47 protein-coding genes, 1 tRNA gene, 1 pseudogene and 1 riboswitch (2 of these 50 only partly in view) are annotated in these 57,671 nt (G+C 51.3%); of the genes and pseudogenes, 19 read left to right on the top strand and 30 right to left on the bottom strand.

Going from position 1 to position 57,671, the window contains the following annotated elements; genetic code table 11:
* The 4 genes in view from AC3CB2_RS18000 to thiC are tightly spaced (at most 1 nt apart) and all read right to left on the bottom strand, a layout consistent with a single transcriptional unit that may run on beyond the window.
* Nucleotides 1–411: the 5' portion of a thiazole synthase gene (locus tag AC3CB2_RS18000; protein WP_352935049.1), read on the bottom strand. It extends 357 nt beyond the left edge of the window; only the first 411 of its 768 coding nucleotides appear in the window; its start codon is at nt 409–411; its stop codon lies beyond the left edge, outside the window.
* Nucleotide 412: 1 nt separating this feature from the next.
* On the bottom strand, nt 413–610 hold the full coding sequence (thiS, locus tag AC3CB2_RS17995) for a sulfur carrier protein ThiS (protein WP_352935046.1): 198 nt from the start codon (nt 608–610) through the stop codon (nt 413–415).
* Nucleotides 607–1,548 carry an FAD-dependent oxidoreductase gene (locus AC3CB2_RS17990; RefSeq protein WP_352935043.1) on the bottom strand — a complete coding sequence of 314 codons (942 nt, stop codon included), beginning with the start codon at nt 1,546–1,548 and terminating at the stop codon, nt 607–609. The genes thiS and AC3CB2_RS17990 overlap by 4 nt, the downstream gene beginning before the upstream one ends.
* Nucleotides 1,545–3,344 (bottom strand): phosphomethylpyrimidine synthase ThiC, encoded by a 1,800-nt coding sequence (gene thiC, locus AC3CB2_RS17985; RefSeq protein ID WP_352935040.1) that lies wholly within the window; start codon nt 3,342–3,344, stop codon nt 1,545–1,547. Before thiC ends, AC3CB2_RS17990 begins: the two co-directional genes overlap by 4 nt.
* Nucleotides 3,345–3,457: 113 nt before the next feature.
* A riboswitch (TPP riboswitch) is annotated at nt 3,458–3,578 on the bottom strand.
* Nucleotides 3,579–3,761: 183 nt separating this feature from the next.
* Between thiC and AC3CB2_RS17980 the strand changes: the two genes are divergently transcribed.
* The 7 genes from AC3CB2_RS17980 to AC3CB2_RS17950 all read left to right on the top strand — a co-directional run bounded on the left by AC3CB2_RS17980 (nt 3,762) and on the right by AC3CB2_RS17950 (nt 12,269).
* Nucleotides 3,762–5,729: a metallophosphoesterase family protein gene (locus AC3CB2_RS17980; protein ID WP_352935037.1), complete on the top strand. Its 1,968-nt coding sequence runs from the start codon at nt 3,762–3,764 to the stop codon at nt 5,727–5,729.
* 166 nt (nt 5,730–5,895) lie between these two features.
* Nucleotides 5,896–6,843 (top strand): N-acetylmuramic acid 6-phosphate etherase, encoded by a 948-nt coding sequence (locus tag AC3CB2_RS17975; RefSeq protein ID WP_352935034.1) that lies wholly within the window; start codon nt 5,896–5,898, stop codon nt 6,841–6,843.
* 129 nt (nt 6,844–6,972) lie between these two features.
* Nucleotides 6,973–8,229, top strand: a complete 1,257-nt coding sequence (locus AC3CB2_RS17970; protein ID WP_352935031.1) for an ABC transporter substrate-binding protein — start codon at nt 6,973–6,975, stop codon at nt 8,227–8,229.
* A gap of 94 nt (nt 8,230–8,323) precedes the next feature.
* Nucleotides 8,324–9,256, top strand: a complete 933-nt coding sequence (locus tag AC3CB2_RS17965; protein WP_352935149.1) for a carbohydrate ABC transporter permease — start codon at nt 8,324–8,326, stop codon at nt 9,254–9,256.
* Between the two features lie 7 nt (nt 9,257–9,263).
* On the top strand, nt 9,264–10,109 hold the full coding sequence (locus AC3CB2_RS17960; protein WP_352935028.1) for a carbohydrate ABC transporter permease: 846 nt from the start codon (nt 9,264–9,266) through the stop codon (nt 10,107–10,109).
* On the top strand, nt 10,106–11,170 hold the full coding sequence (locus tag AC3CB2_RS17955; RefSeq protein WP_352935025.1) for a Gfo/Idh/MocA family oxidoreductase: 1,065 nt from the start codon (nt 10,106–10,108) through the stop codon (nt 11,168–11,170). The genes AC3CB2_RS17960 and AC3CB2_RS17955 overlap by 4 nt, the downstream gene beginning before the upstream one ends.
* A 1-nt stretch (nt 11,171) precedes the next feature.
* Nucleotides 11,172–12,269, top strand: a complete 1,098-nt coding sequence (locus AC3CB2_RS17950; RefSeq protein ID WP_352935022.1) for an ABC transporter ATP-binding protein — start codon at nt 11,172–11,174, stop codon at nt 12,267–12,269.
* Nucleotides 12,270–12,298: 29 nt separating this feature from the next.
* Here the strand turns inward: AC3CB2_RS17950 and AC3CB2_RS17945 are convergent, their stop codons facing one another.
* On the bottom strand, nt 12,299–13,225 hold the full coding sequence (locus AC3CB2_RS17945) for a LysR substrate-binding domain-containing protein (RefSeq protein WP_352935019.1): 927 nt from the start codon (nt 13,223–13,225) through the stop codon (nt 12,299–12,301).
* Between the two features lie 577 nt (nt 13,226–13,802).
* Here AC3CB2_RS17945 and AC3CB2_RS17940 point away from each other — a divergent pair.
* A complete protein-coding gene (locus tag AC3CB2_RS17940) occupies nt 13,803–15,065 on the top strand; it encodes a NupC/NupG family nucleoside CNT transporter (RefSeq protein WP_014283767.1) in 1,263 nt (420 codons plus the stop codon).
* 133 nt (nt 15,066–15,198) lie between these two features.
* Here AC3CB2_RS17940 and AC3CB2_RS17935 read toward each other — a convergent pair whose 3' ends face one another.
* Nucleotides 15,199–15,648: a GFA family protein gene (locus AC3CB2_RS17935; protein WP_014283768.1), complete on the bottom strand. Its 450-nt coding sequence runs from the start codon at nt 15,646–15,648 to the stop codon at nt 15,199–15,201.
* Between the two features lie 84 nt (nt 15,649–15,732).
* Here AC3CB2_RS17935 and AC3CB2_RS17930 point away from each other — a divergent pair, with 84 nt between their 5' ends.
* On the top strand, nt 15,733–16,089 hold the full coding sequence (locus AC3CB2_RS17930) for a winged helix-turn-helix transcriptional regulator (protein ID WP_352935015.1): 357 nt from the start codon (nt 15,733–15,735) through the stop codon (nt 16,087–16,089).
* 53 nt (nt 16,090–16,142) lie between these two features.
* Here the strand turns inward: AC3CB2_RS17930 and AC3CB2_RS17925 are convergent, their stop codons facing one another.
* The 7 genes from AC3CB2_RS17925 to hutI form a co-directional block, all read right to left on the bottom strand.
* The gene (locus AC3CB2_RS17925) at nt 16,143–17,702 is read right to left on the bottom strand and encodes a TRAP transporter large permease (RefSeq protein WP_352935012.1); all 1,560 of its coding nucleotides are present in this window, start codon (nt 17,700–17,702) and stop codon (nt 16,143–16,145) included.
* Nucleotides 17,699–18,217 (bottom strand): TRAP transporter small permease subunit, encoded by a 519-nt coding sequence (locus AC3CB2_RS17920; protein WP_352935009.1) that lies wholly within the window; start codon nt 18,215–18,217, stop codon nt 17,699–17,701. Before AC3CB2_RS17920 ends, AC3CB2_RS17925 begins: the two co-directional genes overlap by 4 nt.
* A gap of 190 nt (nt 18,218–18,407) precedes the next feature.
* Nucleotides 18,408–19,508 carry a TRAP transporter substrate-binding protein gene (locus AC3CB2_RS17915; RefSeq protein WP_014283772.1) on the bottom strand — a complete coding sequence of 367 codons (1,101 nt, stop codon included), beginning with the start codon at nt 19,506–19,508 and terminating at the stop codon, nt 18,408–18,410.
* A gap of 159 nt (nt 19,509–19,667) precedes the next feature.
* Nucleotides 19,668–21,353: a urocanate hydratase gene (gene hutU / locus AC3CB2_RS17910; RefSeq protein ID WP_352935006.1), complete on the bottom strand. Its 1,686-nt coding sequence runs from the start codon at nt 21,351–21,353 to the stop codon at nt 19,668–19,670.
* A gap of 11 nt (nt 21,354–21,364) precedes the next feature.
* Nucleotides 21,365–22,192 carry an N-formylglutamate deformylase gene (hutG, locus tag AC3CB2_RS17905; RefSeq protein WP_352935003.1) on the bottom strand — a complete coding sequence of 276 codons (828 nt, stop codon included), beginning with the start codon at nt 22,190–22,192 and terminating at the stop codon, nt 21,365–21,367.
* Nucleotides 22,193–23,761 (bottom strand): histidine ammonia-lyase, encoded by a 1,569-nt coding sequence (hutH, locus tag AC3CB2_RS17900; protein WP_352935000.1) that lies wholly within the window; start codon nt 23,759–23,761, stop codon nt 22,193–22,195.
* Between the two features lie 14 nt (nt 23,762–23,775).
* Complete coding sequence (gene hutI, locus AC3CB2_RS17895) at nt 23,776–25,011, bottom strand: imidazolonepropionase (protein WP_352934997.1); 1,236 nt, start codon at nt 25,009–25,011, stop codon at nt 23,776–23,778.
* Nucleotides 25,012–25,283: 272 nt separating this feature from the next.
* Here hutI and AC3CB2_RS17890 point away from each other — a divergent pair, with 272 nt between their 5' ends.
* Nucleotides 25,284–26,660: a formimidoylglutamate deiminase gene (locus AC3CB2_RS17890; RefSeq protein ID WP_352934994.1), complete on the top strand. Its 1,377-nt coding sequence runs from the start codon at nt 25,284–25,286 to the stop codon at nt 26,658–26,660.
* A 42-nt stretch (nt 26,661–26,702) separates the two neighbouring features.
* Entirely contained in the window at nt 26,703–27,413 is a 711-nt protein-coding gene (gene hutC, locus AC3CB2_RS17885) for a histidine utilization transcriptional repressor HutC (protein ID WP_352934991.1), read from the top strand.
* On the opposite strand, the gene AC3CB2_RS17880 is transcribed toward hutC, so the two are convergent.
* From AC3CB2_RS17880 to pdxR, 5 genes are all read right to left on the bottom strand, one after another.
* Nucleotides 27,406–28,275 (bottom strand): SDR family oxidoreductase, encoded by an 870-nt coding sequence (locus AC3CB2_RS17880; RefSeq protein ID WP_352934988.1) that lies wholly within the window; start codon nt 28,273–28,275, stop codon nt 27,406–27,408. The genes hutC and AC3CB2_RS17880 overlap by 8 nt on opposite strands.
* 331 nt (nt 28,276–28,606) lie before the next feature.
* Complete coding sequence (locus AC3CB2_RS17875; RefSeq protein WP_014283780.1) at nt 28,607–29,476, bottom strand: ABC transporter permease; 870 nt, start codon at nt 29,474–29,476, stop codon at nt 28,607–28,609.
* A gap of 9 nt (nt 29,477–29,485) precedes the next feature.
* On the bottom strand, nt 29,486–30,268 hold the full coding sequence (locus tag AC3CB2_RS17870) for an ABC transporter ATP-binding protein (protein WP_008548668.1): 783 nt from the start codon (nt 30,266–30,268) through the stop codon (nt 29,486–29,488).
* Nucleotides 30,269–30,391: 123 nt separating this feature from the next.
* A complete protein-coding gene (locus AC3CB2_RS17865; protein ID WP_008548410.1) occupies nt 30,392–31,378 on the bottom strand; it encodes a taurine ABC transporter substrate-binding protein in 987 nt (328 codons plus the stop codon).
* A 296-nt stretch (nt 31,379–31,674) separates the two neighbouring features.
* On the bottom strand, nt 31,675–33,189 hold the full coding sequence (gene pdxR, locus AC3CB2_RS17860; protein ID WP_352934984.1) for a MocR-like pyridoxine biosynthesis transcription factor PdxR: 1,515 nt from the start codon (nt 33,187–33,189) through the stop codon (nt 31,675–31,677).
* 171 nt (nt 33,190–33,360) lie between these two features.
* Here pdxR and aptA point away from each other — a divergent pair, with 171 nt between their 5' ends.
* Together aptA and AC3CB2_RS17850 are read left to right on the top strand one after the other, a co-directional pair.
* Nucleotides 33,361–34,698 carry an omega-aminotransferase AptA gene (aptA, locus tag AC3CB2_RS17855; protein WP_352934981.1) on the top strand — a complete coding sequence of 446 codons (1,338 nt, stop codon included), beginning with the start codon at nt 33,361–33,363 and terminating at the stop codon, nt 34,696–34,698.
* 79 nt (nt 34,699–34,777) lie between these two features.
* On the top strand, nt 34,778–37,252 hold the full coding sequence (locus AC3CB2_RS17850; RefSeq protein ID WP_352934978.1) for a GcvT family protein: 2,475 nt from the start codon (nt 34,778–34,780) through the stop codon (nt 37,250–37,252).
* A gap of 174 nt (nt 37,253–37,426) precedes the next feature.
* Here AC3CB2_RS17850 and xsc read toward each other — a convergent pair whose 3' ends face one another.
* The 6 genes from xsc to AC3CB2_RS17820 all read right to left on the bottom strand — a co-directional run bounded on the left by xsc (nt 37,427) and on the right by AC3CB2_RS17820 (nt 45,038).
* The gene (gene xsc / locus AC3CB2_RS17845; RefSeq protein WP_014283784.1) at nt 37,427–39,205 is read right to left on the bottom strand and encodes a sulfoacetaldehyde acetyltransferase; all 1,779 of its coding nucleotides are present in this window, start codon (nt 39,203–39,205) and stop codon (nt 37,427–37,429) included.
* Nucleotides 39,206–39,388: 183 nt separating this feature from the next.
* Complete coding sequence (pabB, locus tag AC3CB2_RS17840) at nt 39,389–41,194, bottom strand: aminodeoxychorismate synthase component I (RefSeq protein ID WP_352934975.1); 1,806 nt, start codon at nt 41,192–41,194, stop codon at nt 39,389–39,391.
* 246 nt (nt 41,195–41,440) lie between these two features.
* Nucleotides 41,441–42,913, bottom strand: a complete 1,473-nt coding sequence (locus AC3CB2_RS17835) for a methyl-accepting chemotaxis protein (RefSeq protein ID WP_352934972.1) — start codon at nt 42,911–42,913, stop codon at nt 41,441–41,443.
* A 418-nt stretch (nt 42,914–43,331) separates the two neighbouring features.
* The gene (locus AC3CB2_RS17830; protein WP_014283787.1) at nt 43,332–43,811 is read right to left on the bottom strand and encodes a MarR family winged helix-turn-helix transcriptional regulator; all 480 of its coding nucleotides are present in this window, start codon (nt 43,809–43,811) and stop codon (nt 43,332–43,334) included.
* Nucleotides 43,812–44,019: 208 nt separating this feature from the next.
* Complete coding sequence (msrA, locus tag AC3CB2_RS17825) at nt 44,020–44,694, bottom strand: peptide-methionine (S)-S-oxide reductase MsrA (protein ID WP_352934969.1); 675 nt, start codon at nt 44,692–44,694, stop codon at nt 44,020–44,022.
* 26 nt (nt 44,695–44,720) lie between these two features.
* Nucleotides 44,721–45,038, bottom strand: coding sequence for a hypothetical protein (locus AC3CB2_RS17820; RefSeq protein ID WP_352934966.1), 318 nt, complete (start codon nt 45,036–45,038; stop codon nt 44,721–44,723).
* A 407-nt stretch (nt 45,039–45,445) separates the two neighbouring features.
* Between AC3CB2_RS17820 and AC3CB2_RS17815 the strand changes: the two genes are divergently transcribed.
* From AC3CB2_RS17815 to AC3CB2_RS17800, 4 genes are all read left to right on the top strand, one after another.
* Nucleotides 45,446–45,535, top strand: a tRNA-Ser gene (locus AC3CB2_RS17815).
* 671 nt (nt 45,536–46,206) lie between these two features.
* Nucleotides 46,207–47,310 carry an ABC-three component system protein gene (locus AC3CB2_RS17810; RefSeq protein WP_352934963.1) on the top strand — a complete coding sequence of 368 codons (1,104 nt, stop codon included), beginning with the start codon at nt 46,207–46,209 and terminating at the stop codon, nt 47,308–47,310.
* On the top strand, nt 47,297–47,806 hold the full coding sequence (locus tag AC3CB2_RS17805; protein ID WP_352934960.1) for a three component ABC system middle component: 510 nt from the start codon (nt 47,297–47,299) through the stop codon (nt 47,804–47,806). The genes AC3CB2_RS17810 and AC3CB2_RS17805 overlap by 14 nt, the downstream gene beginning before the upstream one ends.
* Nucleotides 47,803–49,737, top strand: coding sequence for a DUF3732 domain-containing protein (locus AC3CB2_RS17800; protein ID WP_352934958.1), 1,935 nt, complete (start codon nt 47,803–47,805; stop codon nt 49,735–49,737). Before AC3CB2_RS17805 ends, AC3CB2_RS17800 begins: the two co-directional genes overlap by 4 nt.
* Before the next feature lie 159 nt (nt 49,738–49,896).
* On the opposite strand, the gene AC3CB2_RS17795 is transcribed toward AC3CB2_RS17800, so the two are convergent.
* On the bottom strand, nt 49,897–50,892 hold the full coding sequence (locus AC3CB2_RS17795; RefSeq protein WP_352934956.1) for a hypothetical protein: 996 nt from the start codon (nt 50,890–50,892) through the stop codon (nt 49,897–49,899).
* Nucleotides 50,893–51,148: 256 nt separating this feature from the next.
* On the opposite strand from AC3CB2_RS17795, the pseudogene AC3CB2_RS17790 reads away from it, so the two are divergent.
* Nucleotides 51,149–51,697: pseudogene (locus AC3CB2_RS17790) on the top strand (recombinase family protein).
* Nucleotides 51,698–51,854: 157 nt separating this feature from the next.
* Here AC3CB2_RS17790 and AC3CB2_RS17785 read toward each other — a convergent pair.
* The 5 genes from AC3CB2_RS17785 to AC3CB2_RS17765 form a co-directional block, all read right to left on the bottom strand.
* A complete protein-coding gene (locus tag AC3CB2_RS17785) occupies nt 51,855–52,628 on the bottom strand; it encodes a hypothetical protein (protein ID WP_352934953.1) in 774 nt (257 codons plus the stop codon).
* Nucleotides 52,629–53,450, bottom strand: coding sequence for a hypothetical protein (locus AC3CB2_RS17780; protein ID WP_352934950.1), 822 nt, complete (start codon nt 53,448–53,450; stop codon nt 52,629–52,631). It lies immediately after the preceding gene.
* A gap of 12 nt (nt 53,451–53,462) precedes the next feature.
* Entirely contained in the window at nt 53,463–55,427 is a 1,965-nt protein-coding gene (locus AC3CB2_RS17775) for a hypothetical protein (RefSeq protein ID WP_352934947.1), read from the bottom strand.
* A 15-nt stretch (nt 55,428–55,442) separates the two neighbouring features.
* The gene (locus AC3CB2_RS17770; protein ID WP_352934944.1) at nt 55,443–55,667 is read right to left on the bottom strand and encodes a hypothetical protein; all 225 of its coding nucleotides are present in this window, start codon (nt 55,665–55,667) and stop codon (nt 55,443–55,445) included.
* An 80-nt stretch (nt 55,668–55,747) separates the two neighbouring features.
* Nucleotides 55,748–57,313 (bottom strand): DNA cytosine methyltransferase, encoded by a 1,566-nt coding sequence (locus tag AC3CB2_RS17765; RefSeq protein WP_352934941.1) that lies wholly within the window; start codon nt 57,311–57,313, stop codon nt 55,748–55,750.
* Nucleotides 57,314–57,400: 87 nt separating this feature from the next.
* Here AC3CB2_RS17765 and AC3CB2_RS17760 point away from each other — a divergent pair, with 87 nt between their 5' ends.
* Nucleotides 57,401–57,671 carry the 5' portion of a very short patch repair endonuclease gene (locus tag AC3CB2_RS17760; RefSeq protein WP_352934939.1) on the top strand. Its footprint extends 173 nt past the window's final position, so 271 of the gene's 444 nt are visible here — the first part of the coding sequence; its start codon is at nt 57,401–57,403; the stop codon falls past the right edge of the window.

Below are 57,671 nucleotides of genomic sequence, written 5' to 3'. Positions count from 1 at the left end.
TTCTCCAACCACCAGATCATCTGTGGTGTACGGGAACACTTTGAAACCATCTGCACTCAGGATTTTTGTAGCCTCGACAAGCCCAAATACATCGGGCTGCAAACTATCTGCGTTGCCGATGACTTCCAGCTTGATCCAATCGGTTCCAAACAACTCCCGCGCCATCTGCGCAGTCGTGACAGCCTCTCGCACGCTATGGCATCCGGCGGTGTTTGGCAGGATTTTGCGACCGCAATCCTTGAGTAGCTCCCAGAACCCAGCTCCAGATCCATCCGCAGTTTCTCGCCGCAAGGAGACAGTAATGATCTCTGCCTGACTGGCCTTAATTGCCTTCTTCAACACGGCAGGTGAAGGGTATTGCGCTGTGCCAAGAAGCAGGCGGGAGTTGATTTCTGTTCCGTAGATCTGCATCTCAACCTCCCTGCATTGGAGCCAGAACTTCCAGCTTGTCGCCATCTGAAAGTGGCGTTTCTGGATAGTCCTCACGCGGTACGAAGTTACCATTCAGGGCTGCTGCGATCGCTGGGCTGGTAAACTCCAGATCGGTAAGAGCATCAGCCAAAGTTTTGCCAGCAACCTCGCGCGGTTCTGCATTCACGATGATCTTCATTTGCATGTCTCCGATAAAAGCTGCTCCGCTGCTTGCTGTGCCATTGCCGGAGCCAGCAAAAAGCCATGGCGATAAAGCCCGTTGAGGTGAAGCACACCATCGTTCTCAACAAGGCAAGGAAGGTTGTCAGGGAACGCAGGCCGTAAACCTGCTCCAATCTCCACCACGCTTGCCTCTGCAAAGGCAGGATGAATTGCGAAGGCCGCGCTCATCATCTCGGTGAGAGATCTGAGTGTAGGCGGCCGGTCTGAGTTACTCTCAACCATCGTCCCCCCAATCATGAAGAGGCCATCAGAACGCGGCACCAGATAAAGCGGCATACGCGGATGCAAGAGACGGATGACACGAGACAGCTCAACCTCCGGGCAATGCAAAACAGCCATCTCACCACGAACAGCCCGCAAGTCAGGCAGACCAGCTGCCATCGCCGTGCAGTTGAGATCAACCCGCGAAGGTGCGTCAGTGCCATAGCGGATCTCCACGCCAAGCTCTTCAACTGCCTTTGTCAGATCAACAAGCGCCTGCCTTGGATCAAGATGCGCCTCTTCTTTGAAGAAAAGCCCTCGCTCAAACCGACCTTTCAAAGCAGGTTCAAGCTGAGCGATTATCTGCCCATCAACTTCATCAAAATGAGATGTCCGACGTGCAAACCGTGTCAGTTCTGCCTGATCTCGGGGCGGTGCCATCACAAGCGTTCCATGCCGTGTAACTGGTGTGACCTGAGCCCACCAATCAGCCGCGGTGCATCCAAGTGTGATGACATTCTCTTCCGCATTTTCTCGTTCACAAAAAGGGGCCAGCATACCACCTGCGAACCGGGCAACGCTGTTTTCTCCGGGTTGTTCTGCCCTCTCGAAGATGGTGACAGATCCACCACGCTTTGCCAGTTCATAGGCGGAAGCCAGCCCCGCAAGGCCAGCTCCTGCAATCGTAATCACTGCTCTGCCTCCGCCAATGGAAGGTAAAGCTCACCACCTTCACGGAACTTGGCCGCCATCGCTTCCATGCCTTCCTTTTGAGCTTCTGCGCGGATGTCATGAGAGATCCGCATGGAGCAGAATTTAGGTCCGCACATGGAACAGAAATGCGCCACCTTGTGCGCGTCTTTCGGTAATGTTTCATCATGGAAGTTGCGCGCTGTTTCCGGGTCGAGGGATAGGTTGAACTGATCCTCCCAACGGAACTCAAAGCGCGCACGAGACAAGGCATCATCCCGTCGCTGAGCACCCGGCAATCCCTTGGCCAAATCAGCAGCATGAGCTGCAATCTTGTAGGTGATTACGCCAGTCTTCACGTCATCCCGATCCGGCAACCCCAGATGCTCCTTAGGCGTCACATAGCAAAGCATGGCACAGCCAAACCAACCAATCATCGCGGCGCCGATGCCGGAAGTGATGTGGTCATAACCAGGAGCAATGTCAGTGGTGAGAGGGCCAAGCGTGTAGAACGGAGCTTCATGACAGCATTCCAGCTGCTTATCCATGTTCTCCTTGATCTTATGCATGGCCACATGGCCCGGACCTTCAATCATCACCTGACAATCCTTGGCCCAAGCGATCTTGGTCAGCTCGCCAAGCGTTTCCAGTTCTGCAAACTGTGCTTCATCATTGGCATCCGCAATGGAACCTGGACGTAAACCATCACCAAGGGAGAAGGCCACATCATACTGGCGGCAGATATCGCAGATCTCCGCAAAATGCTCATAAAGGAAGCTTTCCTTGTGATGATGGAGACACCACTTGGCCATGATGGAGCCGCCACGAGAAACAATGCCAGTTACGCGGTTCACAGTCATCGGCACCATGTGCAGACGTACGCCGGCATGAATGGTGAAGTAATCAACCCCTTGCTCAGCCTGCTCGATCAGCGTGTCACGGAAGATCTCCCAAGTCAGGTCTTCAGCAATGCCATTCACCTTCTCCAGTGCCTGATAAAGCGGAACCGTGCCAATCGGCACCGGGCTATTGCGGATGATCCACTCGCGAGTGTTGTGAATGTTCCGACCAGTTGAGAGGTCCATAACCGTATCCGCTCCCCAACGGATCGCCCAGACCATCTTGTCTACCTCTTCCTCCATGGAGGAGGTGACAGCGGACGTGCCCATATTGGCGTTGATCTTGACCAGAAAGTTTCGGCCAATGATCATCGGCTCGCTCTCTGGGTGATTGATGTTGGAGGGGATAATTGCACGACCTGCCGCTACTTCGTCCCGAACAAACTCCGGCGTCACGTAATCAGGAATGCTCGCGCCCCAGTCATTGCCGGACCGCTCTTCTGAGGCCGCTTCCCGCATCTGGTTCTCGCGGATAGCAACAAACTCCATCTCCGGCGTGATGATGCCTGCGCGGGCATAAGCCAGCTGTGTCACAGCCTTGCCGTCCTTGCCACGCAGCGGCTGCGGCTTCACCGGAAATTCGGCAACCAACCGCTCACCCTGCGCGAAACCGTTGTCTTCTGGTTTGATCTCACGACCTTCATAAACTTCCACATCTCCGCGAGCCTTGATCCACTTGCGCCGTACTGTTGGCAGACCTTCGGAAATACTGGTTGTGACAGCAGGATCAGTGTAGGGGCCGGAGCTGTCATAGATTGGCAACGGTGGTTCGCCTGCTGTTGGATGGACGCTGATTTCGCGCATCGGGACACGCACGTCTTCATGCAGATTGCCATTCACGTAGATCTTGCGTGATGCAGGCAAGGAGCCTGTGGTGATGGATGGCTTTGGGCTAGTCATAATGGTGCTCCTCAAGTTCATAACTCGAAAGACACCAGATGAGTTTTGGCTGGGAAACGGCAGGAAGATCTCCTGCTGAGTGGATCGCGGTGGATACAATACCCCTGATAACAGGCCGCGCGACCCGTGCTTCCTACGCCAGTATCAACTGGGTCAGGTTCAAAGGGTCGCGTCGCCGAGTTTGCGCTCTGTCAGCCTCTCAGTCTCCTAGGTGAGACTCCCCTGCATACGTGTTTTTGCTAGACCTATTAGAAGGGCCTGTCAAGGCAGGTTCGGTTCAGGTGAGGTTCAGAAATCTTCTGTAGTTTGGCTTTGGTGAGAGAGGAGTTGTTGGCCCTTATTGGATTTTGAGGTTTGCGCACCTATCTCTCATCTACGAATTTCACTTCTGGATATCGCAACTAATAATATCAACGAATGCCTGAAACCTCTTCTCTCCCGTCTGTTCTTGTCGGCCCTATTCTGCGGCGATTAGAAACCACCCGTTTAACCTTCTGGCTCGCTGTCCGCGCACCGGCAGATGTAAAGCTGGAGCTCCTGCCCCAAGGCGGTGATCCGCAAACCTATGAGCTTTCCAAAAAGCAGGCAGAGGTGAACCTGATTTCAGCAGGCACGCACCTCCATTACCTGTTGATCGATCTTCCGCTCCATCAGCCGCTGCCACAGGATGTCTGGGTCGACTATCGCCTATCTTTGCGCATGGCAGATGATGAGGCAGCAGGCTGGCAAGATCAAACGGCTTGGGCACCTGATCTTTGTTATGAAGGTCAATCGCTTCCCGGCTTCCTTCTCAGCTCCAAAGTGTCTTCGCTTCTGCACGGCTCTTGCCGCAAGCCACATCACGAGTCTGGTGATGGTTTGGTTGCTGCGGACCAGTTTCTGGCAAAGCATATTGCATCGAATGGTGGGACCAAGATCGATCAGGAAAATTGGCCCGCTGCATTGGTGATGAGCGGTGACCAGATTTACTCTGATGACGTTGCTGGCCCAATGCTGCGAGCAATCCATTCGCTCATCGAAAAGCTTGGCATTTCAGAAGAGCAGTTGAGTGGCTTGGAAAGCAAGATCCCCGACGTTGCATCAGATCTGTATAGCCATGGTGATACCTACTATCGGCGTGAAAAGTTTCTGCCTAATCTGGAGAAGAACCGGAAGCTCTGGGTTGTCTTGTTTGGCGGGGTAGAGAAGCCGATTTTTACGGCAGACCATGCTCACAACCATCTGATTACACTTGCTGAATTTTTGGCAATGTATCTGCTTGTCTGGTCTCCCGCTGCTTGGGATCTGGTTGAGACAGATAAACCTGAGGGTCTAACACCTGAAGAAACAGAGCTTTATGAGACAGAGCAGGAAATCCTGAAGGAGTTTGTCTCAGGCCTGAGCCAAGTCCGCAGGCTCTTTGCGCATTTGCCAGTTGCGATGATCTTTGATGATCATGATGTCACGGACGACTGGAATCTCAATCGCGATTGGGAAGAGACCGCCTATGGTCACCCGTTCTCCCGCCGCATCATCGGCAATGCTTTATGCGCCTACATGCTCAATCAGGGCTGGGGCAATAAACCGGAAGCCTTCGCGGGTGGTCTGCTGGATGAGATGACTGAGGTTTTCAAGACACCCGGCACAAGCGCCTACGATGAGTTTCTGGATCACCTCTTTGACTTTGAGAACTGGGACTACCACTGGGAGCTGGATCCGCCACTGTTGGTGCTGGATACCCGCACACGCAGATGGAGATCAGAGCGTGCAGGGTATCTGCCTTCTGGTCTGTTAGATTGGGAGGCCGTCACAGACCTTCAACGATCTTTACGCGGCAAAGATGCCGTTCTGCTTGTGTCCGCTGCGCCGATTTTCGGGGTTAAGCTGATTGAGACCCTTCAGAAGTTACTCACCTTCATGGGCAAGCCACTCATGGTGGACGCTGAATACTGGATGGCTCATCCGGGAACGGCAGATGGCATTTTGAATGTGTTCCGTCACCGGAAAACGCCAGACCGTTTCACGATCCTCTCCGGAGATGTGCATTACTCGTTTGTGTATGACGTAGAACTGCGCGGCCATTCCAGAGGGCCGGACATCTGGCAAATCTGCAGTAGCGGCATCAAGAACGAGTTCCCCGCAAAGCTGCTGGACAAACTCGATCATCTGAACCGTTGGCTCTATGCGCCGCGCTCACCGCTAAACTGGCTCACGAGACGCCGTGGGATGAAAGTGATCCCGCGCAAACCGGTTGGCACACAACACGGTCGCCGCCTGCTGAATGCAAGTGGCATTGGATTAGTTGAGTTTGACGAACATGGTGGGCCCGATCAAATCAGCCAGCTGCTGCCAGATGGTCGGCAGGTTGTGTTCGTACGCCGGGAAGAAGAAGCTCGCTGGGATTAACAGCAAAAAATCTAGAGCCAAAATAATACCTGTGGTCTGCAACTGTCTCAGGTAAATGCTGGAAATTTATTAGAATTACCCAAATTAAGGGCTCTCTCTAATATATCATTGCCATATCGCGAGTTGTTGGTATGCTATTGGTATCAGGGAGAGTCTCGTGTCCAGCATGTCCAGAAAAGTCGGGTTTCCAGAACATTCCAATCCACGAGAATGGCGAGAAACCGAGCAAAGATCTTCACGTTACGCAGGCTTGGAAACATGGGGGACCGATGAGGTTCTCAAAGCATTGCTGGGTGGCCAAGTGCAGGCCCTCAATGCAGTCTGGGCAGCACTGGGAGAACTGGAGACCGCAATTGATGCGGCTGCTCAGCGACTACAGGCAGGCGAGGGGCGGCTCGTTTATGTTGGGGCAGGAACTTCAGGTCGTCTTGGCGTACTGGACGGCATTGAACTCATTCCCACATTCGGTTGGCCAGAAGAGCGTTTGATCTACGGTTTGGCAGGCGGCGAAGCAGGTCTTCTGCGTCCTCAGGAAGGAGCCGAAGACAGCGTAGAAGCAGGCCGAAACTTTATCATAGAACATAAGGTTGGCGTTCAGGACGTTGTATTGGGTCTGGCTGCCAGTGGAACCACGCCATTCACCCGTGCTGCAATCCAGACAGCCCGTGCCTCAGGTGCACTGACCATATCATTAGCCAACAATCCGCAGAGTCCATTGCTGGCAGATGCGGAGCACGAAATTCTTTTAAGAACTGGTGCGGAAGTGCTGGCTGGCTCTACGCGACTATCAGCAGGGACTAGCCAAAAGGCAGCTCTCAACCTGTTCTCCACTGCCCTGATGGTGAGGCTGAACAAGGTATATCGCGGTTACATGGTCGATATGCAGCTGACCAACGATAAACTGGATCAGCGCGCAAAAGACATGGTGGTCTCACTCACGGGTTGTTCGCAGGAAAAAGCTGCAGCATCTCTGCATGAAAGCGGTAGTCAGATTAAGCTGGCTGTACTGTTGGTGCTTGGTGCAACCAAACAACAAGCCACCAATGTATTGGTAGAAACTCAGGGAGATTTGAGAGAATCTCTTCAGGTTCTTGGGTTGCATCAACCCGAATAGCTTTTGCATCAGGTGAGCTATTTCAATCACCTGATGCCTAAAAGAATATTCGCCCGCTGGGGGGCAGGCGAATTGCGATACCGGCAGTTTTTCAAGGCGGTATTCGATCATTTGTTATGGGAGGAATTTATGAAACACTATTTGTCATCGGGCATTGCTGCGTCTTTGCTGCTGGGCTCCGCGTCCTTCGCATTTGCCGCTTCAGAGCTGACAATTGAAAGCTGGCGTAACGATGATTTGAGCATCTGGCAGGAAACCATTCTGCCTGCGTTTATGAAGGCGCATCCCGATATCAAAATCAAGTTCACGCCAACTGCTCCGGTGCAGTACAATGCGGCACTCAATGCAAAGCTGGAAGGTGGCACCGCTGGTGATCTGATCACCTGTCGCCCGTTCGACGGTTCGCTGGACCTTTACAGCAAAGGCTACCTGAAGAACCTTCAGGGCATGGCAACGCTCGACAACTTCCCGGATTCAGCCAAAGGTGCCTGGAGTACGGATGATGGCAGCGCGACTTTCTGCGTGCCAATGGCTGCAGTGATCCACGGCTTCATCTACAACAAGGATGCCTTCGCTGAGATCGGTGTCGAGCCACCAAAAACTCAGGCTGAGTTCATGGCAGTGCTCGACAAAATCAAGGAAGATGACAACTACATTCCAATGGCCATGGGCACACTGGATCAGTGGGAATCCGCTGCCATGGGTTACCAGAACATCGGTCCTATGTACTGGAAGGGTGAAGAGGGCCGCAAAGCCATCGTCGCCGGTACAGGCAAACTGACAGACGAAGGCTGGGTGAAGCCGTTTGAGGTTCTGGCCAGCTGGGGACCATACCTTGGTGACGGCTATGAAGCTCAATCCTATCCGGACAGTCAGACACTCTTTACGCTGGGCCGTGCCGCAATCTATCCATCAGGTTCATGGGAAATCGCAGGCTTCAACCGTGATGCAGACTTCAAACTGGGCGCATTCCGTCCACCTCTGCCAGCAGAAGGTGACAGCTGCTACATATCAGACCACACCGATATCGGCATCGGCCTGAATGCAGCATCTCCAAATGCCGAAGCTGCGATGAAGTTCCTGGAGTGGATGGGTACCAAAGAGTTTGCGGAACTCTATTCCAACGCTGTTCCGGGCTTCTTCTCCTTGTCCAAGCATGAGATCTCCCTGTCTGATCCGCTGGCAGATGAGTTCATCTCATGGCGTAAAGACTGTCAGTCCACCAACCGCTCAGCTGCACAGATCGTTTCTCGCGGTACGCCAAACCTCTGGAACGAAATGTGGGTGGTTTCTGCAAACGTCATCAATGGCAAGCAGTCACCTCAGGATGCAGCCAACCAGCTGCAGAAGGGGCTGAGCTCCTGGTACGAGCCTCAGATGGACTAAGGCATCTCTCCTACCTGAACACAAAACAGCAGATGTGCAGCTCGCCTGCGCATCTGCCTTGCAATGAGAGATGATAGAAGTGGAACAAGACCTTATGGTCAGTGAACGGAAAAAGAAGCCGTTTCGCTGGCACGTACTCGTCTTTCTGGCACCGGCAGTCATCGTCTATACGATGATCATGATCCTGCCGCTGGCTGAAACCCTGCGCTTTTCGTTCTTCCAAAGAGACACGACCACTCAGGTGGTCTCATTTGTCGGGTTGGAGAACTACATCAAGCTGTTCTTCGATCCATATTGGGTCGAACCATTCCTGAACTCGCTTTGGAACAATTGCTATTTCTTCCTGATCCATATGCTGGTGCAGAATCCGATCGGCATTCTGATTGCAGCTTTGCTCTCAATGGTCCACCTGCCGGGCAAAAAGCTCTACCGCACCGCCATCTTCATGCCGACGCTGCTGTCCTTCGTGGTGGTCGGTTTCGTCTGGAAGCTGATGCTGTCTCCGCTCTGGGGCGTGTCGAAAGGCCTGATGAAGTCCGTCGGGCTAGGCAGCTGGTATCTACCGTTCCTTGGCAAGGAAGAAACCGCGCTCACCACACTCTCTCTCATTTCCGTCTGGCAGTTCATTGGCATTCCTATGATGCTGATCTATGCCGCACTGCTTTCTATTCCAGATGAGGTGATTGAAGCCGCTGAATGTGATGGCGTGACCGGCATTTCTCAGTTCTTCAAAATCAAACTGGTCCTTATTCTGCCAACCATCGGCATCATCTCGATCCTCACATTCGTGGGCAACTTCAATGCGTTCGACCTGATCTACACCACGCAAGGACCACTGGCAGGACCAAACTTCTCGACCGATCTGTTGGGAACGATCCTTTACCGAACGTTCTACGGGCAACAACTCCAGCCGGGTGATCCCAACATGGGGGCTGCCATCGCAACGGTGATGTTCTTCATCATCCTGACGGGTGTTGCCATCTACCTCTTCTTCATTCAGCGTAAGCTGACACGCTACGAGATGTGAGGCGCAAATGGCTATTTCTCGTGCAAGACGAAACAGAATGGCAGAACTGGGCGCGCATGTAATCCTGCTCGCCTTTGCAGTGATCGCGCTTTTCCCGGTGCTCCTCATTTTGATCAACTCGCTCAAAGCAAAAAAAGCGATCTTCCGCCAACCGTTGGAGTTCCCAACTTCTGAAACTCTGGATCTGGTTGGTTACACAACAGTGCTGCAGCAAGGCAACTTCCCGCTGTATTTCTGGAACTCGCTTTTTGTGACCGGTGCCAGCCTTTTCTTCATCCTGCTGTTTGGGGCCATGGCTGCTTTCGCGCTCAGTGAATACAAGTTCCGCGGCAACCGCTTACTGGGGCTCTATATGGCTCTGGGCATTATGATCCCAATCCGGCTGGGTACAGTCGGTATTCTCCGCCTCATGGTCACGACGGATCTGGTGAACACCCATTGGGCGCTCATTCTGGTCTACACCGCTCAAGGCCTGCCGCTGGCGATCTTCATCCTCTCAGAGTTCATGTCTACGGTCTCGTCAGATCTCAAATCCGCAGGTCGTATCGATGGTCTCTCCGAATATTCCATCTTCTTCCGCCTTGTCCTACCTCTGGTCAGACCCGCAATGGCGACGGTAGCAGTGTTCTCGATGATCCCGGTCTGGAATGATCTCTGGTTCCCACTCATTCTTGCACCGGCTGAGCACACCAAAACACTCACACTCGGTGCGCAGGTGTTTGTGGGGCAGTTCACCAACAACTGGAATGCAATTCTGGCGGCCATGGCATTGGCGATCATCCCAGTGCTTGTGCTTTACACGATCTTCTCGCGCCAGCTTATCCGGGGCCTAACCTCAGGAGCAGTCAAATGAGTGACAAACCTATTCGCGTCCTCGTGGTAGGCCTTGGAAACATGGGCAAGTCTCACGCTCTGGCGTATGAAGCCAATCCGGGGTTTGAGATCGTTGGCCTGATCAACCGCTCTCCTGTCGAGTTACCAGAAGAGCTGACTCACTACACAATCCAGCATGACTTCGCGCAGGTGCTGGTGGAGGCCAAACCTGACCTCGTCTCCATCTGCACCTACTCTGACAGCCACGCAGAGTATGCCGTCATGGCTATGGAAGCAGGCGCAGATATCTTTGTCGAAAAGCCATTGGCTACCACACTTGAAGATGCCCAAAGCGTTGTTGAAACGGCCCGCAAGCTGGGGCGCAAGCTCGTCGTCGGGTATATCCTGCGTCACCATCCATCCTGGACAACACTCATTGAGCAATCTCGCAAGCTGGGTGGACCTTATGTGTTCCGCATGAACCTGAACCAACAGTCCAGTGGAGCCACCTGGCAAACGCATAAGCAACTGATGCAAACCACATCGCCCATCGTGGACTGCGGCGTTCACTACATCGACGTCATGTGCCAGATCACCGATGCCAAGCCTGTTGAGGTGCGAGGCATGGGCATGAGGTTAAGTGATGAACTGCCGGACGACATGTACAACTACGGCCACCTTCAGGTGCTGTTCGAGGATGGCTCCGTCGGCTGGTACGAAGCAGGGTGGGGTCCGATGATGTCAGAAACCGCGTTCTTTGTGAAAGATGTCGTGTCAAAGAACGGAAGCGTCTCCATCGTCATGGAAGGCGAAGCGCGCTCTGACGATATCGATATGCATACCAAAACCTCCACCATTCGTGTCCATTACGGCGACACAAACGCCAATGGCGAGTTCACGCGACAGGATGATGTGCTCAGTATGGAAGGCGAACCGGGGCATCAGGCGCTATGCGACAGGGAGCAAGCCTTTGTACTCAAAGCTATCCGCGAAGATCTGGATCTGGAAGACCACATGAATGCAGCAGTGAACTCACTGGCTGTTGTTCTGGCAGCAGATCAAGCAGTGCGAACTGGTAAAGCACAGAAACTGGACTTGTAATATGGCTAATCTAAAAATCTCCTCTCTCTACAAGTCCTTTGGCGCTGAAAATGTGCTGGATGGAATTGATCTGAGTATCAAGTCCGGCGAGTTCCTTGTCTTGCTAGGCCCATCCGGCTGCGGAAAATCCACGCTTTTACGCATCATGGCGGGGCTGGAAGATGAAAGTGCAGGCGATATCGCGATTGACGACAAATCCATCGCCCACTTGCCACCCTCAAAGCGCGAAATCGCGATGGTCTTCCAAACCTATGCTCTTTATCCGCATCTCAGCGTGCGTGGGAACATGGAGCTGGTGCTCAAACAGGCTGGTTACTCGAAGGCAGAAATCAAGGAACGAGTGGCTGAAAGCGCAAGAGCATTAGAGCTGGATGCATTGATGGACAGAAAACCGTCCCAGCTCTCAGGCGGTCAGCGCCAACGTGTTGCAATCGGTCGTGCAATTGTCCGAGACCCGAAGGTTTTTCTCTTTGATGAACCTCTTTCTAATTTGGATGCGGCTTTACGTGGTCAGGTGCGTTTGGAAATTGCCCGCCTTCACCAACGCTTATCCGCCACAATGGTCTACGTAACCCACGATCAGGTGGAGGCCATGACACTGGCAGATCGGATTGTGGTGATGAATGATGGTGAAATCCAGCAAGTCGGGACGCCGCGAGATCTGTATGAGCGACCAGCCAACCTGTTCGTCGCCAGCTTTATCGGCTCCCCCACCATGAACTTCCTGCAACTGGACAAGTTGACGGAGAAGAGCGCTCAACTGAAGGATGGCACAGAGCTTCCTGTTTCCAATAAGGCCTCGGTCATTCCATCGAATGTCACGCTCGGCATCCGCCCATCTCACTGCGCTTTGTACGACAAAGCAGGGGAGGGCTATCTGAAAGCTGAAGTACTGCTTGAGGAGTACCTGGGCGACACCACCTATGTGCATGTTGAGCTGAAAACCGGCGAGCAAATGGTGGTTCGGGAGAACCCGGAGATACAGCGTCAGACTGGTGATGAAGTCTATGTGGAGTTGGGCATATCAGGTGTTCACCTGTTTAACGCAGACACAGGCAAACGAATGGAAGTGAGCATCGTTGAGCAGGAAACTGCTTAGCAGCTGAACTGAGGGGCAGGCTTGGTCCCTCAGTTCTCGTCAATCTGCGGTTTGTAGTCGAACTCGATAAACTGCAGAAACTTGCGCAGAATTTCGGTCTCATAGTTCTTTTTGTAGATGGCACAAAGGTCGGCGGGAATGTCTTCCTTCAGTCGAATAAACCGGACATTCTTGGATTTCTGGCTACGGAAGCAATCGCTGACCAGCGCAATCGCCTGTCCCGAAGCGACTAAAGCCAATAGCGTACTTGGCTCTTGAACCTCAAAAGCAGCCTTAGGATAGAACCCCTGATCTTTGCACCGGGCGATCAAAAATGGCGTTGAATTGGACATACTGCGATCCAATACCGCCATTTCCTCATCTTTTAGCTCTTCCAGTGCGACCACCCTACGGTCCTTCAATGGGTGGGTATTATGGACTGCCAGAATAAGATTTTCTCGCACCAATACTTTGGAGTTTAAAGCTGGCTCATTGAGCGTATCGCCATAGCGACAAATGCCCAGATCGATGGTGCCCCCGTCGAGTGCTTCCTTCTGTTGATTAGGAGCCAGCTCGGTAAAATTTAGAGAACAATCTGGATGCTTGCCCTTGAAATCTGAAAGTAAGTTTGCAAATCCATCGAGGAAGGCACTGCTCACCATTCCAATGCTCAGGGTCGAGTTTTCCGCGCGGCCCTGCCGCTGCGTATTGGTTATGGCGTAATCCAACGTGTTGAAAATCTGTTCGCACTCACGCTTCAGCACGCGCCCTGCTGCTGTGAGAGAAACATTTCGGGAGTCTCGATGAAAGAGTGATAGGCCAAGGGCAACTTCCAACTCTTTGATTTGTATGGACATTGGTGACTTAGAAATATGCAGCTCTTCCGCTGCGCGGCCAAAGTGCCCACTTACTGCAACTTGATGAAAGTAACGCAGCATACGCAAAGTAATGCGCCCGGATGTAATGAGGTCGTGCATGAACTTGTTTTGTTGTTTTTATTATTGTCTAGGTTGTAGCTCTTAAAGTTCTACTATTTTTATTCTATATGTTCTGCAAGAACTATAATCTACGAAATAATCCTTATCTGGCGTGGTTTTCTACGTAATATTTTATAGTTTGTTTCGAAGTTCGAAACGATTGATATATTTAAAAAACTTAATAATTGCCTCTCAGGCAACTAGTTTGCCCTCACCGAAGGGAATTAGTTAAAAGGTGAGGCAAATTATGCAATTGGGTCAGTCCACATTCGCACCTACGCAAGGTGAGTGTGCTGCGCCTGTCGTATGCCTCGCTTCCATGGAGACCGACGGCTCTTACGCACGAACTCCCACCGTACGTACTCTGTCAGCAGCGGTAATTCCCTTTGAGGTATTGGAAGGTTCTACAACCGCAGGCGTTTTACATTGTTTTTCAATAGGAAAGCGTTTGTTGGATGCGGGTGGCCATCTCAACTGTCCACGTGAAGGTGGGTACGGTTAGTCGCCTTTCGGCACCTCAAAATTCTCCCCAACCATAATCAACAACTTACCTCAGAGCCTCTGGGAGGAGCTCATAATGTTCGCAACAGGTTTTCTTGGCATCGCTACACTGATCGTTATTGCTGTATTGGTTTCAACCAATCGCAAAGCGATTAACCTCCGCACCGTAGGTGGTGCGCTGGCTCTCCAGATCGGTATCGGCGCTTTCGTTCTTTACGTTCCAGCTGGCCGTGCCATTCTTCACGCAATGTCAACGGGCATTGCCGGTGTGATCGACAGTGGTCGTTCCGGTGTTAACTTCCTCTTCGGCAACCTCACCAACGGTTCACTTTCCGACACCGTTGGCTTCGTGTTTGCCTTCAACGTGCTTTGCCTCGTTATCTTCTTCTCTGCACTGATCGCTGTTCTGTACCACCTCGGTGTTATGCAGATCGTTATTCGCGTCATCGGTGGTGGCATGGCGAAACTGCTGGGTACCTCCCAGGCCGAATCCATGTCTGCAGTTTCCAACGTGTTCGTGGGCCAGACTGAAGCTCCACTCGTTGTGAAGCCTTACATGCCAAAGATGTCCGACAGTGAGTTCTTCGCCATCATGTGTGGTGGTATGGCTTCTGTTGCAGGTACTGTTCTCGGCGGTTATGCGCTGATGGGCGTTAAGATCGAATTCCTCCTCGCAGCATCCTTCATGGCTGCTCCAGGCGGTCTTCTCTTCGCAAAACTGATCCTGCCAGAAACTGAAGAAACCAACTACACCGTTGAAAAAGACATGAGCTTTGGCGACGAAAAGCCAGAGAACGTGCTCGCTGCTGCTGGTCAGGGCGCAATGAACGGTCTTCAGCTCGCTGGCGCGATCGGTGCAAACCTTGTTGCAATGATCGGTCTGATCACTCTGGTGAACCTGATCCTCGGTGGTGTTGGTGATTTCGCTGGTTTCGATCTGTCTCTGGAAATGATCCTCGGCTGGATCTTCGCTCCAATCGCTTACCTTCTGGGTGTTCCAATGGCTGACATTGGTGTCGCAGGTTCCCTGATCGGTAAAAAGCTGGTTGTGAACGAGTTCGTCGCTTACCTCGACCTGAAGAACTACCTCGTAGACGCCACCGCAGTGGAAATGGGTCTGCCGGTCATTCAGGAAAAGACCAAAGCAATCGTTTCCTTTGCACTCTGCGGCTTCGCGAACATCTCTTCCATGGGTATTCTCATCGGTGGTCTGGGTGTTCTGGCTCCAAACCGCATGAACTTCATCGCGAAGTATGGTCCTCGCACACTGTTGGCTGCAACCTGCTCAAACCTCATGAGCGCAGCAATCGCGGGTATCTTTATCTCATTGGCAATGTAAGAGAGTTTTCTTCCTTAATCTCTGAATTGCCTGTGACGGGGGGAGCTTTGCTCTCCCCGTTTCTATTTGTGTCAGAAAAACAGACTGCGCTACGTTGGGGGTGTACGCTTCTCTGCTTCACAGGAAAGAAGCGTTACTCGTGAACGCCTTCTTCGATAACTTCTCGAGACCCTTGCGGAGGCATTTCCGGAAAAGCTGGAAGCTTTGGATCAATCTCATCCCAGGATGGTGCTCGGCTGGCATACACATTCACCTGAGGCTCAATAACCTCCGGCTGATCAACAGCTGATGCACGCACGAAGATCAGATCTGTCATAGATGAGTTGAGTGAGTACATCGCACTGCCGCAGGTTGGGCAAAAGCCCCGTGTGACCACATTCCCGCTATCAGCAGGTTTGTCGAAAAAGGTGAGCTCCCCAGTCACTTCCACCGCTTCTTTAGGTAGGGCCGCATGGGTGCAATGCCCTGTTCCCGATGACTTACGACAGTCATCACAGTGGCAATGCGCGGCCATCTGCGGCTTCATTCTTGATTTCAGCTGTACATTCCCGCAAAGGCAAGACCCTGTAAATGCGCTTTCCATGATACTATCCTTAGTCTGAGTTGAGAGATGTTTTAGTGACTTGTAAATTGCAAGTTACTATACACAATAGGAGAGAATGGCGGTATGTCAACCGAAAACCGTTCCGGCTGCCCCATCGCGAATACGCTAGATATCGTCGGAGACCGCTGGAGCCTTTTGATCCTGCGGGATATGTTCAACGGAAAAAAGATCTTCTCAGAGTTCCTGAGTTCACCGGAAAAGATCACGACAAGCGTTCTGACCGTTCGCCTGAATCAGCTGGAAGCGGCTGGCATGGTCACCAAAGAGCTCTACCAATCGAATCCCAAACGCTACCAATATCTGCTGTCAGATCGCGGCAAGGATATCTTGCCTGTGCTTCAGGAAATGTGTCGGTGGGCCAACAAGCACATGCCTGAAACATGGATCCCGCCGGAAAGCTTCATGCAGAAGCGCATATAGAAAAAGGCTGGACGTGACATCCAGCCTTTCTCAAATTCTGCTATCTCTTCTTGTCAGAACAGAACTGACGGCAACCAGGTTGCGATCTGAGGGAAGAACCAGACCAGCCCCATCCCGACAATCTGCAGCAGGATATAAGGCAGCACACCCTTGTAGATCATACCCGTTGTGATCTCAGGCGGGGCCGCACCACGAAGGTAGAACAGCGAGAACCCAAATGGCGGTGTCAGGAAGCTGGTCTGCAGGTTGATAGCGATCATTACAGAAAGCCAGATAGGATCAAAACCCATCATGAGCAGGGTAGGGCCAACAATCGGCAGCAGGATCACGGAGATCTCTACGAAATCCATGAAGAAGCCGAGGGCAAAGATCAGCGCCATCACAAACAGCAAGGCACCCATCTCTCCACCCGGCATCGCAGAGATCAGCTCCTCAATGCGAGCGTCACCACCAAGACCTCGGAAAATCAGAGAGAACACGCTCGCTCCGATGATCGTCGCGAAGATCATCGCTGAGATGGACAGAGTGTTGGTCATCACCGGCGCGAGCAACTGAGACCGCCACATACGCATAACGCTCTGAAGCAGACCGCTGATGCCAATGATCAGCAGCATAATAGCAACACCAGCAAGGCCATAATCAGCGACAGTCAACTCGCTGCGTTGCAAGCGGATAGTGGTCATCCCAGCCAGTGCGATCACTGCCAGCAGAGCCACAACACTCGCTCCAAGCAATAAGTTGGATTTGCCGTTGCTCAGCCGGAAACCCGCCAACAGCAAAGCACCCACTGCGCCAACCGCAGCCGCTTCTGTCGGCGTTGCAACACCGCCCAGAATGGAACCCAGAACCGCGATTATCAGCGCTACTGGTGGGATGAGAACAGAAGCAATCCGACGTGCCGATGTCTCGCCCAGTACACGCTTGTCCATGGCAGGCGCAGAGCTTGGCTGAAGGTAGGCGCGGATCAGCAGGTATACGATATAGACGCCCACCAGCATCAGACCAGGAACCAGCGCAGCCGCGAAGGTCTGGCCTACGCTGATGGTCTCTACGGTGAACTTACCTTCTGCAAACTGTGCCTGCTGATAGGCATTGGACATCACTTCAGAAAGGATGATCAGCAAAGTGGATGGGGGAATGATCTGCCCGAGCGTGCCTGCGGTACACACAGTGCCTGCCGCGAGCTTAGGGTCATACCCGTTACGCAGCATGGTCGGCAAAGCGATCAACGCCATTGTCACCACAGTGGCGCCCACGATCCCTGTTGAGGCTGCCAGCAGCCCACCAACGAGCACAACAGAGATACCCAGACCACCGCGCAGTGAGCCGAACAGCTTGCCCATCTCTTCCAGCAAATCTTCTGCAATGCGGCTGCGTTCAAGTACCAACCCCATGAACACAAAGAGTGGGATCGCAATCAGCACGTTGTTGGTCATCGTACCGAAAATGCGCTGTGAAAGCGCACCCAACAGCCCGGTGTCAAACGCGCCGGTCATCGCTCCAAGAATAGCAAAGAGCACGGCCACACCGGCGATGGTGAAGGCCACCGGATAGCCCAGCAGAATCGCAAAGCACAGGCCTGCGAACATGAAGATGTCGAGAAACTCAGTCAAAGCTTTGGCTCCTCAACATCAACGCCGCACAAAAACAGCCCATCCCGCAAAATGCCGGAGATGCCCTGAATGATCAGGAGACCACAAAATGCAGGAATAAGGCTCTTAAGCAGGAAGCTTGCAGGAATACCACCGACTGAAATCGGTCCTTCAAGGATCTTCCAGCTGTTGTAAACAAAGGGCCAGCTGATCCAGAGCAGCAGGCCAACAGTAGGCAGCAAAAAGAACAGAGCACCGATCAGATTGATGATGGCTTTGGCCTTGGGAGACGCCTGCCCGTAAAAGATATCGACGCGTACATGCTTGTCAGCCAAAAGCGTATAGCCAGCGCCAAGCATGAAAACAGAAGCATGCATGTAAAGCACGCCTTCGCCGAGGAAGATGTAGCTGACGCCAAACAGATAACGCAGCAGAACGATCCCAAACTGCAAGAGCAGCATGAGCAACGCAAACCAGCGGATGGTATGGCCAACCAAACGGTTGATTGCGTCGAGTTTCGAAACAACAGAGGTCATCGGTAAAATCCGATCAGGCCAGAGTATTTTCTTGGCTTTCCAGAGCGCATCTCAAAACTATGGGAACCGGTTATCGGCGGATGAGACGCGGCTGAACTGAAGAAAGCAGGAGAACAGCCGGGGCCAGAAGCCCCGACTTTGTGTCGTGCAGAAAATGTCAGCAAACTGGTGTTTGCAAGGTGACAGCTGCTTATCCGTAGTTGATATCCAGAAGGCGCATGTTCATCTGGCCGTTATCTGCCAGAGGTTTGTATTCCTTCATGGATTCACGGTAGGTGAGGAAGCTCTCTGTGATGCGCTTCACCAGCTCATCGTCATTCTCACGCAGTTCGCCGATGACTTCACCAGCAGCGTTGCCCATTGCCAGCAGAACGTCTTCTGGCAGGTTCTTCACCATCACACCTTTTTCAGCAACCAGCTTCTTCAAAGCCTTCGCGTGGTTGGTGGTGTACTCAGTCCAAACATCGTTGTAGAGCGACGAACAAGCGAACGCGACAACCTGCTTCAGATCATCTGGCAGGGCATTGTAAGCCTCGGAGTTGACGGCACATTCTTCTGCCGAGCTTGGCTCGCCTACGCCTGGGAAGTAATAGTTCTTGGCAACCTGATAGAAGCCTAGAGCAGAGTCTGTCCAAGGACCGATAAACTCACCAGCATCCAATGTACCAGTCTGCAGAGCCTGGAACATGTCACGGCCACCCATAGCCTGAACCGCCATACCCATCTTGGTACACATTTCAGAAGCAAGGCCGGTTGTACGGAAGCGCAGACCTTTCAGGTCTTCAGCAGAATTGATCTCGGTGCGGAACCAGCCAGCAGCCTGAGGACCAGAGTTGCCACACAGGAACGGCTTCAGGTTAAAGCGGGCATACATCTCATCATAGAGAGCCTGACCACCACCATGTGCCATCCAGCCGTACTGCTCATCTGCGGTCAAACCGAAAGGTTGAGAACCAAACAGCAGGAAGCCTTTGGACTTGGAGCCCCAATACGCAGGCACTGAGTGGTAAAGTTCTGCAGTCCCCTCCGATACTGCATCAAACACACCACGGCCCGGAACCAGTTCACCAGCGGCATAGAGCTTCACCTCAATGCGACCACCGGAAAGCATGGTGATACGGTCTGCAAGCATCTGCGCTGCAACGCCAGGACCCGGAAGGTTCTTAGGCCACGAGGTGACCATCTTCCACTTGATCTTGTCGGAAGCTACAGCCGGAGCTGCCAGAGCAGAAGCAGCGGCGACGCCAGTTGCTGCAACACCTGCACCCTTAAGAAAATCACGTCTCTTCATAATTTTTCCCCTCAAAAATTAGAATAACAAGGGGCCGCAGAGCACGGTCCCTCATCGGTTTTGTGTAAAGTCTGGAATGCCAAAAATACGCGGCTGAACCAGTTTGCCCGGAAACGGAAATTAAAACTTACCTAGGGCGAGTTTGTCTTACTGAATCAGTTACTTACCTAGTGAAGGTAAGTTCAAACCATTCTCCTTGGCGCAATCAATTGCCAATTGGTAGCCTGCGTCCGCATGGCGCATAACACCTGTCGCAGGGTCATTCCAAAGAACGCGGCCAATGCGCTCGTCTGCACCCGAAGTTCCGTCACAGCAAATCACCATGCCGGAATGCTGGGAAAAGCCCATTCCAACGCCGCCACCGTGGTGCAATGACACCCAGGTTGCGCCGGATGCTGTGTTCAGCAGAGCGTTGAGCAGAGGCCAGTCAGAAACGGCATCAGAGCCATCCATCATAGACTCAGTTTCGCGGTTTGGAGAAGCAACGGATCCAGAATCCAGATGGTCACGACCAATAACTACTGGTGCCTTCAGCTCACCGTTACGAACCATTTCGTTGAACGCAAGGCCAAGGCGGTGACGCTGGCCCAGACCAACCCAGCAAATACGCGCAGGCAAACCCTGGAAGGAAATACGCTCGCGCGCCATATCCAGCCAGTTGTGCAGGTGCGGATCATCTGGGATGAGTTCCTTCACCTTCTGGTCTGTCTTGTAGATGTCCTCAGGATCACCTGAAAGCGCTGCCCAACGGAATGGCCCAACACCTTTACAGAACAACGGGCGAATGTAAGCGGGAACGAAGCCTGGGAAGTCGAAAGCATTTTCCAGGCCTTCCTCAAACGCCATCTGGCGGATGTTGTTGCCGTAATCAACTGTTGGAATACCGCACTCATGGAAGTCCAGCATCGCCTTCACATGCACCTTCATGGAAGCCCGAGCAGCTTTCTCAACGGCTTTAGGATCACTCTCGCGCTTTTCCTTCCACTCTGCCATGGTCCAGCCTTGTGGCAGATAGCCATTGATTGGATCATGAGCGGAAGTCTGGTCAGTCACAATGTCTGGGCGAACACCACGCTCAACAAGCTCAGCGAAGATGTCGGCAGCATTGCCGAGCAAGCCAACAGACTTGGCTTTGCCAGCTGCGGTCCAGCGCTCAATCATCTCCAGCGCTTCATCAAGCGTCTTGGCTTTTTCATCGACGTATTTAGTGCGCAGGCGGAAATCGATGCTGTCTTCGTTACACTCAACGGCCAGACAGCATGCGCCTGCCATCACTGCTGCAAGTGGTTGAGCTCCCCCCATACCGCCGAGACCACCGGTCAGGATCCACTTGCCTTTCAGGTCTCCGCCGTAGTGCTGACGACCCGCCTCAACAAAGGTTTCGTAAGTACCCTGAACAATGCCCTGAGAGCCAATGTAGATCCACGAGCCAGCAGTCATCTGGCCGTACATCGCCAGACCTTTTTTATCCAGCTCGTTAAAGTGATCCCAGTTCGCCCAATGTGGGACGAGGTTGGAGTTGGCGATCAGCACACGCGGTGCATTCTCATGCGTCCGGAACACGCCAACTGGCTTGCCGGATTGAACCAACAGAGTTTCATCGGCTTCCAGTTTCTTCAGCGTGTCGACAATGGTGTCAAAGTCTTTCCATGTCCGTGCAGCGCGGCCGATGCCACCATAAACCACCAGTTCATGCGGGTTCTCAGCCACATCAGGATGCAGATTGTTCATGAGCATGCGCATTGGCGCTTCCGTCAACCAGCTCTTTGCGTTCAGCTCTGGTCCGGTTGGTGGAAAGATATCGCGAGTGTTCTTGCGAGGATCTTGAGTGAGCGTATCGGTCATGGTCGGCTCCGTTAGCGACTTGTACTGGCGCTTGAAAATGCCCCTGCAAGGGCCTGCGCTTCTAACTGAGAAAGAATGGATTTGAGAGTGGCACGTGTTTTGTCGGCGTGCTCTGGAGCGTAAGCCCATGGGCTCTGCTCAAACATGTAAGCCCGCTGTGCAGTCTCCATCTGAATGGCATGGATACCAGTCTCAGGCTTGCCGTAGTGACGAGTGGTCCAGCCACCTTTAAAGCGAGCATTCACTACCGTTTCTACACTGGTATCTGCACGGCAGGCATCAACGGTGATCTTCTCAATCATCGGAGCGCAGGTCTGCCCAACATTGGTACCAATGTTGAACACAGGCAGCTCACCTTCAAACAGAAACGGGATGTTGGAGCGGATGGAATGGCAGTCATAAAGAACGACCACACCAAACTTCTGCCTTACGCGCTCCAGTTCCTCCGCAATCGCATCATGATAAGGCGCGTGGAATTTTGCGCGGCGCTCTTCAACTTCATCTTCTGATGGTTCCTGTCCATCGCGATAGATCGGACGGCCATCAAAGTCTGTCAACGGGCAGAGTGTAGTGGTGTTCTGACCGGGATAGAGCGAAACACCCGCAGGGTCACGATTGGCATCAATCACATAGCGATGCACAGGCGTCTGGATCACACTGGCATTCTCAAGCAAATCATCATACAGGCGGTTGATGTGCCAATCCGTATCGGCCAGTGCTTGCCCGACAGAATTGAACCTGTCCCAGATCGCCAGTGGCACATCAGTACCACCATGCGGCTGAGCCAGCACAATCGGGCTGTCCCCTTTTTTGATCAGTGGTGAGAAGGAGTAGGTCAATCAGGCCTCCTCTAACTTAAAGAACTGAGCTTTGCTGGCTGCATCAAAAATCCGGCCAGAAGCAACAAGCTCTGCAGCTTTCTCAAGATCCGGCGCCATGTAGCGATCATCTTCCAGCTCATCGATCTCTTCGCGCACCGCAGCCACAACATCCTGTAGGATCGGGCTGGTTTTGAGCGGAACACGGAACTCAATGCCCTGTGCAGCCATCAGCAACTCAATACCGATGATTTTGGAAAGGTTGGAGTTCATGTCGATCAAACGCCGTGCAGCATGGGTTGCCATAGAAACATGGTCTTCTTGGTTGGCACTGGTCGGTGTGGAATCTACGGAACATGGCGCAGCCCGCTGCTTGTTCTCGCTGTAAAGCGCCGCAGACGTAACATCCGCGATCATGAAACCAGAGTTGAGGCCCGGATTAGGCGTCAGGAAGGGCGGCAGACCGTAGTTAAGTGCCGGATCAACCAGCGTTGCAATCCGGCGCTGTGCAATCGCCCCGATTTCAGCAATGGCAAGTGCAGTCTGATCAGCTGCAAACGCAACAGGCTCAGCATGGAAATTGCCGCCGGAAACAACAGAACCGTCTTTGAACACCAGTGGGTTATCTGTCACCGCGTTTGCTTCAATCTCCAGCGTATATCCCACTTGAGCAAGCAGCCCTAACACCGCTCCCATCACCTGTGGTTGACAGCGCAGGCAGTAAGGATCCTGCACACGCTCATCATCCTCACGATGGCTTTCGCGAATTGCTGAGCCAGACATCAGCTCGCGAATGGTAGCCGCAGCAGAAATCTGTCCTTTGTGGCCGCGCAGCTCATGGATTTCAGGCCGGAATGGAGCACCTGACCCCATCAGCGCGTCTACGGACATCGCGCCGGTAATCAACGCAGTTTTTGCAAGACGATGGGCCTGGAACAAACAGGCCAAAGCCAGAGCGGTCGACACCTGTGTTCCATTGATCAGCGCAAGGCCTTCCTTTGCCGCCAGCTGAATTGTCGGAATGCCAGCCAGCTGCATCGCTTCTTTGCCAGAAACGCGCACGCCACCAAAGAATGCTTCGCCTTCACCCAGCATCACAGCAGCCACGTGAGAGAGAGGCGCCAGATCACCGGATGCACCAACACTGCCTTGACCCGGAACCACAGGCACAACATTGTGCTCCAGCATCCGCTCAAGGCACTCAATCAGCTCCCAACGAACACCAGAAGCGCCACGACCCAAAGAGGCAAGTTTGAGCACAATCACCAAACGCACGATGTTTTGCGGCAGAACCTCACCAACACCGCAACAGTGCGAAAGAATGAGGTTTCTCTGCAAGGTAGCAGTATCTTCAGCCGGAATTTTAACCGAAGCAAGCTTACCGAAACCCGTGTTTACCCCATACACCGGCGTATCACCCTGTGCTGCGCTCTGAACAATCGCAGCGGCTCGCTCAACACCGTCTTTGCAGGAACGATCCAGCTCGACATTCGTCTCTTCGCGGTAGATCTGGCGAAGCTGAGCGAGGGTAAGTTCTCCCGGCTTTATAACCAGCTTAGGTCTGGAAGAAGTGGAAGGGGAAGTCGTCATGAATGCCTCAGTGCTTAATTTGCTTGTGTTTTTGTGATGTCTTCGCCGAGGAAATACAGGCGGTTCAGTGGGTTGAACCCGATGCGATAAGCCAGTTCGGCTGGCTCTTTCACATCCCAAATCGCAATGTTTGCCTGCTTGCCCGCTTCCAGCGTTCCGCAAACCTCAGATTGTCCTAGCGCCTGCGCCGCATTGCGTGTGATACCGGCCAAAGCTTCCTGCGGTGTCATGCGGAACAAGGTGCAAGCCATATTCATGCAAAGCAGAAGTGAAGTGAGGGGAGAGGAGCCCGGATTAGCATCTGTCGCCAACGCAATTGGAACGCCTGCATCTCGCAGCTCCTGAAGCGGGGGATGCTGCGTTTCGTGCAGAAAATAGAACGCACCCGGCAACAGAACGGCAACGGTGCCCGCTTCCTTCATGGCCTGAATGCCAGCAGCATCCAGATACTCCAGATGATCAGCGGAAAGTGCTTTGTGGCTGGCAGCCATTGCGGTGCCGCCAAGGTTGGAAAGCTGCTCAGAGTGGATCTTGACCGGAAGGCCGAGCTCCTGAGCACGATCAAATACACGGCTCACTTGCTCAGGAGAAAAGGCAATGCCCTCACAAAATGCATCAACCGCATCAGCCAGATTTTCTGCTTTGACAGCCGGAAGCACCTCATCGCACACAAAGCTGATGTAGTCGTCACTACGACCTTCATACTCTGGCGGCAATGCATGTGCGCCGAGGAAGGTGGTTAGCACCTTAACAGGACGCAGCTCGCCAATCTTCCGTGCAACACGCAGCATTTTCAGCTCTGTATCAAGATCCAACCCGTAGCCGGACTTGATCTCCAACATTGTTACGCCTTCAGCAAGCAACGCATCAACCCGTGGCAACGCACCTGCCAGGAGCTCTTCTTCACTGGCGGCACGTGTTGCGGAGACTGTTGAACGGATGCCCCCACCTGCACGGGCGATCTCTTCATAGGTCGCACCATTCAACCGCATCTCAAACTCGCGAGCGCGGGATCCGCCGTAGACGATATGCGTGTGGCAATCGATGAGAGATGGAGTGGCAAGGCGTCCGTTCAGATCTGTCTGAGGCGCGTCTTTCCACTCCTCCGGCAGCTCTTTTGCAGGGCCAATCCAGCTGATGGCATCTGCCTCAATTGCAATGGCAGCATCGTGGATCAGACCATAGCCATCTGCCTGTGCAGACAGAGTTGCAGCTGTCAGGTTGGTGAGTACGGTTCTCCCGCTTGTCATGGACCCTCCCGAGATTCCACGTGAATTCACTTCAGTAAAAATCTACATGGAAATCGCTTAATGTCTATACATAAAAAATATGCAGTGTGAGTAATTTTCGGGCTAACCCAGCAGTATCAATTAAATAAATAGCTAAATTCAGCCATTTTAACCTTTGTCTGGTGATATCTTAGAAAAAGAGGATGGTTGTGTGAGATGCATTTATGTATATGCTTATTATTGCAAAATGATCTGAATTGATCGACGTTTCACATCAAACTATTGAGTGAGCAATGAAAACCATCTTCGCAGGGCAGGCTTTACTCCCCACTGGTCTTATTGAGAACGTGCGTTTGCACTTGAACGTTGACGGCGCCATAAAAACCGTTGAGACCGGCGTGATGCCTGAAGGTGAAGAGGTTTCTGGCAAAAACAGAATGATCTGTCCTGCTCCTGCCAATCTGCACTCCCACGCCTTCCAACGGGCAATGGCAGGCATGACTGAGGTTCGCCAGAAAGGGAAGGATAGTTTCTGGACATGGCGGGAGCTGATGTACCGATTTCTGGGACAACTGCGCCCGGAACAGGTCGAGGCAATCGCCGCGCTGGTTTACATGGAGATGTTAGAGGCTGGGTACGCCAGTGTCGGTGAGTTCCACTACCTTCATCACCAACCAGATGGAACGCCCTACGAAAACCTCGCAGAAATGAGTCTCCGCATCTTCGCAGCAGCCAATCAAACTGGCATTGGCCTCACTCATTTGCCGGTTCTTTACTCTTACGGTGGCGCAGGTGAACAGCCTTTAAGCGGCGGACAATTGCGGTTTGGCAATGATTTGGAACGTCATCTGCAACTCATTGAAGAAGCGTCGAAACCCCTGACAACATCTCTGCCGGCAGATTGCCAGATCGGCATCGCACCGCATTCTCTGCGCGCGACCAATCCGGATCAGTTGCGTGAGATTGCATCCGTCTTTGCTGGCAAGCCAGTGCACATCCACATCTCAGAGCAGATGAAGGAAGTGGAAGCTGTTCAGGAATGGCTTGGGGCACGCCCAATCGAATGGCTGCTGAACAACGTTGATATCCGCAACAACTGGTGCTTCGTGCACGCCACCCACATGACCACAGAAGAAACTGTGGCCATGGCGAAAGCTGGTGCTGTAGCAGGCCTGTGCCCAATCACAGAAGCAAACCTTGGCGATGGCATATTCAACGGGCCGACCTTCATCGAAGCAGGTGGTGTCTATGGTGTTGGTTCTGACAGCAACCTGCGCATCTCACTTTCTGAGGAACTGCGCGTGCTGGAATACAGCCAGCGCCTGCGTGATCAGTCCCGAAACGTTATGTTAAACGGCGAAGGATCTGTCGGTATGGCTATGTATCAGGCCGCAGCCAAAGGCGGAGCTCAGGCTCTGGGTCGCAACACTGGGGAGCTCAAAGAAGGCAGCCTTGCAGATGTCGTTGCGATTGATACAGCACGGGTAGAGTTTACAGGCCTGAGGCCAGACCAATATCTGGATTATTGGATTTTCGCCGGTGATGACCGTGTCGTAACCGATGTCTGGTCCGCCGGACGGCACATGGTGAAGGATGGGCAGCACATCCACCGCGCAGCTATCACCGCTAAATATAGAGAACAGCTTGCAGTTTTGCTGGAAGCAGCCTAACAACGCCCAAATTCATTTTCTTGAAAACGACAGGAAGAGCGCTTGCGATCCTATAAGGAAATCAGAGGCATTTTGCAGGAGAGGATCACCAGCCAGCAATGGCAGCCGGGTGATCTGTTGCCAAGCGAGCAAGCGCTCTCAGAGGAGTTTGGCTGCACCCGCGCAACCGTCAACCGCGCCATGCGGGAGCTTGCTGATGCAGGGCTGGTTGAACGCCGTCGTAAGGCCGGAACTCGAGTCGTCCAGCCCAAGTCTCACCCTGCAACCATCACCATTCCGGTCATCCGGCAGGAGATCGAGAACAAAGGTCAGGCCTACAAGTATCTGCTTCTGGAGCGTTTGGAAGCTTTGCCTCCAGAAGACGCTCGCATCCAGCTTGGGCTAAACCAGAATGAAAAGGCTCTCTTCCTGAAGAGCCTGCACTATGGGGATGGCATTCCTCAGCAGTTGGATGTGCGTTGGATTAACATCTGTGCACTGCCAGAAGCCTCTGATGAAAGCTTCGCGGATATCGGCCCCAACGAGTGGCTGCTGCAGCGTGTTCCTCATCCAAGCATTGAACACGTCTTCCGTGCCGACAAAGCCACCGCTGAGGAGCAACGACTGCTCCAGCTGGAAGACTGCGAGCCCGTGTTCACCATCGAGCGCCGTACTTGGATTTCAGGGCAGGGCATCACTTACGTGCGGCTAGTACATCCTGGCAGTCGTTATCACATGGCTACGCGTAGCTCGGATGAGCCGATCTTCAGCTAGTCTTCTGCTTCTCTTTTTGCTCCAACTGAGCGAAGTGATCTTCTAGCCGAATTTTGCCATAGCATTTACCGATCATATCCATCCGCATTGCACTTAGGAAAAACTGGATCGGGCCGTACGTCTTCGTTGAGGTAAAGGTCTCCAGCAACCGCTGCAAAGCAATGCTGATCCAATTGGGCAGATGCGTAATCTTGGCTTTCTTGTGTAGGCTTTTGAAGGCAATCTCCGCCAACTCGTTGTGGGTATACTTCACGGGCCCACCCACTTCGGCATAAGCCTGACCGTCCTTGATAATCTCAAAGCAAGCTGCAGCCAGATCAGCGCCATGGATAGGGTTGATCCGATAATCACCCGAGCCAAACATGTAGACCCGTCCGGACTTTGCCATTCCAAAAAACTCCTCCAGATCAGAGAAGTAACCACTTGGTGAAATCACGGTGCTTTTGATTGGTGCAGCCTGAAGAACCTCCACAAAATGCTGCTTTGCACGCACCAGCTGAACATCCAGTAACTTGGTCGCGTTCAGAACATGAATGTAAGCAAATTGAGGGACACTGTTCTCAACTGCCAGATCCAACAGGTTCTTATTGGCCTGATAATCAACGTCGTTGTAACTCAGGCCGTCTTTCTGGCGCGTGATGCCGAGAGCAGAAATGACCAGATCAGCATTATCCATCAATCCATGCAGGCTGTTAGGTTTAGTCGCTTCTCCCTCAAAAAACTCACAGGCTTCAAGGCCCTTTGCACGAGCAGACTGCTCATCGCGGACAAGAGCACGAACGTGCCAGCCCTGTTTTCTGTAGTAGGAAACGAGATAGGAGCCCAGATAGCCAGTTGCGCCTGCAATAACGACACTCTTCATGACAATTCCCTCAAATATTAGGTGCCGCAAAAGGTCGGCTGCCGGGGAAAATGAAAAGGCGCCAATTACCTTTTGGGTGCTTACTCAACCAAGGAGCAGAGGCCGGACGGCATACGCTTGATCGAAGCAAGGTTTGCTTTTATGCAAGGATGAGATCAGGCAGAAATACACCTCTAATGCCCTCAATCCTACTCTCAAAAAATGGGAGCTTTAGCAGCTAAAATCAACCGGTAATTGTGCATAGACGAAAGTGATTGCATGGGGCTCAACGAAAAAAGGGAAGAGCCTTTCAGCTCTCCCCTCTCGTAAATGAGTGGCCCTTTGTTGGCTCTTAGCCTTTGCCCTGCCACGGAATAAGCCAACGCTCCAGATACCGCATGCCCAGCTCAATCGTGTAACCGATAAGCCCGATCACAAAGATGCCGATAACCACCGTATCCGTCTGCAAAAAGTTCTTTGCAATCATGATCATGGAGCCGACGCCCTTATCAGCTGCCACCAGCTCCGCCGCCACAACTGTGCCCCAGCAAACGCCCATGGCTGTACGCAGACCGGTGAAGATCTCTGGCAGTGCATTTGGCAGGATTACATGAAACAGGATCTGTGTACGCGAGGCACCCAGTGAGTAAGCTGCATGCACCTTGGTGATCTTGACGCTGTTCACGCCAGAGCGTGCTGCAATCGTCATGATGAACAGAGATGCAAGGAATAACAGGAAGATCTTGGCAGTCTCATCAATGCCAAACCATAGGATAATCAGCGGGATCAGAGCCAGCGGAGGGATCGGGCGCATAAACTCCACGATGGGATCAAACAAACCGCGAGCAACGGAAGAAAGCCCCATGGCCAGGCCGAGAGGGATGCCGACAAGAGCTCCCAGCAGAACGCCTGCAAGAACGCGGAATACTGAAATGCCAATGTGATCCCAGAACGCCACGTTTCTGAAACCAGCGGAAAGCAGCTTGCTCATTCTCGTGATCGTTGCATCCACTGATGGCCAGTAGAAGCTCTCCAGCATACCCATGGCGCTTGCAATGCCCCAGGCAGCCAGAAGTACAACAACGGTCAGGATCGAGTAGAACCTGCCAGAATTGACGGCGCTGGCATCGCCAAAGCGAACGGTTTTTTGCTGCGTAAAAACATTGTCTTTAAGCCCAAGCCAAACAGATAGGCCGGAGGGCGGCGTGTGATGCTTGCTCATATTGGCCTCCTATGCTGGTTCCAGCTCTTGGTCATTGCCCATAATCTCTTCTTCCATGCCCCAGATGAGAGACAGGATTTCCTCGCGCGTTTTCACAAACTCTGGTGAAGCTTTGATCTGGCGAGGGCTCTCCACCAACCCGAGATCGGCAAACGGAAGCTCGTACTCACGCAAGATACGCCCTGGGCGAGGTGCCATCACAATCAGCCGTTCCCCAAGGAACAACGCCTCCTCAACGGAGTGCGTGATGAGAATGATGGTTTTACGTGTCTCTTTCCAAAGCTTCAGCACAAGGCTCTGCATCTTTTCGCGGGTCAAAGCATCCAGTGCGCCAAGTGGTTCATCCATCAGGATCACTTCCGGGTCATTAGCGAGGCAGCGGGCCAGAGCCACACGTTGCTGCATGCCGCCGGAAAGCTGATAGACCGGCTTTTTGCCAAAGTCCTGCAGGCCAACAATCTGCAGCAGTTCATCCACTTTGCGCTTGGTTTCAGCTGCGGGACGACCAGCCATCTTTGGGCCAAACGCGATGTTCTTCTCCACAGTCATCCATTCAAACAACGCGCCTTGCTGAAACACCATTCCGCGGTCTGGGCCGGGGCCGGTCACATCCACATTCTCGCGGACGATTTTGCCGGAGGTCGGACGAAGAAAGCCTGCAATGATGTTGAGAAGAGTTGTTTTACCGCATCCGGATGGACCAAGAACGGAGATGATCTCACCATCCTTTACATTCAGATTGACGTTGTTGAGAGCATGGACTTGATCACCATTGGGAAGGGTGAAAACCATAGAGATATTGTCGGCAACTATTCCACTCAAAGCGCTTCTCCCGGTTCTTTGGAAAATGCCTGGTTCGCCCGGTCTTGTTCTTGGAAGAATGGCGGGACAAAGCCCGCCATTTTCTGATTGTTTTTACTTGAGGTAGCTTGCGTCGACGAACTGAGAGTAGTCGTCCAGCGCTTCATCCAGACCGCCAGCTGAAACCATCACATCAGCCACACCTTTAGCCGCTGCTTGAATACCGCCACCAAGCCAGTTTTCCTGAAGCTGCTCTTCACTGGTAGGGAAACCGAAGTTCGCGATCATCTTCTTGGCAGGTTCAAGATCCATACCTGCAGCAAGGGCGATCTTGTCGTAAACCGCATCCGGATTACTGTTGTAAGTGGTGTTGGCCTGATTGGTAACTTCCATGAACTTCTTCACCAGATCAGGATGCTCAGCTGCAAAGTCGTTGGTCACGTTCACTACATCGAATGTGTTGATGCCAACGGCTTCCTGTTCAGCACCAGTCATCAGCGGAGTGCCAACAGTTTTCATGCGGTCCAACGCACCGCCAAAAGCGCAGCCCATCACAACATCACCGCGTACAACAGCAACCGCTGCATCAGCAGGGTTCATCTGCACAAGGTTCACTTTGTTGATGTCTACGCCGAGGTGATCCAGCGTACGAATGAGCTTGTAGTGGGTTACGTTGCCGATCGGTGTCGCAACTTTCTTCCCTTCCAGCTCCTTCGCATTTGCTTTGGTAATGCCGGAATCATTGCGCACAATGCAGAGGTCATTTTCAGCGTAAGTGACTGCCACACCTACAAGTTTAATCGGAGCACCAGAGGAAACACCAACAACGAAGGGAACAAAGCCGTTACTGTAAGCAATCTGCACATCGCCGGAAACCATGGCCTGAACCATCTCGTTCCCGTTACCGAAGGCACGCCATTCAACTTCCAGACCAAGCGCTTCGTCATAGGTCTTGTCGATCTGTGCTGCCTGGTTTGCGGTAGGCCATTCCAGAAAATAGGCGACGGTGATTTTATCGAGCGCATGAGCCGTGCTCATTCCAAGGCTCGCCACCAAGCCTGCTGCAAGAGCCAGTTTACCTGCAAGCTTCTTCAATGCCATGTCAATTCCCCCTCCAGTGCGTTGCTAAGTGCTTATTCCTTCTTTGTTTTTTACCGTTCCTTGTCGCTGGAAACTTGTTAATTTGAATTATGTTCAGGATTCAGGACACTATGAAACCGTATCACTCGGTAGTGCCAGTTTGTGAATCCCGATAGAACCAGAGAGTATTTCCGGAGCGGGGTGCAGATATAAATGTCCGCTATCGCAATATTAATTCCCAAATCTCTGCGGAAGACGCTCCTGTATCTCACGTTCTTCTATTTTAGAAGTGTATAAATAAACGAAGAGATCAGTGTTTATGCGCTGATAAGGGGGCTCTCTCGTTTATTTGTGCTGCGATGCAGCAATTTATCTGCTGTCTCTGAGAGTATTTCTATTCCCTTCGGTATTTTGTCGGCATGAATTGAAGAAAAACCGAGGCGGAAATAGTTTTTACCTTGGCTCGGGTCCGCAAAGAATACATTGCCCGGTTCAATCAGAACGCCTTTCTTCAACGCCTCCTGCGCTAGCACAGTCGCATCCAGTTCAGGCGGCCCGCTCACCCAGAAAGAGGACCCTCCAAACGCAGAGACCTGAGCCCAGCCGGGGAAGTGCGTCTCCATGGCTTCACTCAGCGCATTCCAGCGGTTGGAATAGGCATGATGCAGTTTGCTGATCAGAGCATCCTGCGAACCTTGCGCCAGAAACAGCGCAACGCTGCGCTGATTGTTGCCGGGTGGGTGGCGCAACATTAGGCGACGCATGGCGCGGATCTCTTTGATCACCGGCTTCGGCGCCACAATAAACCCAATCCGCAACCCCGGCATAATCGACTTGGAAAGGCTACCCACATAAAGCACGCGCCCTGATGCATCGACAGACCGAAGCGCGGCAGTCGGTTGCCCCCGATAGTTGGTCTCATACTCATAATCGTCTTCAATGATCAGTGCATCAGATTGCGCCGCCCATTCCAGTACCTCCCGCCGACGCTTCATGGTCATCGTGGTGTTGGTGGGAAACTGATGGCTGGGCGTGACGTAGACCAGCTTTGCATCCCCCAGCATGTCCGCGCGAATGCCGTCCTCATCAACGGGAATCGCCCGAATGTCCGAGCTTCGCAACTGCATGATGTTGCGTACATCGGGGTAGCCCGGATCTTCCAATGCAACAGGTGTATCCGGCCTTACAAACAGGTGGGCGATGAGAAACAGTGCGTTCTGGGCTCCCATCGTCACCAGAATCTCGTCAGATTCGGCAATAACCCCGCGGCGGATCAGAATACGCCGCTGAATCTGCTCGATTAGCATAGGATCGTCAGCGGTAAAGCGATCATCAGTCCAGGCATCCAGCCATTTGATGCTCATGGTCTGGCGTACACAATCCCGCCAGGCGCTGATTGGAAACAGTGTCGGATCCACCTGTCCATAGATGAACGGATAGGGGTAGCTGTGCCAGTTCTCAGTCTTCAGAATGTTGAACTGAGTAGAGGGCGTAAGCCGCAATTTTGAGGACCAGTCTACTCGATCACCGGGCACTTGCTCTTTGGGCCTGACCGGATCTGGCAGCTGTCCGAGATTCTCAATAACCTCCGGTGAGACGTAAAAACCGGATCGCTCCCGGGTGATCAGGTAGCCATCTGCAGCCAGTGCCTGATACGCCAACATCACCGTATTGCGTGAAACGCTCAACCGCTTCGCCAAGGCACGCGTTGAAGGAACCGGTGTGTTTTCAGCAAGTTGACCGGAAAGAATAGCAGAGACGAGCATCTCGCGGATCTGGCTTTGCAGCGTTGTACTGTCATCCCGATCAACGGAAAACAAGCTGTATCTCATGGCTGGCCCCTCCCTCCAAATCACGAGCGAAGTATCAGCATGAGTTCATCTGGCTCTATGGTCAAGAACAACTGGACCTATCTGACCTAATATTTCGACGACAAGATATTTCTCACAGTACCTCTGGGGAACTGTTGGTGAATAACTCAGTGTTCTAGGAGAAAGATCGAAATGAGTGTCCTTGCAGAGCCGATTGAACAAGCGAAAACCAATTCTCTTGAGCAACACTGGATGCCGTTTTCCTCAAACCGGGATTTCAAGAATGCTCCACGCCTCATCACTCGTTCAGAGGGAATGTACCTTTGGAATCAGCAGGGTGATCGTCTGGTAGATGGATCTTCTGGTTTGTTCAACGTTCCGGCAGGCCATGCCCGCAAGTCCATTGCGGATGCCGTTCACGCTCAAATGATGCAGAACGGATACACAGCGCCATTCCAACTGGGCCAGCCAACATCCTTTGAGTTTGCGGCCAAACTTACCCAGATCATGCCAGAGCCATTCAACCATGTGTTCTTCGTGAACTCTGGCTCAGAGGCCATCGATACAGCGCTCAAAATGGTCATGGCCTACCACCGTGCCAATGGTGAAGCACAGCGCACCCGCTTTGTCTCCCGAGAGCGGGCTTACCATGGTGTGAACATGGGCGGCGTCTCATTGTCCGGCATGGTGAAAAACCGCGAAACCTTCCCGGTTGTCATGCCAAACATCGTCATGATGCGCCACACATGGAACGAGGAAAATGCCTTCACAAAAGGTCAGCCGGAAACAGGTGCCGAACTGGCAAATGACCTGCAGCGTTTCTGTGAAACCTACGGCGGTTCCACAATCGCAGCTGTGTTCATTGAACCTGTCGCGGGTTCTACCGGAACGCTTGTCCCGCCAAAAGGATATCTGGAGCGCGTCCGTCAGATCTGCGATGAACACGGCATTCTGCTGGTGTTTGATGAAGTGATCACCGGCTTTGGTCGCCTTGGTAAACCATTCGCTGTTGATGCATTCAACGTCATGCCAGACATAATTACCCTGGCAAAGGCTCTCACCAATGGGGCTATCCCGATGGGAGCAGTCGCAGCCTCCGATCAGGTTTATGAGACCATCACCGAAGCTGCTCCGGAAAACGCCATCGAGTTCTTCCACGGCTACACCTATTCAGCCCATCCGGCAGCCTGCGCAGCAGGTCTGGCAACGCTGAAGATCTACGAGGATGAAGGCTTGTTTGAGCGGGCTGCAGAATTGAGCGATTACTTCCTTGATGCGATCTGGTCCCTTCAAGATATCCCGATCGTAAAAGATATCCGGGGGTATGGCCTCATGGGCGGTGTGGAGGTTCACCCACTTCCCGGCAAGCCCGGCATCCGCGGCAACGAGATGCAGAAAAAGCTGTTCTGGAATGGGTGCCACGCCAAGTGGACGGGGGACACAGCCATTCTGGCCCCGGCGTTCATTGCAGAGCGAAGTCATGTCGATGAGATCGTGGATGCAATGAGAAAAACGCTCATGGCCGAATAGATCGAAGAAAGTATTGTTTTGAGAAGAGCACATTTGTGCTCTTCTTTTGTTTTCCAAGTTGGTTGAGGGGAGGCAATCAATGACGAAGCCTATTCCACAAAATGCTCGTGTGGTTATCATCGGTGGCGGTATCGCCGGGTGTTCTGTTGCATATCATCTGGCCAAGCTTGGCTGGAAAGACATCGTGCTGTTGGAGCGCAAACAGCTCACCTGCGGCACCACGTGGCACGCTGCAGGCTTGATCGCGCAGTTGCGCGCATCCAAAAACATGACGCGCCTGGCGAAATACTCGCAGGAGCTTTACGGCGACCTGGAAGCCGAAACAGAAATCGCAACTGGCTTCCGCCGAAATGGTTCAATCACGGTAGCTCTCACGGAGGAGCGCCGCAGCGAGATCTTGCGCTCCGCCGCTATGGCCCGCGCCTTTGGCGTAGAAGTAGAAGAAATCTCCACGTCAGAACTGCTGGACCGCTACCCCTATGTGAATGCCGAAGATGTCACTGCGGCTGTCTATCTGCCAAAGGACGGGCAGGGCGACCCGGGCAACATCGCTCTTGCTCTTGCCAAGGGTGCACGCCAACAGGGAGCCCAGGTCTTTGAAGGTGTCAAAGTCACCAGCATTGAAAAGCGCAATGGCGCCGTCGCTGGTGTCTCATGGCAGCGTGACGGCAGCGATGAGCAAGGCCATATCGCCGCTGACTATGTGGTCAACTGTGCTGGCATGTGGGCGCATGAGTTAGGCCGCATGGCTGGCGTAAACGTGCCGCTCCACGCCTGTGAGCACTTCTACATGGTCACTGACAACATTGCTGGCCTGCCTCAGCTCCCGACCCTGCGTGTACCGGACGAGTGCGCCTACTACAAAGAAGATGCTGGCAAAATCCTTCTGGGAGCTTTTGAACCAATCGCCAAGCCTTGGGGAATGCAAGGCATCTCAGAGGACTTCTGCTTCGATCAGTTGCCAGAAGATATCGAGCACTTCGAACCGATTCTGGAGCAAGCGATCAACCGCTTCCCCGAGCTGGCCGTAACGGGTATCCATACCTTCTTCAATGGTCCAGAAAGCTTCACGCCTGATGATGCCTACCATCTGGGAGAAGCACCTGAGCTTAAGAACTTCTTCGTCTGCGCTGGCTTCAATTCCATCGGCATTCAGTCCGCCGGTGGCGCAGGCATGGCGCTCTCTCATTGGATGGAGCACGGCTATCCGCCATTTGACCTCTCCGACGTTGATATCCGCCGCATGCAACCGTTCATGGGCAACAAGACCTTCCTCTATGAGCGCTCCAAGGAAACGCTTGGACTGCTCTATGCAGACCACTTCCCATTCCGTCAAAAAGCTACGGCTCGCGGTGTCCGCCGCTCACCCTTGCATGAACATCTGAAACAGGCAGGCGCAGCTTTTGGTGAGACGGCTGGATGGGAGCGAGCCAACTGGTTTGCTGATCAAGAACAGGAGCCTACCTACGAGTATTCTTGGAAACGCCAGAACTGGTTCGAAAACTCCAAGCGAGAGCACCTCGCCATCCGCAACAATGTCGGCCTCTATGACATGTCCTCCTTCGGCAAAATCCGTGTTGAAGGCCCGGATGCGGAAAGCCTGCTCAATCATATGTGTGGTGGGGACATGTCGGTACCAGTTGGCAAGATTGTCTACACGCAGTTCCTCAATGAGCGGGGAGGTATTGAAGCTGACCTCACGGTTACACGCCTCTCTGAAACTGCTTATTTGCTCGTAACACCAGCGGCTACTGTGATCCGCGAACTCAGCTGGCTCAACATGCACAAGGCTGGTGCCAATGTGGTGATCACCGACATAACTGCGGGCGAAGCAACGCTGGTGGTGATGGGGCCAAACTCAAGAGAGCTACTCTCCAAGGTCTCCAATCACGACTGGTCCAATGAGAACCACCCCTTCGGCACCATGCAGGAGATTGAACTCGGCATGGGCCTCGCTCGTGCTCACCGTGTCTCCTATGTGGGGGAACTGGGCTGGGAGCTCTACGTCTCAACCGACATGGCGGCGCATGCCTATGAAACTTTGATGGAAGCAGGCGCCGATTTAGACATGGAACTCTGCGGTCTCCATGCAATGGATTCCCTGCGCATCGAAAAAGGTTTCCGACATTTCGGTCATGATATAACCGAAGAAGACCATGTTTTGGAAGCTGGCCTTGGTTTTGCAGTCAGCACCAAGAAGCCATCCTTCATCGGCAGAGATGCTGTTCTACGCAAGAAGGAAGAGGGTCTCTCATCCCGTATGCTGCAGTTCAAACTGAAAGATGCAGAGCCGCTCCTGCATCACAACGAACCTGTGCTGCGGGATGGAGAAATCGTCGGCTATCTCACCTCTGGAAACTATGGCCATACGCTCGGCGGCGCAGTCGGCCTCGGCTACGTGCCGTGTAAAGGCGAAACAATCAAAGATATGCTCGCGTCCACCTACCAAATCGACGTGGAAGGCACTCTTTGTGATGCCGAAGCATCCTTCAAGCCCATGTACGACCCTAAAAGCCTACGCATGCGCGGCCTGAAAGAACTGGAAGACGCATAAAACATGAGAGCATCTCGGATCAAACCTGAGGTGCTCTTCTAACCGGATGTTTGTGACGCAAAGTGTTGTTGTTCAACTGATGCGCAAAAAGAAAAGCCCGGGCAGCGTTACACTGCGCGGGCTTTAAGATTGATGCCCTTCTCAGAGGAGGCGAGAAGGGCACTGCTGGGGGACTTACGCGAGTTCTTGCTCGCGCATATCTTCCGCATTGATGCCTGCGACAGCAACAGGTGCTTTCATGGCGTCTCTGCGGAAAGGCTCTCCAAGTTCCTGATTGAGGATCACCTCAATGAACGTGGTCTCGTTGCGCTCCATCTGGCCTTCAATGGCCTCATCCAGAGTCTTGCTCAGCTCATCCATGCTGAACACCTGAATGCCCTTGAGGCCACAAGCCTCTGCAATCTTGGCGTACTGCACTTCAAGATTAAGCTCAGTGCCAACGAAGTTATCGTCGTACCACAGCGTGGTGTTGCGCTTCTCCGCACCCCACTGATAGTTGCGGAAGATCACCATAGTGATCGGCGGCCAGTCATCACGGCCACACGCCGTCATCTCGTTCATGGAGATACCAAAGGCACCATCGCCTGCGAAACCGACGACGGGCGTATCAGGGCACCCAATCTTCGCGCCTAAAATAGCCGGAAGGCCATAACCGCATGGACCGAACAGACCCGGAGCAAGGTACTTACGCCCTTCGTCAAAGCTCGGATAGGCATTACCAATCGCACAGTTATTGCCAATGTCAGAAGAGATGATCGCTTCCTTCGGCAGTGCAGCCTGAATAGCGCGCCATGCCATGCGAGGAGACATCTTTTCAGGCTCACGGGTACGAGCGCGCTCGTTCCATGTGGTGCCCGGATCATCATCCTCGTGATCCATGGAGGACAGCTCCTGCAACCAGGCTGACTTTGCGTGGTGCACGAGAGCCTCACGTTCTTCACGCCCGTCGTTGCCAGCATGATCAGCCAGTTCTTCCATGATCTGCTCCGCCACCGCGCGGGCATCCCCCTGAATACCGACAGTGACTTTCTTGGTCAGGCCAATCCGGTCAGAGTTGATGTCCACCTGAATGACCTTGGCTTCCTTAGGCCAGTAATCCATGTCATAGCAGGGTAGGGTGGAGAACGGGTTGAGGCGTGTGCCAAGAGCCAGCACCACATCCGCCTTGGAAATCATCTCCATCGCTGCCTTTGAGCCATTGTAGCCAAGCGGCCCAACGGAGAGCGGATGATTGCCGGGGAACGCATCATTATGCTGATAGCCACAACACACCGGCGCGCTCAGCTTCTCCGCCAGAGAGGCAGAGGCCTGAATAGCACCGCTCAACACCACGCCCGCACCGTTCAGGATCACAGGGAACTTGGCATCTGAAAGCAGTTCTGCAGCCTTCTTGATGGATTGCACACCACCACGCGGCTTTTCCATACGCACGATCTGCGGCAGCTCGATATCGATCACCTGTGTCCAGAAATCGCGCGGCACGTTGATCTGAGCTGGGGCACATCCGCGCCAGGCCTTCTCAATCACGCGGTTCAGCACTTCTGCAATACGAGAAGGATCACGAACCTCTTCCTGATAGCAAACCATATCCTCGAAGAGAGCCATCTGCTCAATCTCCTGAAAGCCACCTTGTCCGATGGTCTTGTTGGCTGCCTGCGGGGTAACAAGCAGCAAAGGCGTATGGTTCCAGTAAGCTGTTTTGATAGGTGTCACGAAGTTGGTGATGCCAGGACCGTTCTGAGCAATCGCCATGCTCATCTTGCCGGTGGCGCGGGAGTACCCGTCCGCACTCATGCCCGCGTTGCATTCATGGGCACAATCCCAGAACTTGATACCTGCGGCGGGAAAGAGATCCGAAACCGGCATCATGGCTGAACCAATAATGCCAAAGGCGTTATCAATCCCATGCATTTGCAGCACTTTTACAAAGGCCTCTTCGGTAGTCATCTTCATCGCACGAATCCTCCCCATCACGTCACAGGCTCGGCTGTGATCTGCACATTCTGATATGCAATCAAACCTAGCGTGAGGTGGAGAAGAGCCTTAGGGCCAGATTCCGCTATAGCATTGGCCAGTTGCGTTGAGGAGCTTGAAGATAAAAGGAGAATGCCCTTCGACAGACCTTGAAAAAATGACCTAACTTACGTCAGCATCAAGGGAAACAAGGCTGGCCTTCATTAAACCGCGCAGAGAGTTCCCGATGTAAACTGCATCTGCCTCCTGCAGATCTGAAAGTGTCAGATCAGCCTCTTCCGCATACCCATGCTCCAGCAAACCAGCGCGGAACACACCGGGCAGCAAGCCGTGCTTCAGGGCTGGCGTCAGCAACTTGCCATCCCTGCGGATAAACAGATTGGTGAAACTGCCCTCGGTCAGATACCCGGCTTCATTGAGGAAGATGACCTCGGAGCACCCATATTGGGCGGCATAGTCGGCGCGTGTCTGATCATAAAACCCACGACGGCTGGTTTTGTGAAACAGGAAGCGGTCCTGCGAATGCACGCATTCTTCTGCAATGCAAACACGCCAATCATCACCGCTTGAAGCAGGCATCTCCTGCGCAGTGACTGATAGCTCGCCATCTTCCGCCAGATCAAGCCGCACCCGCATGGAGCGCTCAAAACCTGCAGCATGGTCCCCAAGCACACGCAAAGCTTGCTCCGGATTCCAGTTGAAGCCAAAGTAAGATGCGCTATCCGCCATTCGCTGCATATGCCGTTCCAGCAGTGTATAGCCATCCTCAGGCGTCCAGCCCATGGTTTCAAACAGGGTAAACCGTTCGTCTGAGGCCTTCAAGAAGTTCAGCTTCAACAAGCATTCGTCATATTCAGGAGAAGCACCGGAATCGAACACCACACCGGAGCCCGTTCCCATTTCCGCAGCACCATCCTCATCAATCACAAGGGTACGGATCGCCACGTTGAAGGTGAAATCACCATTTGGCTCAATCATGCCGATGGAGCCCGTATAGATCCCGCGCGGGCTCCTCTCCAAATCGTCAATGATCTCCATGGCCCACAGCTTCGGTGCTCCGGTGATGGAGCCACATGGAAACAGCTCCTCAATGATTTCAGGCAGTTCAGCCCCATCCACCAGCTCGCCAGTCGTGGTCGATGTCATCTGGAACAGGCTGCGGTATTGCTCAACCTCGCAGTGCGAGGGAACACAAACACTGCCTGCTTTTGTGATGCGAGACAGGTCGTTGCGCATCAGATCGAGGATCATTGTGTTCTCGGCGCGCGATTTCTCATCGCTTTGCAGCCATTCCTGAACGCGTGCGTCTTCATCTGTCGTCCGTCCGCGCTGAGCAGTGCCTTTCATGGGCCGCGTAGTCAGCTGCTTGCCTTTGCGCTCCAGGAACAACTCCGGCGAAATGGAAAGAACTTTCTGATCTCCCAGATGCAGAAGCGCCGCATATCCGACGGGCTGCTGAAACAGCAAATTATCAAAGAGCGCCGCTGCACTTCCAGTCTGTTCCAGCATCGCGCGCATGGTCAGGTTGATTTGGTAGATATCCCCCTGTGCCAGGTGCTGCTGCGTTTTTGCAAAAGCGGCATCATAGTCGCTCTTGCTCATGTCAAACTGGTTGATGTGAATAGAAGGGGAGGCCTCGTTGCCTGCAGCTTCCTTGAGCCACTGCGCTTCTTGCGCCCGAGACAAAAGCTCCGGTGCATCATAAACGCCAAACCAGGCAAGTGGCATGTTGCCAGAGCTGGAAAAACGCTGCTTCAGTTTCTCCTCAAAAGCAAAGCCGAACTCATAGGAGAAGAAGCCTGCCAGATGGTGACCTGCTTTGCGTTCTTGCTCCAGCTGCTGAAGAAACTGAGGGACTTCGGTAAGAGTTTGGCAGGTTAACACGCGCTGAGGGGCTTGGAAGAGACGCGCAGGCTCATGACTTAGCCTGTCGACAAGAAGTACCGTTCCAAACGCAAACTGCGCCATGCCTGTCCATTCTTATTTGGGTTACCCTTATTAAGAATGCTCAATACCAGCCCGCCAGACCAAGGCAATCATAAAATTGTCTCCAAGTCCGTTTATTGAGTAGTTTTGCGTAAATTGTGATCGATTTTCTCTCAAATTCCGCAAAATGAAGCCGGAAGAGGCAAAATTGCTGAAGCAAGATAAGCACCCAAAATGCAAAACGGGTCACCAATGGTGACCCGTCAAACTCAAAAATTGAAGTGCTGATTAAGCAACGTCGTGGAAGAAGCGCTCCAGCGTATCGTGAACTTCATTGAGATCACCATCCACCTTGCTTGCTTTCTCTGTTACTTCGAAAACAGAACCTGTTGCTTCGTTCATGGCTTCACTAAGGCTCGCGATGCCTTGAGAAACAGCCATGGTGCCGTCAGAGGCTGCCAGAATATTGGCTGAAATCTCGTTGGTCGCATCACCCTGCTGGGTGATCGCTTCTGCAATTGCGCCAGTGTGAGAGTTCACTTCATCCATGGTGTGAGAGATGGAGCCAATCGCTTCCACTGCTTCACGGGTTCTGCCCTGAATAGCGGAAACCTGAGAGGCAATCTCTTCTGTCGCTTTGGAGGTCTGGTTTGCCAACTCTTTCACTTCAGCCGCCACGACTGCAAAGCCTTTACCGGCTTCACCAGCACGTGCCGCTTCGATGGTCGCGTTCAGCGCCAGCAGGTTGGTCTGCTCTGCAATTGCCTGAATGAGTGTCACAACTTCACCAATGCGGCTTGCAGCTTCTGCAAGGCTGCCAATGGTGTCATTGGTTTCCTGTGCACCACGTGTTGCGGCTTCCACCATCTCATTGGCCTGCGCAATCTGGCGCGCGATCTCGGAAATGGAGGAAGACAGTTCTTCAGATGCAGCAGAAACTGTCTGCACATTGCCGGAAGCCGCATCTGAGGAAGTAACCACCTCAGTTGTATGGCTGGAGCATTTATGCGTCGCGTTTTCCAGGCCTTTGGAAGCGGAAACAATGCTGTGCGTGTTCTGAGAAAGGCTCTTCAGCTGTCCGTCAACCGCATCACGCAGATCGGAAACATGCTTTTCAAAGAAAGCGATACGCTCGGACTGTTCAGCAATCTTCTGCTCATTCTCTGCGATTTCGGTAGCTGGTGTGCTGACGGTCGCAGCAGCTTCACTCACGCCTGTGCTTTCAGCAGGTGCTTCACCCTGCGTGCCAAGAAACGCCATGGTCACGCCAGCAAGCAGAACCAGAATGATCATGTTGCCGGAAAAAGTGCTCTGCTCACTCACCAGAAACTCTGGCATCACGAACAGACTACCGAGCAAATAAATCGCGGAAACTGCAAGGAAACCACCAAGTGCGCCACCATTGCGGGAAGAGCCTAGAACGACGAGCGGTGCAAAGAACAGAATGTTGAAGTCCACTTGCCAGCCTTCAGCATATCCGCCTAGCGCTGCGGCAGAACTTGCGAGGCCAGCCAGAACAGCAAGGCAAACGCCGGATGCAAGTTCTGAAGTGCCGGAGGTCTTATCTTTCAGCCACAGCGCAGTTGGTACAGCAGCGAGCAGGAAAGCAACTCCTGAAAGAATGCTCATGGTACCGGTGTCACCAGCCCAGCTCATCCCAAAGCTCAGGAGAGCAAGAACCCAGCCCAGAGCAATTGGCCAACTGGTTGAACCCATGTCAGATTGGCCTACCTCTTCTTCAAATCCGACTGCAGCACTCATTTCAGGTCTTCCCTTAATAGTATTGATGCAAAGCGCACCCAAATACATCTACCCAATTATTATCACGCGCTCTGACTTTGTAAGTCTCTGGAATCACAAAGGAACACGCACAACCGCAAGCAGCAGGCCAAGATTATCCGCCTGGAAGCTGCTTGACTGAATGAAAAGAGAAACACGCAGGAAAGAGCGAAATCGCCCAGTAATCACCTCAAAAACGAAAACGTTCTCCAGAATGAATTGCGTAAATCATTCCATTCAAATCTTAGTTGTAATTTGTATTAGATTTATGCTTAAGAGAAGCTTAATGGCGCGTTGGTGAGGGGCAAAAAAGCAAACAACACCAAAGCATACGCTTCGGTGTTGCCGCGTTGAAAATAAAATGAAAAATATAAATCGCTAAGTACGTGAAATAGTTGTCTTAGGCTGGTTCGTTCTCTTCAACCTTTTCATCTTCCATCGGGTCATCATAGCAGAAGCGAGTGCAAGCAGAGCTTTCCACGTCATTCAGGATGAACTTGAGAACGGAAGAGAGGTTGTCCAATTGGCTCTCGTCAATGTCACCGAGCAGCGCATGAGCTGCTTTGCGACGGGCTTCAGCCACTTCTACGGCTTTACGTTTACCGCGAACGGTCAGTTCTACCATCACTTCACGACCTCTGCGGCGCAGACGTCGGACCAACCAATCCTTTTCAAGGCGGTCGATCAGGCGAACGGTAGCGGAATGGCTCAAACGAACTTCTTTAGCGACCGTACCGATGGAGATGGCTGGGGAGCGTCTCATAATAAGAAGAGCCGCAACAGCGCTTGTTGAAAGATCTCCGTAAGCATCAACACTCGCATCTTCCAGTGCTGTACTTACTGCGGAAAGTTGGTCTGCAATATGATTTGTTCTCATCATAAATTAAATCTCTAAAATACTGTCCTGACGATTCTGACTTAGCGTCATTAGAGTTAATCCTAAAACTGCAATTTAACAAATGCAAGTTTAATAAAATTGAAAATAATAAGTATTTCGCATTGGTGCAACCTGCAAAATCAATAAAAACCGCCAATTCGGTCCCTGATTATTAGCAGGTTGCAATTATCCATAAATTATTTTTGATCACCTATTGCTGAGGGGATTGCGACGAAAACGGCAATGGGCAGGTCGCACCTGTGCCCCCAAGGCCACAGTATCCATCTGGATTCTTTGCCAAATATTGCTGGTGATATTCCTCAGCATAATAGAACACGTCGAGCCTACCGATTTCCGTGGTTATCGGCGTGTCTTTGCCGATTTCCTTGAGGGCCTGCTGATAGGTCTTGGCTGTTTCTTTAGCCGTCTCAATATCTGCATCGCTCGTCAAATAAAGCGCAGATCTATACTGTGTTCCAACATCATTGCCCTGCCGCATTCCTTGCGTTGGGTCGTGACGTTCCCAAAACACCTTCAGAAGTTGTTCCAGTGAAATCTCTTCTGGATTGTAGACCACTTTTACAATTTCGGTGTGACCGGTCTGACCAGTACACGTTTCATGGTAGGTCGGATTCTTGGTTGTGCCACCTGTAAAGCCAACGGCTGTTACATATACACCCGGCAGTTCCCAGAAGGCGCGTTCCGCACCCCAGTAGCAGCCCATGCCCACATAAATCTCTTTCATCCCGTCAGGATATGGCCCATCCAGATCATGGCCATTCACGAAGTGTTTGCCTGGCGTCATGATAGGAGTGTCCCGGCCAGGCAGCGCATTGCTTGCATCTGGCATTTTAAACTTGTTTGAGAGCATTCTGAGAAACGACATATTCACTTACCTGTAAAGACTCTGCATCACAGCAGGGTTGTGCTGATGCGACGCCGCTTGTCGCCATACCATAGCATAATTAGGCCGATTGGTCCGAATATAACCCACGGCGGCATCAACAAAATGCTTTGAATGATCGGATCCCAGAGGATAGGGCTCACGTACCGTTGGATGGCCGCCTGTGATGCATTGAGCGTTTCAGGTGACAGATCAAACCAGATCAGCCCCAGCGGTGTAGAGGTCCAGCTGGAGACCGCGATGCTCTTAGTGGCATCCACGACAAATGAGACCAGCGCAATGGCCACAAACCATACACCAATAAAACGCAGTAAAAATCCAACCACGTGTTTGCTTCCTTTTCCTGTCAGCATTCAGAGCGCACTCCCTCAGATCCAATTGGATCAAATCCCGAAGTGCCACTCTGGCAAAAAACTTGAGCATGATACGCAACTGCAAATGAACACCGCGCGCTCCAAATCCCATTGGAACCTGCGTGTATCCACAGTACCGCATGCAATCTAAGGTGCAACCTATCAGAACAGGGATAAGGACGGCTCTTAAAATCCAGTCAAAACTGCGTAATAGATTGTGAGTGGACGCCCGCACAGCCTCAGAAAAATGCCTTTGTTTTCATTCTGGTTCCACAGAGTGGGGAAACATCACAAAAAAATCGAAAAGACCTCTTGCGCCCCCCAAGAGTTTTGCATATACCCCCTCTCACGCCGCCGGGCACACCCGGTGAGCAGATTGCGGAGAGGTGGCCGAGTGGTCGAAGGCGCACGCCTGGAACGCGTGTAGGCGGGTAACCGTCTCCAGGGTTCGAATCCCTGTCTCTCCGCCATTACTTCCCCTAGCGCATTGAATGTAAAGAAAAAATTACCATAGCGCTAACTACGCCCCTCAAAATACCCCACATTTTGTGCTGCATGATATCGGCTGCAGACGAACGCCGCTGGACAATGTCTATTTTTTGTCAAAGTGATATAGTTCTCTTGTCACCTGCTGAGGCGCAAGCAAGATCACTGATGAACTCGCGCGCTGAATCTATTGAGTGCTTTGTCTGAAGTTTTGCAGGTTGATGCTTGGAGATGTGCATTCTCTTATCCCTCTAAATATTTTGTGGGGCTCCTTAAAAAACAACCTGACTGATCTGAGACCGACGAGCTCTACTCCAGTTATGTGACTGAAGGCATGCCGAGTATTCAAGTGCGATGAAAAGTAAATGCAATCAGATGCTAACCCAGCTTGCTTGGAGCACATTACAAATGTGATAACGAGACTAAATCTAGATTCTGATAATTACACGATTGTCGGATCTAATTTGCGTCCTAAGATCTATGCAAAATAGTTATTCTATCATAACGTGTGATTAGTATTTTATACGTCTCACGACGTCTTTTCGTTCTAATGAACGAGGATAGTAGATTGACAAGACAACCCGATTTTACGGCTGCGGCCTCTTTGGCAGGCTATATTTTTCAATGCCGCCTAGCTCTTCTTCGAGGACTTCAGTTGGCTAAGAAGAAGTCAAATGGTCAAATATCGATAGAAAAGTTTGATGATGTTTTCTTTGAGGATGGTGACTTAGCTGAGTGCATGATGCAAGCGAAGCATCACATAGTCCCAAAGCCTTTGGCAGACAAAAGTGTTGAGGTCTGGAAAACCATCCGTGTCTGGGCTGAAAGCTGGAAGTCTAGAGGGCTCTCAAATACTTCTACAGCGCTCTTTCTTATAACCACTGGTGTGGCGGAAGAAGGCACAGCTATGGCATTACTCCGTAGTGGCTCCACTGAAAGAGACAGACAAAAAGCGCGTGAACTCTTGTGTGACGCTGCAAAGACATCAACAAACAAAGAGACGTCTCATGGCCGCACTGCTTTTCTTGCCCTTTCACCAATCGAAATGGATTCGCTATTAGCTCGCGTTGAAGTCTTCGACAAACATCCAAATCTTGTCGATATGATGGATGAAGTTGAAGGTGAACTGCGGATTGTAGCACCCACGAATGCCAACTTAGCGTCTCAATATTTGGAAGGGTGGTGGTTGGGTCAAGTTGCTCCAAGGCTGGTTAGTGAAGGCAATGCAACTATCCCAGTACAAAACATTATTATCAAGGCAAGTGAAATTGGCAAGATGTTCGGACCTGAAACTCTTCCTGTCGATGATCCTGAGCGTCTAGGTGTAAAAAGTTATACAGAAGATGACGAGCGGACAATTTTTGTCAAGCAAATGAGAGAAGTCGGCGCCCCCAGTAGTACGATAGAGCGCGGTGTCAAAGATTTCTATCGTGCGTCTGCTCAGCGCTCCCGGTGGGCGAGGGAAAACCTGCTACTTGATGGAGAAGTATCGCAATACAATGAGAAGATACAAGATCTGTGGGCTAGAAAACGGGATGAGGAATTTAGTCTTTCCGACTTAAAATCGGAAGAGAGTAAAAAGTTGGCAGGGCGAAAGCTGCTCTTTTGGGCAACTCAGCAATCGATTGCGTTTCGGAATATCGTGGAGACATGGATAACATCTGGTTCATACCACGGTTTGGCGGATCGCGTCACTGTTGGTTGGCACCCAGATTTTGAAGCTAGATTTTCTGAGGTAGGCGACGGTGACTGCTCTTAAACGATGGGAAGAACGCCCTATCGAAGAGGCGAGTTTGTTTAATCCGGCCTTTATTGGAGCGCTTATTTTTGAGTTCGTAAAACCCTATGAAAAAGCGCATGTTCAGGGAGCTCCGATAACATTCTTGCCTCTAGCTCTTGCTGTCGTACTCCATAAGCCAACGAGGAAAAGATTACCGGGAACTACAGTTACTTCTATGTTTGAGTGGCTTCAAAATAATGAAGATGTGTTGATTGGCCTAGGCCAACGCTCGCGGGGGGTCGCTCCCTATATGCAGGAAGCCTTTAGATTTCTTCTATCGTCGAGCCACCTAGGCCTCAAAGACCGCCATTACATTGGAATAGGCCCAATTAAAGCAAACTTCTCACCAAAATTCTTGGAGAGTTCCACACCTGAAGTCCGTGAGATTGTGTCGAAGATGCAGTTCCTTTCTAGATGGTTTGCAAAATCAGGTTCAGAAACAACAATTTTGGCAGGTTGGGGAGTGCGACCGTGAGTTTTTCAATCAAGGCTTTAGTACTATACAGTCATACAGGTGAAACGCGTGTGTTGCCGTTCAAGACACATGGACTAAATATTATCACGGGGAAGTCAAAAACAGGAAAATCGGCAATTATTGATATCGTCGATTACTGCCTTGGCCGCGGCAGTTACAACGTTGCAGAAGGTACTATCCGAAAAAAAGTTGCTTGGTTTGGATTGCATTTGGTCAAAGGGAGTGATCATGTTTTCGTAGCGAGAGATAATCCTGGACCAGGTGCTTCAACTGGATCTTTAGTGTACTTCCAGCGAGGTCTCGAAGGCGGTTATCCTTCACTAGATCATATTTTCAAAAACACCACTGGCACGAGCCTTAAAAAATTTGCAACTCAGTTTGCAGGGATAGTTGAGAACGAACACCGTCCTTTATCTGGTACTCGTGATCCGCTTAGCGCAAATATTTCTCATGCCTTACTCTATTGCTTTCAAAAACAAAACACTATCGCTAGTCAGGAGCAGCTCTTTCATAGGATGAACGAGCAATGGTTACCCCAAGCATTGAAAGATACCTTTCCTTATTTTGCTGGTGCCGTTGATGAAGAGCATTTTCGTTATCTTGCTGAATTGGATGAACTGTCGAAGCGTCTTCGTCTGCTGGAGGCACAGGAAAGCAAGCGGCGGCAAGCTATTGAGTTAAGCCGCAATCGTGTTGTTCGTATTGTAAATGATGCAAAGAGAATAGGTCTTATTCCTCAGGAATATCAGCCTGTAGATGATACAGTATTCTCCTATCTTAATGATTTGGCTTCGAGGCCTGTAGAGGAACCGGGGTATATTCCTGATTTTGGAGAAACAATTGAAAGATTGAGAGGAGAACAATCATCCCTGCAAGCTCGCCTGACACAGTTAAATCAAGATGTCATCGCTGCTAGGTCGTTTTTAACTGCTCAGACTGATTTCTCTAGCGAAGGCACTGAGCAACGAGCCAGGCTGGAAAGTGTCGGTTTGTACAAAGGTGAGCGTGGCGATCACACTATTTGTCCGATTTGCGATAGCCACCTAACTGTATCTGTCCCTGAGGTATCGCAGATCAATCAATCACTTGAGTATATTGATAGCCTTTTGGACTCTGTTCATCGTGAAAGTCCACACATCCAAGCGCATATCGCTGATCTAGAAAGTCAGATCCAGAATGCGAGTGATGCATTAAAAGAAGTGCAGGTTGAGCTTCGGAGGGTAGTCTCAGAGGATGAGAATGTCCGTACCATTCAAGATCAGCTACTTGCAAAGGCTAGGTTTTCTGGAAAGCTTTCTAACTTTCTTGAAACGATCAATGATGATGACGGGGGGGCTGATCTAGAGGACGAAATCCAAGAACTTCGCAAGGCGATTGCGGCTGTACACGAAAAACTAAATTCCGATGAAACAGCATCTAAAATTGATGCATTTCTGAATCTCATCGGTCAAAAAATGACAGAATATTCTCAAAACCTCGATCTTGAGCACAGTGGAAGTTCACTTCGATTAGACATGAGAAAACTCACCGTGGTTGCTGATACCGAAGATGGACCGATTCCTTTAAGCAGGATGGGTAGTGGAGAAAACTGGGTTGGGTATCATGTGCTAACACACCTTGCACTCCATTGGTGGATGAGGAAGAGGAAGCGCCCTGTTCCAACATTTTTAATATTTGACCAGCCAACCCAGGCTTATTATCCGCCAGATAGAACAGAAGGTGGCCTCGATCAGCTAGAAACCGATGCTGACCGTCGCGCAGTACAGGCTTTGTTTGAGCTTATGGATAAGGCGAGCAAAGAAATAGAAAGTCCGTTTCAGCTGATAGTGCTCGATCATGCTAATCTGAGGCTGGATTGGTTTGAAAATGCTATTGTTGAGGAATGGCGTGGCGATATGGCGCTAGTGCCGCGCGAATGGCCATCGCAATAATCCGTCATCGTTTCTTACAAAATACTAAATTGATAAGCAGCCTGTAGCTCCAATGCTCCGTTTCTTTTTTATAGATAAAGAACCTTCTAAGGTGCTCTACAGTCTTCCCCAAAGTGGTAAAGGGAGCCAAACTTTTATCTAGGCTCCCTTTACCAAAGCTTAGTTGATCACAAGCTCCTGAATAGCTGTAAAGTCCGGAATTCTTTCTCTAGTTCGCTTTTGATACGCGATAGCGCTTTCGACGTTTTTCTTTCCTATCGGATGATTAAGCACTTTTGATACTATATCTGCTATCTGACCAATAGTTTGCTCTCTATCGCAGAGATAAGCCACGCGAGCTAAAAGCTTTGCATCCTCATCGCAAACAGTCGTCCTGATGAACTGCTGATCCATGAGTGTGGCTAACTCGTAAGCAACAAAATGAGACTTTATGACATCACCATCTTCTAATTGAATTGGGGACCCAATACTCAAAAATTTATTAGGCCAAGCGTTTATAAGTTCTTCATTAACAAGTTTTGCGTTGTGAATTAGAGCATTTCTTAAGGTTACCTTTCGAACCCATCGAGCTATTAGATCGGCTTGTCCTTTCCAAATGCCGCCCTTTATCAGAGCATCAATTTTCTTGATCATTTCTCCGTGACTTTTGTTGCGAATATACTTTTTAACAATTTCTTCAGAGAACCAAATTCGCGGATCATGTTCATCAAAAGATTTACCAATATCTCCTGCAGAAAATTCGATGCCAGAGTTCTCCATAATTGCAGGGTTTAGAAAAATAGCTCGCTTAGTGCCACCATAAAGATAGGTTTCGAATGCAGTAACGATATTTGTAATGGCATTTCCTCTAAGTGACCAGAGTACATCATCCTTGGCTGCGATGTAGTCAGAAGGTGATATACTGATACTACTAAAAGGGGTGGAATCATCTCCTGGGTATTCTGAAATATAATTTATGCTTTTTCCCTCAGCCTCAACATCTCTCCACCAACGTTCCGAATATTCTAAAGAAGTGCGGCAAAGCCAAAAATTCCGAATTTCTGATGTTAATCTTCGTTTAAAATATGAAACGCAATAGTTCCTTTTTTTGAGTTCCGCATATTTTTTTGGCCCGATCTTTTGTAAACATTCGCTGTAAATTTTCAGTTCGCACAACTTATAATTGCACTTCAATTTACGCAAACACTATGCAGCTGTAACGCCACTATGGTGCGAGTGTTTATTGATAAACTTTGGGCCCAGAAGAGTTCTAACGTTGGTTAGAATTAACAATTGGTTAGGTGGGCCTCGATTGTAAAATTGAGGTATACCCTAACGTGACGGGCCAATGTTACGCCCAATCGCGTCACCTCAGGGTTGACATTGACTATTTGTGACTTGGTAGCCTCGGGTTTAAACCCTGAGGTGACATATGGCGAAAATAGGTTATGCGCGTGTCAGCACGCATGAACAAGACTTAGAAATACAGGAAAATCGGCTTACCAAAGAAGGCTGCGGTTTGATCCGTTCGGAAAAAGTTTCAGGCGGAAGTCGGGAAAACCGGGATGAGCTGGTAACTATTCTGCAATTCTTACGCCCTGATGATGAACTAGTCGTCACACGTCTTGATCGTTTGGGGCGCGATACTCGCGACGTGCTTAATATCATTCATGAGTGCGAGCAGAAATCAGCTTTTGTTACTGTTCTTGACCCGTTCGTTTCAACAAAAGGGGACATGGGGCAAATTGTAATGACGGTTCTCGGCATGGTCGCGCAGATGGAACGCGGCTTCATTAAGGAACGTCAACGTGAGGGGATTCAACGGGCCAAGCAGCAAGGTAAATACAAAGGCGGCTAGGGGCGCATCGATCGCGACGCAGTATTGGAAATGCGGGCAGAAGGCCAAGGGGCTAGTGCCATTGCTCAGGCAATGGGCTGCTCTAGAATGCAAATCTATAGGATTTTACAGGCAACGAGCTAAATACTGCTTGTACGCTTGTTTGAATAGTGTGTCCCTTTACGGGACAACTACACATCAGGCCTTTTCGATTTGAATAGGCGAGTAGTAACTCAAAGTTGCCATTCAAAGACCTTTTAAATGTTATGCCGCACCTTTAGTTTAGGGGCCATTCGCATATCTAAACTTTCGGTTTACGCCATGCGTCGAACTCGGTAGGTAGCAGATTGTAAACCTGCTCCTTAGTCATCGAATGCATGTCAAAATTCATCTGTAGTTGTTTGGCCACTCTATTTGCAAGTCGCCATGCGCTTCCCGGAGTTTCTCGGCCAATCGCTTTGCGTTTCATCGCACCGCTTTCAGCATCTAGGTACATTTCAACCGCTACCTCCATGAGAGCAGGAGTGGTTACAAAGTCCTTGTCTTGCGTGTAGAGTTGCTCAACTACGTCGGAGTGTTGATACATCGGGCGCGACAAGAAAAAGAACGCGGTAGTGTCACCTAATTGCCTGTGCAGCCAGAAAGAGAAGAAGGCCAAGTGTCTGTAGTAGCGGAATTTACTGTAAGCCATCGGAATGTAGCGATATACGGCTCCGAGTTCATGCGATGATCCCCGCTTGGATGGTTTCAGTAGTTGGTGGAGGTATACAGCAGAAATCCAAGCCCACAGGCCCGCATTCGAATACTGGACCGTGGACAATTCGCTTGGAAGGATCTCGTGAAGGTACAGGCCGAAGTCATATCGGGAGGTGAAGGCCTTGGCGTCATCGATCTCATAGCCTCCCGGCAATTTACGAATCAAGTCGGGTGTCCTGGCGAGCTTATCGACAATAGTGAAGAATTCCTCGGATACTTTCGCTGGTTGAGAAGGCTTTACTTTTTTACGCTCGGTATCTAGCATGGCTTGGAATGCAGCAACCCCTTCAGGATTGAACTCGCAAAGTGCTCTCTTCATTTACAAAATCTCCTCCAGAAGGGTTTTTCCGTTCCGCCACTTCTTGTTGGCGAATGCGCCAACGATCTGCTCTACGAATTCAAGCTTTACCATGTTGTCTGCGTCTTTCAGGTGAGCTGCTTCATCACCGTCCAGCGGCATGCCGAGTCGCTCTTGTATGAAATGTACCCATTTCGCCAGCAAGGTGTCCTCGTCAATGTCGTTGATGCTGTCGTATCTCAGAAGGATGCCAGTTGCGACGTTTCTCAGAATCTCAGGGAACACATGTGCAGCGAACATCGGGTTGTCGCTGAATTTATAGAAGTAATCAGCGTTCACGAATACCTCAAAGTCGCCTTGGCCGTTCCAGTTAACTTGCCAAATTTGATCGCCAATACTTTTAGAGGGTTTTGGATGAAAGATACCTCTATTCTGCTCTCCTGAATCACTGTCTCCGTTACCGGTGTGAAGTCTGACACGCCCACCTGTCGCAGCGAGGATCTTTCCCGGAGTTTCGTTTGAGCGGGAAATCACCTTCAAGCGAAACTCTAGGTTTGCACCATCCGGAATGTCGGTAAGCTTAAGGATATCCTCTGACCTGAACTCAGGAAGGACGTGCCGGTAGATGTTGGCAAGCACAAATGCATCAAGAACGAATTCTTTCGCTTCATCGCTTTGGAGCTTGCAATCCTTCTCGATAGCAGCTCGATCGAATTTTACATGAATTCGAATAGTTTCGCCTTGGCGGTCAAGAAGCTGCAGGGAAAACAGCTCATTCTTTTGCTTGATCCTAACACGACCAGTGAAGTTCTTCGTATCGTTGAATTCAAGCTGAATTGTCATCAAAGCACCTCATTACAGCTTAATTCTTGGTTGAATCAATAGATCCCGGTTTCCATCAAAACCCTTGGCTGAAACGCAGAAGTCAGATTGAAGCAGCTCAACGGTGAAAGTGTTTTTCGACGCCTTTATAATTTTGGCTGCCCCTTTCGGAGAAATGTTGATCGGTATGGTTTTTCCAAACTCGAAGTCGATTTTGCTGTAGTCCCGCCACGACCTGCTTTTCCCGAGAGCTGAGACATATGCGGCCTTAACTGACACTTGGATTGGGAAGGTGATCTCTTCTTCTTCAAATAGTTCAACGATATTCCCCACAGGTAGCAGCTCGAAACCTGGCTCAACGATATCCCGCTCAACCCGGATGGCAGGCTGTTTCCTCACCGAGGGAATATTTTCGGGTTTTTTAGTCTGCTTCGGATTCTGGCTTCGATTTTTCTTTGTGCCAGCGTCTGCAGTTTCAGTGACTGAGAAAATGTCGTCAGCGAAGTTCTCGTGGGTGTTCTCCTCCTCATCTTCCCGAGAGAGGAGCCGGTACATTTGCGCAGGGAGATCCATCGCGAACCTAAGCGCCCAGTCGGATGTAAAGCTCTTTTGCTCGTTGAAGCGGTTCAGAAACCATCTTGTGTGAGCAGGCTCTTCTGCTTCCTTAAGGTAGTCAGACATCACCGGGTCTTCCGCTATCAGGAAACATGCAACACTTTTATCTGGGATGTTTGAGGGCTGTCTCGAGATGATGATCTGGTTCCGGATAAACTGTGCGTTATCGGTCAGCTTATAATCATTCTTCTTGAAGAATACCTCGACCATACCCGTCTGTTCCTGCCCGCCTCGCGTTTTGAAATTCAGGCTGAAACTGAAACCAAGGAGTTGACCCTGCTCGAAGGCCGAAAACATCCTTTCAAGATTGTCATTAGAGAAACTACCCTTGGACACCGCCCCGCGGGTGTCTCCCTGGTCGGTTTGACTTTTGAGCGGCTGATTTCCGGGAAACCAATTTGGGTTTCCCCCGACCCTGAGTTCAAGGACTTCTTGGGCAATGGCAACACGATGTTCGGTATCCAAAACGGCTCTTTTGAGTCGTTCTCCTTGGTCCGCAATAAATGAAATCACATCCGTTAGGTTATCGCTGCAGACGGTAGTTTTCTCGCCTGTATGGCGATCGACGACTTCTACTATAAGGTCACCCTTTAATATTGGCCAATAATAGTCACGCACCACGGCAAGTAAAAGTCCGTGACTGTCGACAGTATTTGGAACATCCGGAATGAAGATCGATAATCCAAACTCATCGCGCTTTAAGGATAATGCCGAGAGAAACTTCTCGATATCGGGATTCTCCTCAATGGGCATGAATTTGTCTTTACCATTCTCTTGAACAGAATGACCGTACCGTCCGTAGCCAAGGTAGCTTTCCCCCTTTACCCGGTGATAGGGGAGGTTCACGAATCCAAGGAGATACCGCTTATCATCGTCACTGCGTTTGGTTACTGCCAGAAATAGTGACATCCCTGAAATTCTAGTAAGAGTGGTTTTTCCTACGCCATGACTGCCACTGGAGCCTTTGCCTTTGCCACTGATGCCATCATTCCACCAAAATCCAACAAAATTTGATCCTGAAAGAGCATTGTTTTTATCTGTTTCTCCGATGAGACCTTTCGTACCTTCATCTTCGATTACAAGACAACGGAGCTCCTTACCAGAAAAGCTGTCAGCAAACTTTCCAAGGTCGTCACTCGAAAGATGACTATCTACGGTCTCTTTGGATTGATTGGTTTGCAGAAAAGGCTCAAGAGTCTTCCACGGGTATGAGGCCAATGAGAAGCGTACACGAACCTGCTCACCAGTAGGGTGAGCTGCATCTAGAGAGTTCTGTACTGCTTCACGAACCAGCGCAGTAGAAGCATCCTGATCGTTGAAAAATTCGTTGAGCTTGGAACTTGAGTTGCTGTGCTCAGGCCCGGCCTTTGGGAAGCTCCACATCACATCTTCCTAAACTTACAGTTTAAAATCACTTTCCGAGGAGCGCTTCTGTGCAAAGCGCCCCTTCAGTGCTTTCATTTCCTCATCGAGCGCTTTCAGAATTTTCCGAACATCACCGTCATCGAAAGAATAGTTATTCTTATTTGACAGATTTCCGATTAAACGCAGATCTTTGATAGCCTTGTTGACACGCTTTTCAGCAAGTTCCTCAAATTTCTGTCGCTTATCTCTTTCAGTCATCAGTTTTCATCCGGTATCTCCATATTATGTAGATTAGAGATATAATGGATGCCATATTTCAATATTGTCAACTACATTTTTTAAATGTAGTGATTATATTTGTTATGAAGAGAGTTATCGCTTGGTTGTGGCCCTTTGTTTATCGCTTGCTTTAAAAGACTTGAAACTGCACATCCGATCTGAAATGCAAGAAATGGCGGCACGGCGTTGCCGACCTGATGGTACTGGGCTGTCCTTCCTCCATAGAAGAAGTAGTTGTCAGGGAAGGTCTGCAGCCTTGCCGCCTCTCTAACTGTTAGGGATCGGCATTGTGACGGGTCAGGATGAATGAAGTAATGCCCATCTTTTGAAATATGGCTAGTGACCGTTGTCGAGGGGCGGCCGTTCACTTGGGTTCGGAATCGGTCTGCGAAATGCCCAGTTTTCCGGTTCTTGTGTGCGGGTTGCAGAAATTCTGGAAACTCTGATAGCTTCGGTGCTCTCTGTTTTTCCGCAGCGAACAAGGAAGAAAAAAGATACCGTCCGAGGTCGCCAGTGATATGGCCTCTGGTTTCATGGTGCAGGACAGCATCCAATTCATCGTCTAATAGCCATTCTTCAAGCCATTCGGGGAAGTTATGATGATCGGAATAGCGCTGTGCTTGGCGATGTGTCGGTAGCTTATTACTCCCTGCAATCCGGCGAGCATTCTCTCGCATAATTTCAGTTACACCTTCTGCTTGGCAGATTTCCATTGCCTTCTCTCGTACAGCATCGGACCACGCTTCGAGTTGATCCCCTCGGCTCAATCCACTCCGAACTCTGGGAAGACCGGACAGCGCTTCCTGAACAGTAGCCCGAATGTCTTTGCGTATAAGTAGAGGTTCAGCACCAAAATCCAGTCGATTTGCGAAGTCCTTCCTGAATCCGACCACGATTACCCTGTGTCTGGCCTGAGGCACACCATGATCTTCTGCTCGAAGAATGAAATCGCGGGCTGGAGGATGGCCTTCTCCATCATAAGGATTTGCAGCTAGTGGGATCAATTTGTACCCGTCGCCAGCTTCGGCCAAGTCATCCAGAACTCGGTGGAAAATCCCGCCGCCATCCACCTTGCTCGATAACATGCCTTTGACGTTCTCCATCACGAAAGCTGCAGGTTCGAGGCGATTTAAAATGTTCACGTATTCCTTGTAGAGATAATGACGGTTGTCGTTCTCTAAAACATAATCAGCCTTACCCTTGTTTCGCACTCTTCCAGCAAGAGAGTAGGCTTGACAGGGCGGGCCGCCTATCAGGATGGTATTTCTTTTATAATCTTTGCGGACCTTGTCGAGAACTACAGCGATCTCATCAAAAACGCCAGGCTCACCCAGAACGAGTTGGCGGACTTCCTGTTCCGCAAGTTTCCATTTTTTCGGATAAAGATCTGACCAATCTGGCAAGTCCTTACCCGAGTTTAAAGCTTCGTAGTATTCGTCTGGAAATGTGTTGCCGAAGCTCCGCAGGAAAGATCGCAGACGTAGAGTGCGCACTGCGTTGATCTCCATCTCCACCGATAGGTGGATTTTCATGCTTATATCACCGTTTCGCCCGGCTTGAGAAAACCCTTCGCCGAGTCCACCTGGACCTGCAAACAGATCGATTATGGCGAATTCACTACTCATTCCTATCCCTTCATTGTATTCTTATTTTATCTTCACGGTCTTGGCAGGCGCTAGGGCAAACACCCCCAGTGCAAAAATAGGAACCTCATGGCAGACACCGTAACTCCTGAAATCCGCTCCAAGATGATGTCGCGCATTCGCAGTCGAGATACCAAGCCAGAGATCTCCTTGCGGAAAGCCCTTCACAGCAGGGGGTTTCGTTATCGCCTAAATTTGCGGAAGTTACCAGGCTCACCAGATATTGTGCTTCCAAAGTGGAAAACCGTCTTGTTCGTCCACGGGTGTTATTGGCATCGGCACGACGGCTGCCCTAAAGCTACCACCCCATCCAGCAACATTGAGTTTTGGCAAAAGAAGT

Source organism: Pseudovibrio sp. SCP20, from assembly GCF_057774105.1.
The sequence above is the reverse complement of the archived record's forward strand: the minus strand, read 5'-3'. Positions and strand labels throughout refer to the sequence as shown.

What these genes read in the sequence shown, in the direction of transcription:
- thiS (WP_352935046.1), bottom strand. Translation starts at nt 610, where the DNA reads ATGAAGATCATCGTGAATGCAGAACCGCGCGAGGTTGCTGGCAAAACT.
- thiC (WP_352935040.1), bottom strand. Translation starts at nt 3,344, where the DNA reads ATGACTAGCCCAAAGCCATCCATCACCACAGGCTCCTTGCCTGCATCA.
- AC3CB2_RS17980 (WP_352935037.1), top strand. Translation starts at nt 3,762, where the DNA reads ATGCCTGAAACCTCTTCTCTCCCGTCTGTTCTTGTCGGCCCTATTCTG.
- AC3CB2_RS17975 (WP_352935034.1), top strand. Translation starts at nt 5,896, where the DNA reads ATGTCCAGAAAAGTCGGGTTTCCAGAACATTCCAATCCACGAGAATGG.
- AC3CB2_RS17970 (WP_352935031.1), top strand. Translation starts at nt 6,973, where the DNA reads ATGAAACACTATTTGTCATCGGGCATTGCTGCGTCTTTGCTGCTGGGC.
- AC3CB2_RS17965 (WP_352935149.1), top strand. Translation starts at nt 8,324, where the DNA reads ATGGTCAGTGAACGGAAAAAGAAGCCGTTTCGCTGGCACGTACTCGTC.
- AC3CB2_RS17960 (WP_352935028.1), top strand. Translation starts at nt 9,264, where the DNA reads ATGGCTATTTCTCGTGCAAGACGAAACAGAATGGCAGAACTGGGCGCG.
- AC3CB2_RS17955 (WP_352935025.1), top strand. Translation starts at nt 10,106, where the DNA reads ATGAGTGACAAACCTATTCGCGTCCTCGTGGTAGGCCTTGGAAACATG.
- AC3CB2_RS17950 (WP_352935022.1), top strand. Translation starts at nt 11,172, where the DNA reads ATGGCTAATCTAAAAATCTCCTCTCTCTACAAGTCCTTTGGCGCTGAA.
- AC3CB2_RS17945 (WP_352935019.1), bottom strand. Translation starts at nt 13,225, where the DNA reads ATGCACGACCTCATTACATCCGGGCGCATTACTTTGCGTATGCTGCGT.
- AC3CB2_RS17940 (WP_014283767.1), top strand. Translation starts at nt 13,803, where the DNA reads ATGTTCGCAACAGGTTTTCTTGGCATCGCTACACTGATCGTTATTGCT.
- AC3CB2_RS17935 (WP_014283768.1), bottom strand. Translation starts at nt 15,648, where the DNA reads ATGGAAAGCGCATTTACAGGGTCTTGCCTTTGCGGGAATGTACAGCTG.
- AC3CB2_RS17930 (WP_352935015.1), top strand. Translation starts at nt 15,733, where the DNA reads ATGTCAACCGAAAACCGTTCCGGCTGCCCCATCGCGAATACGCTAGAT.
- AC3CB2_RS17920 (WP_352935009.1), bottom strand. Translation starts at nt 18,217, where the DNA reads ATGACCTCTGTTGTTTCGAAACTCGACGCAATCAACCGTTTGGTTGGC.
- AC3CB2_RS17915 (WP_014283772.1), bottom strand. Translation starts at nt 19,508, where the DNA reads ATGAAGAGACGTGATTTTCTTAAGGGTGCAGGTGTTGCAGCAACTGGC.
- hutU (WP_352935006.1), bottom strand. Translation starts at nt 21,353, where the DNA reads ATGACCGATACGCTCACTCAAGATCCTCGCAAGAACACTCGCGATATC.
- hutH (WP_352935000.1), bottom strand. Translation starts at nt 23,761, where the DNA reads ATGACGACTTCCCCTTCCACTTCTTCCAGACCTAAGCTGGTTATAAAG.
- hutI (WP_352934997.1), bottom strand. Translation starts at nt 25,011, where the DNA reads ATGACAAGCGGGAGAACCGTACTCACCAACCTGACAGCTGCAACTCTG.
- AC3CB2_RS17890 (WP_352934994.1), top strand. Translation starts at nt 25,284, where the DNA reads ATGAAAACCATCTTCGCAGGGCAGGCTTTACTCCCCACTGGTCTTATT.
- AC3CB2_RS17880 (WP_352934988.1), bottom strand. Translation starts at nt 28,275, where the DNA reads ATGAAGAGTGTCGTTATTGCAGGCGCAACTGGCTATCTGGGCTCCTAT.
- AC3CB2_RS17875 (WP_014283780.1), bottom strand. Translation starts at nt 29,476, where the DNA reads ATGAGCAAGCATCACACGCCGCCCTCCGGCCTATCTGTTTGGCTTGGG.
- AC3CB2_RS17870 (WP_008548668.1), bottom strand. Translation starts at nt 30,268, where the DNA reads ATGGTTTTCACCCTTCCCAATGGTGATCAAGTCCATGCTCTCAACAAC.
- AC3CB2_RS17865 (WP_008548410.1), bottom strand. Translation starts at nt 31,378, where the DNA reads ATGGCATTGAAGAAGCTTGCAGGTAAACTGGCTCTTGCAGCAGGCTTG.
- pdxR (WP_352934984.1), bottom strand. Translation starts at nt 33,189, where the DNA reads ATGAGATACAGCTTGTTTTCCGTTGATCGGGATGACAGTACAACGCTG.
- aptA (WP_352934981.1), top strand. Translation starts at nt 33,361, where the DNA reads ATGAGTGTCCTTGCAGAGCCGATTGAACAAGCGAAAACCAATTCTCTT.
- AC3CB2_RS17850 (WP_352934978.1), top strand. Translation starts at nt 34,778, where the DNA reads ATGACGAAGCCTATTCCACAAAATGCTCGTGTGGTTATCATCGGTGGC.
- xsc (WP_014283784.1), bottom strand. Translation starts at nt 39,205, where the DNA reads ATGAAGATGACTACCGAAGAGGCCTTTGTAAAAGTGCTGCAAATGCAT.
- pabB (WP_352934975.1), bottom strand. Translation starts at nt 41,194, where the DNA reads ATGGCGCAGTTTGCGTTTGGAACGGTACTTCTTGTCGACAGGCTAAGT.
- AC3CB2_RS17835 (WP_352934972.1), bottom strand. Translation starts at nt 42,913, where the DNA reads ATGAGTGCTGCAGTCGGATTTGAAGAAGAGGTAGGCCAATCTGACATG.
- AC3CB2_RS17830 (WP_014283787.1), bottom strand. Translation starts at nt 43,811, where the DNA reads ATGATGAGAACAAATCATATTGCAGACCAACTTTCCGCAGTAAGTACA.
- msrA (WP_352934969.1), bottom strand. Translation starts at nt 44,694, where the DNA reads ATGTCGTTTCTCAGAATGCTCTCAAACAAGTTTAAAATGCCAGATGCA.
- AC3CB2_RS17785 (WP_352934953.1), bottom strand. Translation starts at nt 52,628, where the DNA reads ATGAAGAGAGCACTTTGCGAGTTCAATCCTGAAGGGGTTGCTGCATTC.
- AC3CB2_RS17780 (WP_352934950.1), bottom strand. Translation starts at nt 53,450, where the DNA reads ATGACAATTCAGCTTGAATTCAACGATACGAAGAACTTCACTGGTCGT.
- AC3CB2_RS17775 (WP_352934947.1), bottom strand. Translation starts at nt 55,427, where the DNA reads ATGTGGAGCTTCCCAAAGGCCGGGCCTGAGCACAGCAACTCAAGTTCC.
- AC3CB2_RS17770 (WP_352934944.1), bottom strand. Translation starts at nt 55,667, where the DNA reads ATGACTGAAAGAGATAAGCGACAGAAATTTGAGGAACTTGCTGAAAAG.
- AC3CB2_RS17765 (WP_352934941.1), bottom strand. Translation starts at nt 57,313, where the DNA reads ATGAGTAGTGAATTCGCCATAATCGATCTGTTTGCAGGTCCAGGTGGA.